At 57.1% G+C, this 57,671-nt stretch carries 46 protein-coding genes and 1 tRNA gene (1 of these 47 running past the window's edge); 22 read left to right on the top strand and 25 right to left on the bottom strand.

Annotation, left to right across the window (positions count from 1 at the left end; genetic code table 11):
* The 6 genes from HDF16_RS05660 to HDF16_RS05635 form a co-directional block, all read left to right on the top strand.
* Positions 1-868: the 3' portion of a glycosyltransferase 87 family protein gene (locus HDF16_RS05660; RefSeq protein WP_184214420.1), read on the top strand. 431 nt of this gene lie to the left of the window's left edge; 868 of the gene's 1,299 nt are visible here — the last part of the coding sequence; the start codon falls outside the window, past its left edge; its stop codon occupies positions 866-868.
* 997 nt (positions 869-1,865) lie between these two features.
* The gene (gene rplM / locus HDF16_RS05655; RefSeq protein ID WP_184214418.1) at positions 1,866-2,333 is read left to right on the top strand and encodes a 50S ribosomal protein L13; all 468 of its coding nucleotides are present in this window, start codon (positions 1,866-1,868) and stop codon (positions 2,331-2,333) included.
* Positions 2,334-2,432: 99 nt separating this feature from the next.
* Positions 2,433-2,828, top strand: a complete 396-nt coding sequence (gene rpsI / locus HDF16_RS05650; protein ID WP_184214416.1) for a 30S ribosomal protein S9 — start codon at positions 2,433-2,435, stop codon at positions 2,826-2,828.
* 168 nt (positions 2,829-2,996) lie between these two features.
* Positions 2,997-3,938, top strand: coding sequence for a 30S ribosomal protein S2 (rpsB, locus tag HDF16_RS05645; protein WP_184214414.1), 942 nt, complete (start codon positions 2,997-2,999; stop codon positions 3,936-3,938).
* Between the two features lie 155 nt (positions 3,939-4,093).
* A complete protein-coding gene (locus HDF16_RS05640; protein ID WP_184214412.1) occupies positions 4,094-4,759 on the top strand; it encodes a translation elongation factor Ts in 666 nt (221 codons plus the stop codon).
* Between the two features lie 153 nt (positions 4,760-4,912).
* A complete protein-coding gene (locus HDF16_RS05635; RefSeq protein ID WP_184214410.1) occupies positions 4,913-6,094 on the top strand; it encodes an RtcB family protein in 1,182 nt (393 codons plus the stop codon).
* 63 nt (positions 6,095-6,157) lie between these two features.
* On the opposite strand, the gene HDF16_RS05630 is transcribed toward HDF16_RS05635, so the two are convergent.
* The 4 genes from HDF16_RS05630 to HDF16_RS05615 all read right to left on the bottom strand — a co-directional run bounded on the left by HDF16_RS05630 (position 6,158) and on the right by HDF16_RS05615 (position 10,500).
* Positions 6,158-8,020 (bottom strand): APC family permease, encoded by a 1,863-nt coding sequence (locus HDF16_RS05630; RefSeq protein WP_184214408.1) that lies wholly within the window; start codon positions 8,018-8,020, stop codon positions 6,158-6,160.
* Positions 8,021-8,122: 102 nt separating this feature from the next.
* The gene (locus HDF16_RS05625) at positions 8,123-8,329 is read right to left on the bottom strand and encodes a hypothetical protein (protein WP_184214406.1); all 207 of its coding nucleotides are present in this window, start codon (positions 8,327-8,329) and stop codon (positions 8,123-8,125) included.
* 3 nt (positions 8,330-8,332) lie between these two features.
* On the bottom strand, positions 8,333-9,055 hold the full coding sequence (locus HDF16_RS05620) for a response regulator transcription factor (RefSeq protein ID WP_184214405.1): 723 nt from the start codon (positions 9,053-9,055) through the stop codon (positions 8,333-8,335).
* Positions 9,056-9,057: 2 nt separating this feature from the next.
* The gene (locus tag HDF16_RS05615) at positions 9,058-10,500 is read right to left on the bottom strand and encodes a sensor histidine kinase (RefSeq protein WP_184214403.1); all 1,443 of its coding nucleotides are present in this window, start codon (positions 10,498-10,500) and stop codon (positions 9,058-9,060) included.
* A 133-nt stretch (positions 10,501-10,633) separates the two neighbouring features.
* Between HDF16_RS05615 and HDF16_RS05610 the strand changes: the two genes are divergently transcribed.
* Complete coding sequence (locus tag HDF16_RS05610) at positions 10,634-14,023, top strand: carboxypeptidase-like regulatory domain-containing protein (protein WP_348641252.1); 3,390 nt, start codon at positions 10,634-10,636, stop codon at positions 14,021-14,023.
* A 74-nt stretch (positions 14,024-14,097) separates the two neighbouring features.
* Here the strand turns inward: HDF16_RS05610 and HDF16_RS05605 are convergent, their stop codons facing one another.
* Positions 14,098-14,682, bottom strand: a complete 585-nt coding sequence (locus tag HDF16_RS05605) for a hypothetical protein (protein ID WP_221312557.1) — start codon at positions 14,680-14,682, stop codon at positions 14,098-14,100.
* Here HDF16_RS05605 and coaBC point away from each other — a divergent pair.
* The 5 genes from coaBC (at position 14,665) to HDF16_RS05580 (ending at position 19,976) form a co-directional block, all read left to right on the top strand.
* Positions 14,665-15,948 (top strand): bifunctional phosphopantothenoylcysteine decarboxylase/phosphopantothenate--cysteine ligase CoaBC, encoded by a 1,284-nt coding sequence (coaBC, locus tag HDF16_RS05600; protein WP_348641251.1) that lies wholly within the window; start codon positions 14,665-14,667, stop codon positions 15,946-15,948. The two genes, HDF16_RS05605 and coaBC, sit on opposite strands and share 18 nt — an antisense overlap.
* A 122-nt stretch (positions 15,949-16,070) precedes the next feature.
* Positions 16,071-16,958, top strand: coding sequence for a 3-methyl-2-oxobutanoate hydroxymethyltransferase (gene panB / locus HDF16_RS05595; RefSeq protein WP_184216097.1), 888 nt, complete (start codon positions 16,071-16,073; stop codon positions 16,956-16,958).
* A gap of 6 nt (positions 16,959-16,964) precedes the next feature.
* Positions 16,965-17,804 carry a pantoate--beta-alanine ligase gene (gene panC / locus HDF16_RS05590; protein ID WP_184214397.1) on the top strand — a complete coding sequence of 280 codons (840 nt, stop codon included), beginning with the start codon at positions 16,965-16,967 and terminating at the stop codon, positions 17,802-17,804.
* A 111-nt stretch (positions 17,805-17,915) separates the two neighbouring features.
* Entirely contained in the window at positions 17,916-18,620 is a 705-nt protein-coding gene (gene pyrH, locus HDF16_RS05585; RefSeq protein ID WP_184214395.1) for a UMP kinase, read from the top strand.
* 192 nt (positions 18,621-18,812) lie between these two features.
* Entirely contained in the window at positions 18,813-19,976 is a 1,164-nt protein-coding gene (locus HDF16_RS05580) for an acyltransferase family protein (protein WP_184214394.1), read from the top strand.
* Positions 19,977-20,166: 190 nt separating this feature from the next.
* Here HDF16_RS05580 and HDF16_RS05575 read toward each other — a convergent pair whose 3' ends face one another.
* The 6 genes from HDF16_RS05575 to acpS form a co-directional block, all read right to left on the bottom strand.
* Positions 20,167-21,381 (bottom strand): lactonase family protein, encoded by a 1,215-nt coding sequence (locus HDF16_RS05575; RefSeq protein WP_184214392.1) that lies wholly within the window; start codon positions 21,379-21,381, stop codon positions 20,167-20,169.
* Between the two features lie 144 nt (positions 21,382-21,525).
* A complete protein-coding gene (locus HDF16_RS05570) occupies positions 21,526-22,821 on the bottom strand; it encodes a lactonase family protein (protein ID WP_184214390.1) in 1,296 nt (431 codons plus the stop codon).
* 144 nt (positions 22,822-22,965) lie between these two features.
* Positions 22,966-24,168 (bottom strand): lactonase family protein, encoded by a 1,203-nt coding sequence (locus HDF16_RS05565; protein ID WP_221312556.1) that lies wholly within the window; start codon positions 24,166-24,168, stop codon positions 22,966-22,968.
* A gap of 288 nt (positions 24,169-24,456) precedes the next feature.
* Positions 24,457-26,559, bottom strand: a complete 2,103-nt coding sequence (locus HDF16_RS05560; RefSeq protein ID WP_184214386.1) for a M13 family metallopeptidase — start codon at positions 26,557-26,559, stop codon at positions 24,457-24,459.
* Between the two features lie 206 nt (positions 26,560-26,765).
* Entirely contained in the window at positions 26,766-27,851 is a 1,086-nt protein-coding gene (locus tag HDF16_RS05555) for an MlaD family protein (RefSeq protein ID WP_184214384.1), read from the bottom strand.
* Positions 27,852-28,138: 287 nt separating this feature from the next.
* Positions 28,139-28,516, bottom strand: coding sequence for a holo-ACP synthase (gene acpS, locus HDF16_RS05550; protein ID WP_184214382.1), 378 nt, complete (start codon positions 28,514-28,516; stop codon positions 28,139-28,141).
* 144 nt (positions 28,517-28,660) lie between these two features.
* On the opposite strand from acpS, the gene HDF16_RS05545 reads away from it, so the two are divergent.
* Positions 28,661-29,026: a hypothetical protein gene (locus HDF16_RS05545; RefSeq protein ID WP_184214380.1), complete on the top strand. Its 366-nt coding sequence runs from the start codon at positions 28,661-28,663 to the stop codon at positions 29,024-29,026.
* A 7-nt stretch (positions 29,027-29,033) separates the two neighbouring features.
* Here the strand turns inward: HDF16_RS05545 and HDF16_RS05540 are convergent, their stop codons facing one another.
* The 3 genes from HDF16_RS05540 to HDF16_RS05530 all read right to left on the bottom strand — a co-directional run bounded on the left by HDF16_RS05540 (position 29,034) and on the right by HDF16_RS05530 (position 32,656).
* Positions 29,034-30,551: a UbiA family prenyltransferase gene (locus tag HDF16_RS05540; protein ID WP_184214378.1), complete on the bottom strand. Its 1,518-nt coding sequence runs from the start codon at positions 30,549-30,551 to the stop codon at positions 29,034-29,036.
* 117 nt (positions 30,552-30,668) lie between these two features.
* Positions 30,669-30,956 (bottom strand): hypothetical protein, encoded by a 288-nt coding sequence (locus HDF16_RS05535; protein WP_184214376.1) that lies wholly within the window; start codon positions 30,954-30,956, stop codon positions 30,669-30,671.
* Positions 30,957-31,027: 71 nt separating this feature from the next.
* The gene (locus tag HDF16_RS05530) at positions 31,028-32,656 is read right to left on the bottom strand and encodes an adenosine deaminase family protein (protein ID WP_184214374.1); all 1,629 of its coding nucleotides are present in this window, start codon (positions 32,654-32,656) and stop codon (positions 31,028-31,030) included.
* 299 nt (positions 32,657-32,955) lie between these two features.
* On the opposite strand from HDF16_RS05530, the gene HDF16_RS05525 reads away from it, so the two are divergent.
* Together HDF16_RS05525 and HDF16_RS05520 are read left to right on the top strand one after the other, a co-directional pair.
* Positions 32,956-33,030, top strand: a tRNA-Phe gene (locus HDF16_RS05525).
* A 102-nt stretch (positions 33,031-33,132) separates the two neighbouring features.
* Positions 33,133-34,368, top strand: coding sequence for a tyrosine-type recombinase/integrase (locus tag HDF16_RS05520; protein ID WP_184214372.1), 1,236 nt, complete (start codon positions 33,133-33,135; stop codon positions 34,366-34,368).
* A 770-nt stretch (positions 34,369-35,138) separates the two neighbouring features.
* Here the strand turns inward: HDF16_RS05520 and HDF16_RS05515 are convergent.
* The 6 genes from HDF16_RS05515 to HDF16_RS05490 form a co-directional block, all read right to left on the bottom strand.
* Entirely contained in the window at positions 35,139-35,738 is a 600-nt protein-coding gene (locus HDF16_RS05515) for a TetR family transcriptional regulator C-terminal domain-containing protein (protein WP_246408776.1), read from the bottom strand.
* Between the two features lie 168 nt (positions 35,739-35,906).
* On the bottom strand, positions 35,907-36,194 hold the full coding sequence (locus HDF16_RS05510) for a hypothetical protein (RefSeq protein WP_221312555.1): 288 nt from the start codon (positions 36,192-36,194) through the stop codon (positions 35,907-35,909).
* Between the two features lie 102 nt (positions 36,195-36,296).
* Positions 36,297-37,478, bottom strand: a complete 1,182-nt coding sequence (locus HDF16_RS05505) for a hypothetical protein (RefSeq protein WP_184214370.1) — start codon at positions 37,476-37,478, stop codon at positions 36,297-36,299.
* A gap of 386 nt (positions 37,479-37,864) precedes the next feature.
* Positions 37,865-40,840, bottom strand: a complete 2,976-nt coding sequence (locus tag HDF16_RS05500; protein ID WP_184214368.1) for a TrlF family AAA-like ATPase — start codon at positions 40,838-40,840, stop codon at positions 37,865-37,867.
* A 75-nt stretch (positions 40,841-40,915) separates the two neighbouring features.
* Positions 40,916-41,584 carry a hypothetical protein gene (locus HDF16_RS05495; protein WP_246408774.1) on the bottom strand — a complete coding sequence of 223 codons (669 nt, stop codon included), beginning with the start codon at positions 41,582-41,584 and terminating at the stop codon, positions 40,916-40,918.
* A gap of 7 nt (positions 41,585-41,591) precedes the next feature.
* Positions 41,592-41,930: a hypothetical protein gene (locus HDF16_RS05490; protein WP_246408772.1), complete on the bottom strand. Its 339-nt coding sequence runs from the start codon at positions 41,928-41,930 to the stop codon at positions 41,592-41,594.
* Positions 41,931-42,701: 771 nt separating this feature from the next.
* Here HDF16_RS05490 and HDF16_RS05485 point away from each other — a divergent pair.
* From HDF16_RS05485 to HDF16_RS05475, 3 genes are all read left to right on the top strand, one after another.
* Complete coding sequence (locus tag HDF16_RS05485; RefSeq protein WP_184214362.1) at positions 42,702-43,787, top strand: ABC-three component system protein; 1,086 nt, start codon at positions 42,702-42,704, stop codon at positions 43,785-43,787.
* Positions 43,780-44,271: an ABC-three component system middle component 2 gene (locus HDF16_RS05480; protein ID WP_184214360.1), complete on the top strand. Its 492-nt coding sequence runs from the start codon at positions 43,780-43,782 to the stop codon at positions 44,269-44,271. The genes HDF16_RS05485 and HDF16_RS05480 overlap by 8 nt, the downstream gene beginning before the upstream one ends.
* Positions 44,272-44,399: 128 nt before the next feature.
* Complete coding sequence (locus HDF16_RS05475; protein WP_221312554.1) at positions 44,400-46,166, top strand: hypothetical protein; 1,767 nt, start codon at positions 44,400-44,402, stop codon at positions 46,164-46,166.
* A 17-nt stretch (positions 46,167-46,183) separates the two neighbouring features.
* Here the strand turns inward: HDF16_RS05475 and HDF16_RS31180 are convergent, their stop codons facing one another.
* Together HDF16_RS31180 and HDF16_RS05470 are read right to left on the bottom strand one after the other, a co-directional pair.
* Positions 46,184-46,318, bottom strand: a complete 135-nt coding sequence (locus tag HDF16_RS31180) for a hypothetical protein (RefSeq protein WP_281383423.1) — start codon at positions 46,316-46,318, stop codon at positions 46,184-46,186.
* The gene (locus tag HDF16_RS05470; RefSeq protein ID WP_221312553.1) at positions 46,315-47,061 is read right to left on the bottom strand and encodes a hypothetical protein; all 747 of its coding nucleotides are present in this window, start codon (positions 47,059-47,061) and stop codon (positions 46,315-46,317) included. The genes HDF16_RS31180 and HDF16_RS05470 overlap by 4 nt, the downstream gene beginning before the upstream one ends.
* Before the next feature lie 271 nt (positions 47,062-47,332).
* Here HDF16_RS05470 and HDF16_RS05465 point away from each other — a divergent pair, with 271 nt between their 5' ends.
* Entirely contained in the window at positions 47,333-47,893 is a 561-nt protein-coding gene (locus HDF16_RS05465; RefSeq protein WP_184214354.1) for a hypothetical protein, read from the top strand.
* Positions 47,894-48,442: 549 nt separating this feature from the next.
* On the opposite strand, the gene HDF16_RS05460 is transcribed toward HDF16_RS05465, so the two are convergent.
* The 3 genes from HDF16_RS05460 to HDF16_RS05450 form a co-directional block, all read right to left on the bottom strand.
* Positions 48,443-49,156 carry a hypothetical protein gene (locus tag HDF16_RS05460; protein ID WP_184214352.1) on the bottom strand — a complete coding sequence of 238 codons (714 nt, stop codon included), beginning with the start codon at positions 49,154-49,156 and terminating at the stop codon, positions 48,443-48,445.
* Between the two features lie 105 nt (positions 49,157-49,261).
* Positions 49,262-50,299: a trypsin-like peptidase domain-containing protein gene (locus HDF16_RS05455; protein WP_246408937.1), complete on the bottom strand. Its 1,038-nt coding sequence runs from the start codon at positions 50,297-50,299 to the stop codon at positions 49,262-49,264.
* A 59-nt stretch (positions 50,300-50,358) separates the two neighbouring features.
* Complete coding sequence (locus HDF16_RS05450; RefSeq protein ID WP_184214348.1) at positions 50,359-51,936, bottom strand: alpha/beta hydrolase; 1,578 nt, start codon at positions 51,934-51,936, stop codon at positions 50,359-50,361.
* Positions 51,937-52,357: 421 nt separating this feature from the next.
* Here HDF16_RS05450 and HDF16_RS05445 point away from each other — a divergent pair, with 421 nt between their 5' ends.
* The 3 genes from HDF16_RS05445 to HDF16_RS05435 are packed head-to-tail and all read left to right on the top strand — an operon-like array spanning position 52,358 to position 57,223.
* Positions 52,358-52,753 carry a hypothetical protein gene (locus HDF16_RS05445; RefSeq protein ID WP_184214346.1) on the top strand — a complete coding sequence of 132 codons (396 nt, stop codon included), beginning with the start codon at positions 52,358-52,360 and terminating at the stop codon, positions 52,751-52,753.
* Positions 52,750-55,203, top strand: a complete 2,454-nt coding sequence (locus tag HDF16_RS05440) for a hypothetical protein (protein ID WP_221312552.1) — start codon at positions 52,750-52,752, stop codon at positions 55,201-55,203. The genes HDF16_RS05445 and HDF16_RS05440 overlap by 4 nt, the downstream gene beginning before the upstream one ends.
* Positions 55,204-55,234: 31 nt before the next feature.
* Positions 55,235-57,223 (top strand): hypothetical protein, encoded by a 1,989-nt coding sequence (locus HDF16_RS05435; RefSeq protein WP_184214342.1) that lies wholly within the window; start codon positions 55,235-55,237, stop codon positions 57,221-57,223.
* Positions 57,224-57,671: the final 448 nt, after the last annotated feature.

Genomic DNA, 57,671 nt, shown 5'->3' with positions numbered 1-57,671 from the left:
GGTGGCGGCACTGCTTTACCTCGCAAGCCCGGTGAGCCTGCAGTTCGTCACGATTGATGGGCAGGATAATGTGGTGATTGCGGTGCTGCTGGCACTATCGTTGCTGCTGGTGCTACGGTCTCGCGCTTTTGCGGCGGGCGCGTCATTTGGAGCTTCGGTGGCGGCGATCAAGTTCCTGCCGCTGCTGTATGCTCCGGCGTTCTTCTTTTCTGCGCCGCGCCGGTGGAGGATGGCTGCGGGAGCGGCGGTGATCTGCGGGGTCGTGTATGGCGGATGTCTACTGGCGGGTGCCCCGATCCTGACGCCGCTGTCTGCGGAGGGCGATTTGTGGTCGGCGGGCGACCTCCCTTATGTGATTGAGGCGATCTTTGGCGTCAGCATTCCGCCCCGGTTGACGGATGGGTTCGTGCTGCTGGCGCTGGTGGCGATCTTTGTGTGGGTGGGGAGATCGGCGCGTCAGGCTTCGATTGCCACCCGCATGCGCGCTCTGAACTACGGTATGGCGGCGCTGACGCTGGCATTCCTGGTGTTTTCGAAGAAGTCGTGGCCGCCGTATCTGATGCTGGCGCTGTTTCCGATCTGCCTGTTGGTCGCGGGTGGGGGAGTGGTGCGCGAACGATGGAAGGTGGCGGCTTTCGCCGTGTTTAGCGTGGTTTCGGTGACAGAGCACAGCTATTGGGCGAGCTCGCTGGCGCAGTTCAACTCGGCGAAGTTTCATCAGGCACTTCTCTCGGGGGAGGTCGGTGCTGTTCTGATGCTGTTGCTGGAGTTGCTGCTGATTGCGGGGTATTTGTGGCTGCTTTGGGAGGCGGTGTCTCGGATCTTGAGCTTCGCGGCAACGGAAGATGCTGTGAGTCAAGGTAATTGAGCTGAAATGCCGCGTCCAACGTCCGCATCAATTCAAGTTTCCAACGAGATCGACTTTCCGGCAGCGGCTCATCATAGAATCTGAAAATTGAGGGTGAGTCTGACATGGCGCGGATATGGGTCGAACGGTACACAGGCAGCGGAGTTCCCTTTGAATACTGGGGACACAGTCCTACACCACGCCCTGAGGACCGAAACCTGGTTCCACGAAATATGTTGAAGGTGGCGGTAGCATCTTTCACGTTTCGATTTGTTTGTGTCGAGCAGATCCGGGATTGTCTCTCCTACTACGAGCAACAGACACATCCGAGCAGCAGACTTTCCATAAACGGAGGTGACCACTGGGAGTTCGAGAGGTGGTTTGAGCGACCTCCGATGTACTTGCTTGAAGACGCAAAGCGCACCAAGGTCGTTAAGGCCCTTCGGAAAGCCCTGGCGGTTGCTGAAGCAGGGGCTTTTGCGGAAGTGCTACCCTTCGGTTGATCGCACCCTTCGTGCTCCAATACCCACGGTCGCTCCTCTAAAACAGCGTTTCAGAAGCGATTAATGGCCAGAATCCTTGTCATTCGTTGACTCCGTTTCAACTCTCGGCTATTCTTGAGACTCGCGCAGTCCCGCGTCTGCACGTCTGTGTCTTTCTGTCCTGCGGGGCAGGCTCTCCAGGCAGGTACTTCCAAGGGACAGCGGTGGCAGCAGCACTTGATGGATCCAGTAGGAGTCGCCAGCAGCAAGGCCGCCCCTGAAGCACCCATCCCACAGGCAATGCGCGTTCCAGCAGCCGGTTCAGCCCTTCCAGGCGTCCCGTCCTTTGCGTGATTTCGGGCGATTTTGCTCGTTCACGTTGATCGGATGTGGCCTGAAATGTTTGAGTTCGGAGCGGATCCCAAGTTTCGCGGCAGGCAGCTTTTTGCCCTTCGCACGGTACTAAAAATCAGCACCACCCTTCTTCATGCACCACGCCGACCACTGAAGACGGCAGAATCAGGGAGTAAACAACGATGTCCACTACGATTCCGAGCGGCAAAGATATCAAGCGCAAGTGGTACGTACTCGACGCCAGCGGCAAGACGCTGGGCCGTCTCGCGACCCAGGCTGCTTCGATGCTCGCCGGCAAGCTCAACCCGCTCTACACCCCTTATATCGATATGGGCGACCATGTCGTCATCGTCAACGCCGAGAAGATCGTTCTGACCGGCTTGAAGGGTGAGCAGAAGCTGTATCGCCGCTACACCGGGTTCCCCGGTGGTCTGCGTGAGGAGAGCTTCATCAAGCTGCTCGCCCGCCGTCCTGAGGCGATCGTTGAGCAGGCCGTGAAGGGCATGCTGCCGAAGAACAAGATGGGCCGCCAGATGGCAACCAAGCTGAAGGTGTACAAGGGCGGACAGCATCCGCACCTGGCGCAGCAGCCGGTGCCGTATGAGTTCCACGCTTCGAACGCGCCCAAGGCTAAGGCCGTCACCGCGTAAGCGACATCGTTGTGCGATGGCTGATCGTTCGCCAATCGCTTGAGAGAGTTTGAGTTACGAGATTCGGGGTATCGCCCTGAAGCAGTTTTAAGGAGCAGTATGGCAGATCTGATCCAGTACTACGGAACCGGCCGTCGCAAGTCGTCGATTGCGCGCGTGTTCCTCCGTCCCGGCAGCGGCAAGTTCACGGTCAACAAGAAGGAAGTAGATGTCTACTTCGTGACCGCGCAGCAGCGCGCCGCCGCCAAGCGTTCGCTCGGCATAGCCGGCATCGAAGAGACCTTTGATGTTTTCACTACCGTAAAGGGTGGCGGCGTGATGGGCCAGGCCGATGCAGTAAAGCTCGGCATCGCCCGTGCGTTGATGGAGTTCAACCCTGAGCTGCGTAAGGCGCTCAAGTCGGAAGGCCTTGTCACTCGCGATTCGCGTGGCAAGGAGCGCAAGAAGTACGGGCAGAAGGGTGCTCGCGCACGCTTCCAGTTCTCCAAGCGCTAGTCCTCAAGCTTTGCCGCCAGTTCTCGGCTTCTGCCGGGAGCTGGCGGTGGTAGCAAGTCGCATCACCCTTCGAAGCATCTCTGTCGAAGGTATGGAGTCCAATCTCCCGCAAGGGATCAATCCAGGCATCGGTGGTTACACCCGGCTGTCTTCACCAAGGAGCTTAATTTGGCAAACATCACTATGAAAGAACTGCTCGAAGCTGGCGTTCACTTCGGGCATCAGACTAAGCGCTGGAACCCCAAGATGAAGGAATACATCTTCGGCGAGCGCAACGGAATTTACATCATCGATCTGCAGAAGACCTTGAAGATGTTCAAGGAAGCTTCGAAGTTCGTCACCGATCTGACCTCGACCGGCAAGCTGATCCTGTTCGTCGGCACCAAGCGCCAGGCCCAGGATGCGATCGCCGAAGAGGCGACACGCGCCGGCATGCCGTACATCAATAGCCGCTGGCTGGGTGGACTGCTGACCAACTGGGTTACCGTGCAGAAGTCGGTGAAGCGCCTTCAGGAGCTCGACGACATGTCGACCGATGGCCGCTATGAGCTGCTGACCAAGAAGGAAGTCATCAAGCTCGAGCGCGAGCGCAAGCACCTCTCCACGAACCTTTCGGGTATCAAGGCCATGAAGCGGCTGCCGGATGCGCTCTTCATCGTCGACTCGAACAACGAAGCGATTGCCGTTGCGGAAGCTCGCAAGCTTGGCATCCCGGTCGTTGCGGTTGTCGACACGAACTGCGACCCGACGGTTGTGGACTACGTGATCCCAGGTAACGACGATGCGCTCCGCGCGATTCGCCTGTTCACCACGAAGATCGCGGATTCCGCTGCTGAAGGCGTCCAGATGGTTTCGGAGCGTGCATTCGCAACTGAGACTTCGGACATCCAGCCTATTGAGCAGGCTCCAGAGTTTGTGGGCGAAGAGGGCGAGATTGCTGACCCTGCGATCGCCGAAGTTCACGAGTCAGCTGGCGTTGCTGCGGCTTCGGTTGAGGACGAAGAGGTCGTTGACCTCGATGCCGTTCTCGGAGGCGGAATCCGGAAGGCTCCCGCTGCTGTCGAGACCGAGCAAGAGCCGGAAGCCGTTCACGCAGAAGCCACCGCATAATCTGCCTCCACCAATGGAGCCGGTTACGCGCACAGCGTTAGCCGTGCCGTAATCAGACTCGATTAGTTTAGGTGGCGCGGGCAAATTGCCCGCGCCACTCCTACAAGTGCCATCCATAAGGGCTGGCCGAAGCAAGTGCACTATCAAGGATGATCATGTCTACCGAGACCGCAGTAAAAGTTGATGCCAAGCTGGTGAAGGAACTCCGCGAGAAGTCCGGCGCGCCGATGGGCGACTGCTTGAAGGCCCTGCAGGAAGCCAAGGGCGATATGGAAGGCGCGTTCGTCGTGCTGCGCAAGCGCGGCATGGCTTCGGCTGCCAAGAAGGCTTCGCGCTCGACCAACGAGGGTGCTGTAGGTACCTACATCCACGCCGGCGGCAAGATCGGCGTCCTGCTCGAACTGAACTGCGAGTCGGACTTCGTTGCGCGCACCGACGACTTCCAGGAGCTGCTGAAGGACATCGCCATGCACATCGCCGCCGTTGACCCGCGTTATGTGGGCAAGGACGAAGTGACCGAAGGCGACATCGAGCGCGAGAAGGAGATCTATCGCGCCCAGGCTGCTGCTAGCGGAAAGCCAGCGGCGATCGTCGAGAAGATGCTCGAGGGCAAGCTCGGCAAGTTCTACGAGGAGTTCTGCCTGTTGGAACAGCCCTTCATCAAGGACCAGTCGCAGTCCATCGCGCAGATCATCGCGTCGAAGGTTGCAAAACTCGGCGAGAACATCAGCGTCCGTCGCTTCGCAAGATTCAAGATCGGCGAACCGAATTCGACCCTAGCCACGGCTAAAGTATCAACGGAGGAAGCACCCCAGGCGTAAGCCGAGCTTCCTAATCCGTTTGACTAACAAGCCCAGGCGACAGCCTGGGCTTTTCATTTGCGTTCGAAGCGATTCGCGCGACGGCCGCACCCAGCCTGACTGGAATATCGCGAGTCAACGCTCGTTGATTCCTGTCGAGAAAGGAATACAGCAATGCAGTTCATCGATGAAATCCCTGTGTGGGGAAAGCATGAAGACAACACGCTGGAGCAGGCGAAGGTCTGTGCCCGCCATGCCGAGTACTTCGCACTGATGGCCGATGGCCATCTCGGTTACGGCGTGCCGATTGGTGGCGTGATCGCCTCCGAGGGCCGCATCAGCCCCACCGCCGTGGGTTTCGATATCGCCTGCGGAAACAAGGCCGTGCGCCTCGATATCCCCGGTGCCGAAGTGCGTCAGAACATCCACAAGATCATGGATGACATCTGGCAGACGTTGTCCTTTGGAGTGGGGCGGAAGAACCGTGAGCGCAACGACGACTCACCGTTCATCACCGATACGCACGAAGGCTGGAACACGGAAGCGGCGAAGCCTCTACGGCACAAGGCCAACGCGCAGTTGGGGACGATCGGAAGCGGTAACCACTACGTCGACATCTTCGTCGATGAGCAGGACCGTGTCTGGGTCGGAGTTCACTTCGGTAGCAGGGGTCTTGGTCATGGCATTGCGACATGGTTCCTGAAGGCTGCGGGAGCGTCCGATGGAATGATGGTCGATCCGGTCTTTCTCGATGTCGAGAGCGACTTAGGTTCGCAGTACATCCACGCCATGCAGTTGGGCGGGGAGTACGCCTACGCCGGCCGTGATTGGGTCTGCGCGCGTGTTGCGAAGCTGCTGGGAGCGACGATTGAGGAGGAAGTACACAACCATCACAACTTCGCGTGGCTGGAAGAGCACAACGGCAAGAAGCTCTGGGTCTGCCGTAAAGGAGCGACGCCTGCGTTTCCGGGGCAGCTTGGATTTGTCGGCGGGACGATGGGCGAGATGTCGGTGATTCTCGAAGGTGTGGATAGCCCGGAGTCGGTCACTGCGCTCTACAGCACGGTGCATGGCGCTGGCCGTGTGATGGGCCGTAAGCAGGCGACTGGTGTCACCGATCGTAAGACCGGTGTGGTCAAGCGCGAGGGCCTCATCAAGCCTGAGATGATGCAGGAGTGGCTGACGCGTTCGAACGTCGTGCTGCGTGGCGGCGGAGTAGACGAGTCGCCGCACTGCTACAAGCGGTTGAACGAGGTGTTGGCGGCGCATGGGGAGACGATCCGTGTGCTGCACACGCTGACTCCGCTGGGCGTTGCTATGGCCGGTGCAAACGAGTTCGATCCTTATAAGGATTGAGTCTTCAAAGCAGCTTCAAGAGAAGAGCCCGGACTGCGGCCTGGGCTTTCTCTTGAAGCGTCGCTACAGATACCAGGGGATGTTGATCACCATGATGCGCTGGTTGCCGCGCAGCAGAAGCAGGAGCTTCAGCAGTTGCGCTCGCTGGTTGTGCAGGGGGGCTTGCCACCAGTGCTTCACGACCAACTCGGGGACGAGGACGGCGATCTGACGGTCGGGATGCTCTCGTTCGATTTGGAAGATGTGGTCGACCAGAGGCATCAAGACGAAGCGATACGGCGAGGGGACGAAGACCAGCTTAGGAACTTCTCGGCCCGCCTGGGCCAAGGGAGCGGCCACGTTGCGATTCCACATGGCGTCGACCTCGTTGCGGCACTCTTCGGCGTCGACATGGACGGCTTCGACGTGATCGCTCAGCTTCATGGCAAAGCGGAGGCCCTTCTCGGTGATGCGGGACCAGCGGTCGAGCGGGACGATGACCAATGGCGATGCGAGGTTGTCGACACGAATTGGACAGTCGGTCGCGGTGGCGGTCTCGACGCCTTTGTAGTGCCGCTTGATGCCGATCATCAGGAACATCAGTAATGGAATGAGGATGGCTACGATCCATGCGCCTGAGGCGAACTTTGCCACCAGAACGACGAGGAGCGTGATGCCGGTGGCGACGGCACCAATGCCGTTGACGATCATCCGGTAGTGGCGGCCCGGGCCGGTCTGATTCTTCCAGTGGATGACCATCCCGGCCTGCGAGAGGGTAAAGGCGAGGAAGGCTCCTATGGCGAAGAGCGGGATGAGTCGGTCGGTGATTCCTCCGAATGCGATGAGGAGTGCTGCGGTGAATCCCACCAGGGCGACTATGCCGTGGGAGTAGAGCAGGCGGCGGCCGCGGATCTTGAAGACATGCGGCAGGTAGTCGTGCATCGCGATGGCACGGGTAAGACGAGGGAAGTCTGCGTAAGAGGTGTTGGCCGAGAGCGCGAGCACGAGCAGGATGGAGGCACTGCCGATGTAGTAGAACCAGCCGCGTCCAATGACGGCGGCAAGGAGCTGAGAGAGCACGCTCTGGTAGCCGGCGCTGGTGGGATCGGTTGCCCCGATGCTGTAGGCCCGGCATAGCAGGGCGATCCCGCCGAGCAGGACCATCAGCAGCACGATAATGATGGTCAGCGTCTTCTTCGCGTTGCGCTGGGTCGGCTCACGGAAGGCGGCGACGCCGTTTGAGACGGCTTCCACTCCGGTCATGGCTGCGCATCCGCTGGAGAAGACCTTGGCCAGCAGCCAGAGCGAGAGCATCGATGTAGCGATGGGCAGGCGTGGCGGCGCGATGACCGGGATGGGATGGCCGTGGGATGCGATGACGCGGAAGGCCCCGAGTCCGAGGACGAACAGCAGGGTCCCGATGAACATGTAGGTCGGGATGAGGAACGCGATGCCCGTGTCCTTGGTGCCGCGCATGTTGATGAGGGTGAGGATGGCAAGGATGCCGAGGCAGAAGGCGAGGGTATGCGGCAGCAGGGAAGGGAAGGCGGATACGAGCGCCTCGACGCCTGCGGAGATGCCTACGGCAGCGTTGAGGATGTAGTCGATCATGAGCGCAGCAGCGGCAAGTAGGCCGGCTGTCTCGCCCAGATTCTCGCTGGCTACGGTGTAGCTGCCGCCGCCGTTGGGATATGCCTCGATGGTTTGGCGGTACGAGAAGAAGACGATGGCCAGCAGGGCGATGATGGCGAAGCTGATGGGGACGATGTGCGCGATGCCAGCCATGCCAAGAGGGATGAGCAGGGTGAGCGCTGCTTCGGGGCCGTATGCGGCGGAGCTGAGAGCGTCCAGACCGAAGACCGGGATGCCGGATATGGGGCCAATATGCTCCGCTCGTTCTTCAGAGGTTGCGAGCGGTTTGCCAGCTACGAGATGGAAGAAAGACATTTGTGCTCCGACTGTTCGTTACAGGGACAGATATCAACCCCGGTAGACTACTTCGATCGCCAAAAGCAAGTCGCAAAGGCAGGCAGCTCCCTGGACGCGTCGTCATGAGGGGTGGAAGGCGCGAAAGACAAGGACGACGATGGCGAAGAGCACCACGGCGCAAAGAACCATGGCTGCCAGTTCGGTCCTGCGGCTATCTTTTGCGGGCGGCTCTTCGGAGTCCGAGATCTTCTTCGCTTTGAGGAAGAAGAGGAATCTGGGGTTAGCGTGGCTACCCTGGATGGGCTTTTCATCTGCGGCGGATTTCATCACTTAGCGACCTGCCTCCTCTGTTTCGTCCAGGCTCGGCCGGAAGCGATAGCCAATGTGGCTCTCGGTGAGGATGTAGGCGGGATGCGAGGGGTCATCCTCGATCTTCTTTCTTAGCTGGTTGACGATGACGCGAAGATACTCGCGCTCCGTGCCGTAGAGCGGACCCCAAACCGAGGCGAGAAGGCGCTCGTGGCGAACTGGACGGCCGGCGTGCTGCATCAGGTAACGCAGTGTCTCGAATTCCTTTGGCGCGAGGTGGATCTGTTCGCCGCGCTTTTCGACGCGCCGCCGGTCTGCGTCAAGGGAGATCTCGCCGACGACGGTCAGGGGCTCGGTGGTGGCAAGTGGTGCATTCTGGCGGCGGACTACGGCACGAATCCGGGCTGTGAGTTCGCGGATCTGAAAGGGCTTGGTGACGAAATCAGAGGCTCCCGCGTCGAGCGCCTCGACGATGTCGTCTTCTTCGTCGCGTACCGTCAGCATGATGATTGGAAGTCCGGGATGTTGCTGCGAGATGCGGCGGCAGGTCTCTATGCCGCCCATGCCGGGCATGTTGATGTCGAGGAGGACAGCGTTGTAGGTCACCATGCGAAGGCGCTGCTGGGCTTCTTCGCCGTTGTGGGCCTCGCCGACAGAGAAGCCGAGGGCGCCGAGTGTCTCGAAGAGGCTGCGGCGGATTCCGGCATCGTCTTCGACGACCAGGATCCTGTTGTTCTGCTCCATTGCTATTCGCCTCCTGCGGTTCTCGGTAGGGTGATCGTGAAGGTCGTCCCGGTTGTGCGGTCGCTGCTGACGAAGGCCCGGCCGTGGTGTGCTTCCGTGATGCGGCGCACGACGGAGAGACCGATTCCAGTACCGGACACGGCGCGCGCTGATTCGGCGCAACGGTAGAAACGCTGGAATACTTTTTCCCGTTCGTCAGCGGGAATGAAGGAACCTTGGTTGGTCACACTGATCAAGAACTCAGACTGCTCTTCGCTGACCTGCACGGCGACGCTGGAGCCGGGAAGGCCGTACTTGCAGGCGTTGTCCAGCAACTGCAGTAATGCCATCTGGATCAGCTTCCTGTCAGCCTTCACGAGACGCGGTTGGGCTGAGACGAGCACATCGATTGCATGGCCCGCGATCTCGGGAGAGGACGCGTCAGCGGTCTGCCGCACTACCTCATTCACATCGATCGACTCGCGCTTCAGCTTCAGGTCGCCGCCATCGAGCCTGGCGGTCGAGAGCAGATGGGTCGCGAGATCATTCATCCGGCTCGCCTGATGGTCGATCATGGTGACGAGTCTTTGTTCAGTGCCAGAGAGTGTATCCATTGCCAGCAGCCCGGAGCTTGAGGTGAGGATCGTAGTCAGGGGACTTTTGAAGGCATGGGCGAGCCCATCGAGGATCGCAGAGCGAAGTTGTTCGCTCTGTTTGGCGGCCTTCGCGTCGGACTCGGTCGAGAAGGAACGCGCTCTCTCCATCGCGACCGCGACGAGCGCGGCAACGGCGTTGACGGTTGCCGAATCGAGGGTATGGCCGCAGAGGATAAGCGCACCGATGGGCCGTGTTCCCGCGCGCAGCACGCGGCGAGACATCGCAGCTTCCGGGTCGTCCTGCGTGATGTTGAGATGGAAAACGGAGCGCACCTCGTCGTCGGAGAGAGTGCAATTGCCACTGCGGGAGAGATGGAGATCGTATGCGTTCCAGAGAGTGATGCCTTGGATCTGCAGCGTTGAAAGGATGACGCTGGTGAGGCGCTGCTCAACGGCAGCATCGCGGTCGAGCAGGAGAATCTGCTGGCTTAGCTCGTAGAGTTTCTGCAACTGGTCACGATGGACTTCAGCTTCGCGGGCATGCCGGTTGGTCTGGTTCGAGAGTGTGCTGACAAGCAGGGCCGCTGCCTCAAAGGTGACCATCGCTATCCAGTCGCGCGAGTCAGTGATGTAGAGGACGAAGAGCGGGTCGGTGAAGAAGTAGTCGAGACAGAGCACTGAGAGCATGGAGACGACGGTTGCCTCGAACAAGCCCCAGCGCAGGGCGATCGCGGCGATGAGAAAGAGATGAAGCGATGTCGCAGCGGAGAGGTTCAGGTGCAGACGGAAGGCAGCGAGGGTCAGCACGATGGCAATAGCGCATCCGGCTGATGCCTTCAGAACTCTTTCCTGTATTGTGCCTGCTGCCATTACCCTATGCCGTCCCATTCCGACTATAGCGAGAGCGCCATAAGCAAACCGTAAAGGACAAGGTTATGCCTTGCTAACGGCAGAAGAGGTTCACTGGGAATGCCGGGTTTTTCGGCATATGAGGTGATTCAAGGTGAACTTCTTTAGAGGCTGTTCGACGAACGAGAATTTGATCGGCAGCAAAAAATCAGCGATTTCAGCGGCGATTCTTCTATTTATCCTCGTCGCATCCGCGGCGATGGCGCATGGGCAATCTACTTTTGGCAGCATGCGCGGTACGGTGCAGGACTCCACGGGGGCAGCGATTCCCGGGACGCAACTCACCCTGCACAGCATGGACGAGAACACTGACCGCACTGTCTCCACGGACACCGATGGCAACTTCGTCTTCGAGAATGTGAAGGCTGGCAAGTACAGCCTGCGAGCGCATCGCGACGGCTTTGCGGACACGGTCGTCTCGGGTCTCTCGATCGAGGCACGGCAGGATTTGCGCATCCCGACCACGATGAACGTTGCCGCAGAGACGACGACTGTCGAGGTGACCTCGAGCTCCGACCAGATCAACTCGGAGAACGCCACGCTTGGTGATTCGAAGACGAATATCGAGATGACGCAGCTTCCGCTGAACAATCGTGCGACGACGACCAGCCCGCTTGGCTCGCTGGCGCTTTCACCCAATGTGCAGACGGATAGTTCAGGCAACATCGCTCTCGGTGGCGCGAGTTCGTCGATGGTGAACTTCTCAGTTGACGGCATCTCCACGGCGAACGTGCGTCAGAACGGAGCGCTGCAGGATGCGTATCCGTCGCAGGAGGGAATCGCTGCGGTCAAGGTGACAGCGTTCAACAACAGCGCGGAGTTCTCGCAGATTGGCGATGTTACGTTCACGACGAAGAATGGAACGAATCAAATCCACGGCAGCGTCTTTGAGTATCTGCAGAACCAGGCGCTGGATGCGAACCCGTATGGCTTTGACGGTAAGGCCCCCAAGAAGTTCAACACCTTTGGATTCTCGCTCAATGGGCCGGTCGTGCTTCCTCATCTTTACGACGGCCACAGCAAGACGTTTTTCTTCGCGGACTACGAAGGCAACCGTCGCAGCACGGCGACGTTGCAGCAGTTTGTCGTGCCGACAGCGAAAGACCGCACGGGCGATCTCTCTGACATTGGCGGATCGCAGATCGCTGCGTCGCAGATCAGTCCTACAGCCAAGGCGGTTCTGAACTATATCCCGTTGCCGAACGTCGGCAACGGCGCGGATGCCAGCACGATCAACTACACCAACTTCCAATCGACACCGGCACGCACGGATGGTGCGGATATCCGGCTCGATCAGACTATCTCGTCGAAGCAGTCGGCTTATGCGCGGTTCAGCCGAAAGAACATCACGTCGAGCTTCGCGAATCCTTTCCTTCCCGACGATATCGATTCCGTGCACAATCGCAGCCTGCTGGTCTCGCATACCTACACGATCACTCCAAAGCTGCTGAACGAGTTTCGCTTCGGCTTTACCAATGTTGTCACGAGCGTCGACTTCCCCATTCAGGGTTCCGACGCGCTGAGCCAACTAGATCTGACGGGGGTGGATATCAGCCAGCACCCGTTGACGCATGCCTTCCCGACCTTCAACTTCAATGCAGGAACCAACTTCACGCCGATCGGCCGCGACAAGGCAGGCATCACTCAATCGAAGACGCTACAGTTCAGCGACAACGTGACCTACACCCTCGGGAAGCACACGCTGAAGGCGGGGCTTGATATTCGTCATGTGCGGTATTTCGACCTGGAGAGCTTCGCTCCTGCGTTTGCGTCGGATGACTTTGGCAGCTTCACCTTTCAGCCCAACTTCACGGGAAACGCATTCGGCGACTTTCTCGAAGGCGCACCGACTACGCTGAACTTCGCTGTGTCCAGCCCGGACGTAGGCGGGACTGCCAACCAGTACAGCATCTTCGCGCAGGACGAGTTCCAGCTAAGCAGCCGCATTACGTTGAGCTATGGCCTGCGCTGGCAGATCCTACCCGGCTTCCAGGAAGACGGTGGCAACCTCGCCAACTTCGATGCCAAGACGAATGCGATTGTGGTTCCCGATGAGCTCGCTGGCTATCTCACTAGCCAAAAAATTACCTCGTCGAATGTCGCCTTCCAGCAGTCCTTCAACGCATGCAATCTAAACAACAACAGCCTGCCTTGCACGAAGTACTTGACGGCAAGCCAGGACCACTTGCCGCAGAGTCTTCGCAATACCTACAAGGGCAACTTCCAGCCGCGGGTGTCGATCGCCTATCGTCCGTTCAACGACACAAAGACGGTCGTGCGGGCCGGCTTCGGTATCTACACCATGACAAACCTCGGGCCGTTATCGTTCAACAACAGCGGCAACCCGACCTCTAACCTGCACACGTACTCAAATGCGAATACGGCGGGAGCAAATACGCCGCAGATCGTCTTTCCGAATACCGCACCCTCAAGCACTACGGCACAGATCGGTGGAGGCGGTCTTGACCAGGGCGTCGATCCGAACTTTCGCGATCCCCAAGCGAACCAGTGGAACGTCACGGTGGAGCACGAACTCTCAAGCGCAACCTCAGTGCGTGCCAGCTATGTCGGCATGCACTCCTACAGGCTCAGCATCACGGAGGACCTGAACCAGATTCCGGCGAGCACCACTCCGTTCACGACGACTGCGGTTAGTCCCTACGTCGATCCGCGCTCGCCTTACCTCAACTGGATTGAGCTCTATAGCACGCTGAATGCTGGTGAGTCGAACTACCACGCTTTTGAGCTGGAGGCGACCCACAGGATGCAGCACGGGCTCTACTTCAACGCGAACTACACCTACGCAAAGAACGTCGCCGACAACCAGGGTGACGCTCCTAGCGCCTTTGCGGGCGAGGTGAACTACGGTCTGCCCATCACGGATCGTTTCAACGTCAAGCGAAACCTTGGTAACGTGGAGGGCACTCGCCGCAACCGGATGCTGCTGACTGGCGTCTACCAGCTTCCTTTCGGTGAAGGACGCAAGTTCATGAACTCGAGCCGGCTTACGGACGCTTTCTTCGGAGGCTGGGACGTGACCACCATCACGCTGCTTGAGACCGGGCCATGGCTTACCCCCAGCATCAGCAGTTCCGCCGATCAGTCGAATACAAACGTGGTCAACCGTGGAGCTCTGCTTCGTCCCGATCGCGTCTCGAACGGCACTACGGGCGCGGTGAAATACGATGGGCAGTCCTTCCTCGCTACCCCTGCCGGGTCGGGTCGCTTTGGTAACTCTGGCGTTGGAGTGTTACAGGGACCTGGCACGGCGACGGTGAGCCTCGGCGTCGCCAAGCAGTTCAAGGTAACGGAGAGGATCCATGCGCGGTTCGAGACGACGTTCACGAACGTCCTCAACCACACTAACTTCGCTCCGCCGGTAACGGCGATCGACAACTCTCTGTTTGGGCAGTTGACGGGGCCGCAGACTGCGGAAAACGCCGGAAACCGGACGGGCCAGGCTGCTTTCAGGATCGATTTCTAAATTCTGAGGGTGCTGAGCTTAAATGGTTTGGCCCGGCAAATCGCCGGGCCAAACCTGAAACTTTGAAGCGGTAACTAGGCGGTAGCGTCGGCAACCTTGTTCTTGCTGCCACCACGAAACCACTGCCGCAGACGAGTGGCGAAGGGGATAATCTCGGCACCTTCGCGGTAGACGCTCAGGTTGGCGCTCAGCAGGATGGCCAAAGCTTCGCGCTCGGCTTGGCTGGTCTCCTCCTGCTTCGACAGCCGTGAATCGAGGAGGTATTCGATCGCATGGCTGACGGTCATAAGGGCTGAGCCCTGCTCACGGGTGCGGCAGCGGCGAAGGGTGGTTGTAGCGTGGTTGGCACTTTGGGTATCGTTTTGGCCGAAAGACGTCTCCGTCTGGTCGTGAAACCCTGCCGTGAGATCACGCAAGGTCAGGCTTGCTAAATCCATTAAGTCGCTCCATTGCGAACACGCTGCATCCACGAAACGCCTTATAGTATCCCCTTTAATCAACGGTTGGCGAGTGGTTACGAAGGTTTTCTGCGTTTTATTTTTGTCACAGTCAACTCTTTTCGCGCCGGAGGCATCCTGCGCCGTTTTTGGTGCAAAAAAGTAAGATTTGGTGTGGATTTCTACCTGTGAGAACATCTTTGGGTGAGTGACAAGCCGCAAATCGGAGTGCTCTCCGCGCCACGCCGAAAGGTTACGGTGGGTGTTACTGGCGGGATCGCGGCGTATAAAGCGCTCGACCTAGTGCGGGCGCTGCAAAAAGAGAGGCTGGATCCCCATGTCGTCCTGACGAAGTCGGCGGAGAAGTTCGTCACTCCGCTTACATTTGCGGCGATCACGGGCCATAAGGTGATCACGAGTCTGTGGGCCAAGCCCGGATTAGCCGCCGAAGCTCTGGATAGTACGCTGGACTCCGCGATCGAGCATATTGCGGAGGCGCAGACGACCGAATTGCTGATCGTGGCCCCGGCTACGGCGAATACCCTGGCGAAGTTTGCGCGCGGAGTTGCGAACGACTTCCTTTCGACTCTGTATCTGGCTACCAAGGCTCCGGTGCTGCTCGCTCCGGCGATGAACGTCAATATGTGGGAGCACCCGGCTACGCAGGCGAATGTGCGGTTGCTGGAGGAGCGCGGGGCGACGATCATCGCTCCCGGCAGCGGCTACCTGGCTTGCGGAATGACCGGCAGCGGCCGGTTGGCGGAGACTCCATGCCTTGTGCATGCGGTCCTGAAGGCGCTCAATCAGCGAGACGATCTGGCTGGAGAGACGATCCTGATCACGGCGGGAGGGACTCGTGAGGCGATCGATCCCGTGCGTTTTTTAGGTAACAGGTCGAGCGGAAAGATGGGTTATGCCCTGGCGCGGGCGGGGTATGAACGTGGGGCTCGGGTGATTTTGATCTCCGCCCCTACGGCGCTGGCAGCGCCTGCGGGCTGCGAGGTTGTCCCGGTGACTTCGGCTAGCGAGATGCACGCGGCTGTGATGCAGTATCTACCTCGAGCGACCGCCGTGATTGGAGCGGCAGCGGTCTCGGACTTCCGCCCGTTGACGGCAGCAACTGAGAAGCTACGGCGTAGTGGGCCTTTGACCCTAGAGCTCGAACCAACTGAAGACATCCTGGCAGAGGTTGGCCGCCGCCGCGCGCGGGGGACTTTATTGATCGCGTTTGCTGCGGAGACTGATTCGGAGAACGCTATCGCAAATGGGCGCGAGAAGCTGCTGCGGAAGGGAGCAGACGCGATCGTGGTGAACGATGTTTCTCTGCCGGGGCTGGGCTTCGACTCCGAATCAAACGCGGCGACTCTGCTGACTCAGGAGGGAGTGACGGGCCTCCTTCCGATGAGCAAGGGCGCTCTCGCTGGGCACATTCTCGATGAGGTTATCCGGTTGCGCGCGGCTGCCTCGGCGCAGCTGAGCGCGGTGTGACACTTGCCTAGGAGCTTGTGTAAGGGGTAGTCTCAATCTCGGTGATTGGCGGTATCCGGCCAAAGTCGCAGACGCCTCCCGGCGAGCGGCACGCGGTGGAACTGCACTGGGAGTCCACCAAGATGAGCCTTACTACGTTTGATCCAGCCAGACCGGCTGCTAACAAGCAGGCCAGTGGTAGTGCGGCGACCGCAAAGGTTACCGTTCCCTTACTTCAGCAGAAGAAAGAGCTTCGCCACCCCATTACAGCCGTTACAGCGTATGACTACGCGACCGCAAGGTTGATCGACGAGGCTGGTCTCGACGTGATCCTGGTGGGCGACTCGCTGGCCATGGTGATGCAGGGGCAGCCGGACACGCTCGCCATCACGGTCGACGAGATGCTCGTTTATACGCGCGGAGTGCGCAGGGCGGTGAAGCGAGCGCTTGTGGTGGCGGATATGCCCTTTGGCAGCTATCACACCGATGAGCGCGAAGGCGTTGCGAACGCGATCCGGTTTGTGAAAGAGGCCGGAGCGGAGGCGGTAAAGATCGAAGGTGGAGCGAACCGGGCATCGCTTGTCCGTCGCTTGAGCGACGCTGAGATCCCGGTGATGGGACATATTGGCCTGACTCCGCAATCCGTACACCGCATGGGCGGATACAAGGTGCAGGGGAAGACGCTTGCGGCCGTCGACCGGCTACGGGCGGATGCGCTGGCCTTGCAGGAGGCTGGATGCTTCTCGATCGTGCTGGAAGGCATGCCGCGCGAGCTGGGGACGATTCTGACAGCAGAGCTCGAGATTCCTACGATCGGGATTGGAGCCGGGCCGGACACGGACGGGCAGATCCTTGTGCTCCATGACATGCTGTCGCTGACCTTTGCGCCTCCGGCGAAGTTCGTCAGGCGCTATGCGGACATCGGAGCGAGCATCCAGGCCGCGATCGGCGAGTACAAGCAGGATGTGGAGTCACGCAGCTTTCCGAGTGAAGCGGAGAGCTACCATCTTCCCACCGGAGTACAGCTGTAGCCATCGATGCAGATCATTAAGACAGTTGAAGAGATGCAGCGGGTGGCGCGTGGTCTGGGTCGTAAAGGGACTCTGGGGCTCGTCCCGACGATGGGAGCGTTGCATGAGGGACATCTGTCGCTGGTGCGGCGGGCGCGGAGTGAATGCGATGCGGTCGTCGCAACGATCTTTGTGAATCCGTTGCAGTTTGGGGCGAACGAGGACCTCGATAAGTACCCACGAACGTTCGAGGCGGACTGCGAGCAGCTTGATGGGGAGCGGGTGGATATTCTGTTTGCGCCTGCACCAGAAGAGATGTATCGCCCTGGAGCGACGACTACTGTGGACGTTGGTGCTGTAGGGGCGAGGTTGGATGGTGCGTCGCGGCCGGGGCATTTTATGGGTGTGGCGACTGTCGTGGCCAAGCTGTTCCACATTGCGATGCCGGATCGAGCCTACTTTGGACAGAAGGATGCGGCACAGCTGGCTGTTATCCGGCAGATGGCCCGGGACCTCAACTTCTGTCTCGAGGTGGTGGGGTGCCCGATCGTCCGGGATGAGGATGGGCTAGCGCTGAGTTCGCGCAACCGGTATCTGACTGCGGAAGAACGAAATAGGGCCCTGATTCTTCCGCGAACGTTGGCGGCCATAGAAGAGCAGATTCGGGCGGGCGTTCGGGATAGCGAGCTTCTCACAAACTCGCAAGTGCCGGAACTCGAAGCTACATCCGATATTGCCTTCGACTATCTCGCGATCGTCGACCCCGACACGCTGCTTCCGGAGGCGGAGGCGGTTCCGGGAACACTGATTGCGATTGCGGCGAAGGTAGGGAACACCCGGCTAATCGACAATTTGATTGTGGGTTAGGACTGTCCTGCCGGACAGGCCCGCTGCGCGCGTGGCGGCCACTTCGTGACTTGTGTGCCGCTTCGCGTGGTGCAAACGGAGTTCGAGGCGACCGTGAGATACTTAAGTGACATGTACAAGCGAGTTCTCCTCAAGATCTCAGGCGAAGCCCTGGCTGCAGGCAAGGGTTTTGGCATTGACGCGGTATTCATCCACAAAGTAGCGGAAGAGATTGCAGCGGTTCATGCCCTGGGCTGCGAGATCGGCATTGTGGTCGGCGGTGGGAACTTCTTCCGCGGAGTGGCCCAACAGGCGATCGATATGGACCGCGTCGCGGCGGATCACATGGGCATGCTGTCGACGGTGATCAATTCGATTGCGCTGCAGGATGCAATCGAGAAGCGCGGGCTTTACTGCCGCGTGATGTCGGCGATCGAGATGCACCAGGTTGCCGAGCCATACATCCGCAGGCGCGCGATGCGTCACCTGGAAAAGGGAAGGATCGTCATCTTCGCTGCGGGTACGGGAAATCCTTTCTTCTCAACCGATACGGCGGCGAGTCTGCGGGCGATGGAGATCAAGGCGGAGATTCTGCTGAAGGCTACTTCGGTGGACGGTATCTATACAGCGGACCCCAAGCTCGATCCCACCGCAACCAAGCTCGAGACGCTGACCTATATGGACATCCTGCGGTTGAACCTGCGGGTGATGGACCAGACTGCCGTCTCGCTATGCAAAGACAACAATATGCCGATGATGGTCTTCAGTATGCGCGAGCAGGGAAACATCGTGCGCGTCGTGAGTGGAGAGAAGCTAGGCTCGCTGGTCACGGCTTAGCTCGTCTGACTCGCCTATCGCACTTCCAATGTACCCAGATTCAGGGATGGCTCTGAGGTCTTTTTAGCTCTTCCGGTCGTCTGATAGGTGTGCAGCGCTGCGCCCTGATATGTTCTTCGCATCGAATAGAACAGCGCAAGCCCCGCAATTCGGACACGAATTTCCCGTAAATATGGAAACGAGCAGCAGAACTTGAGCTCCGCCTCAGCAATCCGCAAGCCCTCCCTGCCGGCATTGACCGGACTTCGGACCCTTCTGGCTCTCTCGATCGTCTTCTTTCACTTCACGCCGCCGCATATGGCAGCCGTCGCGCCCATTATCGAGAACGGATACATCTTCGTCGGCTTTTTCTTCCTGATGTCGGGCTACATTCTTTCGTACAACTACGCCGACCGCGTAGGTATGAATAAGCGCGAGTTCTGGTTGGCTCGGTTTTCGCGGCTCTATCCGGTCTACCTGCTGGCGCTGGCGCTCTCCTTTCAGATGCTGGTTAGCGAGTGGAGCGCCCGCTCGCACACGGAGTTCTGGCAGGGAGTTTTTCTGACACCGCTTTTGCTGCAGGGGTGGCTGCCAAATCTTGCTACCTTCTGGAACACGGTGGCCTGGACGCTGTCCTGCGAGATGATGCTTTACCTGGCGTTCCCTTACCTGATTCGGGTTTCGCTGCCGCGACAGCCCTGGAAGTTGATCGCCCTGTTTCTTGGGCTATGGCTGGTGGGGATGGTGCCGCATGTCCTGTATCTGACTTTAAATCCGGATCACCTTGCCGCGCCTGCCGACCGGTACACGGCAACCCATCTCATCCGGATACTCAAGTACACGCCACCCTCTTATATTTGCACTTTTCTGTGTGGTCTGACGCTAGGACAGTTGCAGTCCGTCTTGAAGTTGCGAGGGCGCGAACGGACCGGAATTGCGGTGCTGGCACTGGCAGCCATAGGTGCGGCTCTCTATGTCTTTTTGCCGTCGCTGCCGTATGTGCTGTTGCATGGTGGGCTGCTGATGCCTCTCTTCGCCGCGCTGACCGTGGGGCTGAGCGGGGCGAATCCGGTTGCCAGTCTGTTCGCGTTCCCGCCGCTGGTTTACGTGGGGCGAGCCACCTTCTGCCTCTATCTTCTTCACTTCAATGCGCTCATGCTGATCCAGTCCAGCCATATCTCGCAGAAGCTGCACCTTGAGGCGCTCGATCCATGGCTCTCCTACGTGGCTGTAGTCGTGCTGGCACTTGCGGCGCATAGTTTCGTGGAAGTGCCGGCGCGGAAGCTAATCCTGCGCCATCTCGGACGCAAGGAAGCTCTAGTGAAGAAGGACGCTGCCGAAGGCACATTCGCCGAGTTGTCTCCCAGCCAGCGTTAAGGATAGCTCGGGCCTTCAAACCTTTATATTCGTCACCGCCTGCATTCTTGGCTGCGCCGAAGGTTGGTGTAGACCAGGCCTTGGGCCCGAAAGACATGCTGTCTGAGCTGACTGGAGAGTCCTCTTAAAAGTGAATGGCCCCGCGGGTTGCGGGGCCATTCACTTTACCGATTCTTTTCTGCAGGTCGATCTATCGTTCCAGCACCTGAGTCGGATGCGATCCGTTGGCCACGATGACAACGCTGGTCGGTGAACCGGCTGAGGGGTAAGGCGTGTTCTGAATGCCGGCGAGAGCCCCGGTACTTGGATTCAACTGTAATCCGCTGACGGACGCTTCCTGCGTATTGGATGTGTAGAGGTAGATACCGAGAGCGGGATCAAGCGCGATGGCGTTCGGTCCGGTTCCGGTGGTGGCGCTGGTCCCGGCAACTCCTGACGGGGTGCCGTTCGAGACGTTCAAGGCGTAGGCGCTGATCGTCTTCGAGTTGTAGTTTGAGACATAGATGTACTCGCCGCGGGGATCGACCAACAGGGCAACAGGGAAGAGTCCGGTAGCGAACGGACCATTGACCATGGGCAGGAGCACGCCGCCGCTGAGTACGGTGTAGCCGATCAACTGATTCGCGGCTCTGTCGGTCACGTAGACGAACCGGCCGGTGGGATCTTCGGCGATTGCGCTGGGCTGGACGCCAGCGGCAAACCCGGCGGTTGCAGTCGTTCCGGCAACCGGTGTCAGCGCGCCGGTGGAGGTGTCCTCCGTGAAGGCGATGATCTGCGGTGTGGTCGGGTCCTGCGAGACGACATAGACCGTCGGATTGAAGTTAGCAATCGCGACCGAGACGGGGTTGTTAGCGGTGTTTACATTGACCGCGGTTCCGAGGCTGTTATCGCTGCCGATGGAGAAGACGCTCACTGCGCCAGCGCCCGAAGTATTTGTGCCCTGATACTTGCACGTGACAAAGAGGAACTTGCCAGCGGTATCGATCGCAATCGCGGTAGGAGTGTTACCGGTCGTCGCAAAGGTGCCCTTCGAGGTAAGCGTACCATCACTGCCTACCGCGAACTCCTGCACGTTCGAATCGCCCTGGTTGACGACATAGATGAACTTGGCGTTCGGGGTGGCAACAGACGCAACGGGATTCTTGCCGGCCGTCGGAGGGTTCTTGACGTCACCGATCTGGACCAGAGCGCCGGACTGGTAGTCCACCGCGTACTGGTTGATGACGCCAGGCGAGCTGCTTGCCGTGGTGACGTAGAGATAAGCGAGCGTGTAGTCGCGGGTGCAGGCGGTCAGGCCGAATGCCACCGAGAGAGAGGCAATCGAAGCGACGGTCTTGATGGCTCGGGAGACTGTATCTGTGGTCCTGGTGCTGGACTTGGTCTGGCCCGTCTTCTGAAAGTACATGCGCTTCCTTTATCCAAGGGGCCGTTGGCCCCCTTTGAAAATATCTTTGTAAAACTCTACGAAACCGATGGCCTGCGTCTGAGAAATTGACCTTTGAGCCTGCCGGTTTGCATGCTTCGATCCTACTAGAACGGCTGGTTGAAGCTACTGTCCCGCTGTCGGGTTTGGAACCGTGATCGCGCAGACAGGCAAAGTGGACGCCTCATAGGGCGAGTGGAAGATGGGCTTCAGAGCTCCAGTACTGGGCTCGATCTCTTCGCCGAAGACGTTGTTGCTGAGGGAGCCGGAGGCGTACAGGTAGATGCCCCGCGTGGGTTCGACCGTCACGCAGGTGGTTCCGCTGCCCGCATTTGTGCTGGCGGCGGAGGTGGAGAGGACCGGTGCGCCATTGGATCCGAAGGTGTACTCGCCAATAGTGCCGTCGTAGTTTGCCACGAAGAGGAATTTGCCGGTGGGGTCGAAGGCCAATCCGCGGGGACCGGCCCCGGTAGTCGCCGTTCCGCCAGAAATCTGTGCCGGAAGACCGTTCGCGATCGAGTAGCTGATCACCGTATTGGCAGTGCCGTCAGCGATGTAAAGATGGGTGCCTGTCTGGTCTTCAATAATCCCGCTTGGGGTGGTGCCGGATGGCAGGCCAAGTGAGGGAACGTTCCCGGCATTGATGGTCTGTCCAGCCTGGAGGGTGAGAGCTCCTGTAGACGCATCAGCGGTGAAGGCGAAGAGGTTTGATGTCTGTGTTGCTCCGGAGCCGACGGCGGCTGAGTCCTGGGCTATGACATAAACGAAGCCGGGAGTAGGGCTGGTCACGATTCCGACGGGAGCACGGCCAATTGGAAAGTATTGCGGAGTGGGCGGAACGTCGGCAGTCGTCGCCGATGGGACCGGTATCGGAACTAGGCTGTCATCGCTCTTGATGGTGAAGACGATGATTCCGCCCGGCCCGGGGCTGGCGGTGGTATAGCCCTGCTGATACGTGTAAGTCACGTAGAGAAATTTGCCGTCAGCGGAGACAGCGAGTGCCGTAGGGAAGCTGCCAACGGCGCTTTGAGACGCGATATCGTAAGTATTCGTGGGGTAGAGCTTCCCGTCTGTACCAATCTCGAACTGAACAACGTTGCTATCGTCGTGGTTGATGACGAAGATAGCCTTGTGGTTCGGCAACGCTACCAGCCCTGAGGGCTTGCGTCCGCCCGATGGAATAGGCGAGTCAGGCAGGAGAGTGAGCTGGCCGTTCTGGAAGTCGACGCGGTACGCGTTGATGAGGCCAGAAGTAAGGCTGGCCGAGGGCGCGTAGACCCATGCAAGCGAGTAATCGTGGCTGCAGGCGGTGAGGCCGAGGCTGAGCGCAAGAGTTGCGGCGCATGCGGCTTTGGGTAGCCAGCCTTTCTTGCTGGGCGATTGCGAGTCCTGCCCACGGCTTATGTTGCTTACTGACTTCATGTATTTCCTTGACTCCGGTGCGAGCTTAGCCCGCGAAAGATGCTTAAGACTTTCTTTCTACTTACTGGACTGGCTGACCCAGAAGCAGAGGGGCGGCGTCGAACATTTCGACGCCGCCGACTCTTACGTTTCGCGATTGCAAGTTTAGTATCCTGTGAAGCTACTGATAACAAAGCAAGTCGGCGAACCCACGGTGGGGAAGGTGGAACCACGATCCAGAGCGCTGAGAGCGCCTGTCTTGTGGCTAATCCGCTTGCCTGTGACCGTGTTTGAAGCCGAGTCCGACGTGTAGAGGTACTGTGCGGTCGGATCAATCGCCATGCAGACCGGACCAGAGCCCACCGAATAGGGGTTCAAGTTGTCGCCAACCGGAGTCAAGCTGCCGTTCGAAATGATGTTGAATGCCGAGACAGAGCTGTTGGTGAAGTTCGTGTTCTGGGTCGAGTGGTTCAACACGTAGAGGAAGTTATCGGTTGTGCTGATCGTTTGGAACGGGTAGCTCGCGCCGGATAGGTTTGGAACCGATCCTGTGTTCACAGTCGAGAGCGAGCAGTTAGATCCCGCCGTGTATGGGAGGATCGTCCCGGTTCCGCCGGTCGTCGAACCGGCGTCCGTCACGTAGATGTAGCTTCCGTTCACGTTAACCGAAGTGGCGTTCGTAGTGGGAAGCGCCAGAGTAGAATTCGTGGGCTGAGTCAGCTGACCGTTTGAGGAGCTGAGAGCGTAGGGGAAGATGGTCTGGTCGCCCGAATCGAGCGTGTAGATGCAGCTTGAGGAAGCACGCATCTGCGTCGGATGATTGCCAACCTCGAAGTAGGTGAGCTGGGTACCGTTAGCGTCCTTGACCTGTGCGTTCGTGATCAAGGATGGGCGGCCGGTGTTCGGATCAAGCGAGAACGCAGTGATCGAACCATTCAGATCGATTGTGCCCTTGGTCGCATCCGCGTTGTAGTCAGGGGCCTTCTGATCGAGCACGAAGAGGTAGTTACCCGTGCTGTCGGTCGCGATCCAAACCGGGCTGGTGCCCTGGCTGGAGTAGGACTGCTGATAGCTGAGGACTCCATCGCCGCCGACGCTGAAGAGCGCGATGTTGCCGGCGGTGGTCGAGTTTCCACCATTCAGCACGTAGAGATAGCGGCCACCGGACTTAAGCGCAAGCATCACTGGATTGGTCCCGCCTGATGAGTAAGGCGATCCAACCGTGCCGGTGAGATTGCCGGTGAAGTTGTCGATCTTGAATCCACCGATCTGGTTGTACTGCGTACCCAGAACCCACATGAAGCCGACAGTACCGCCTCCACATGAGGTCATACCCAGACCCATTGCTACCGAAACCAACAAGGCCATTGAAATCCGGCCAATCCTGCTCAACGTCATGCGCTTCCTTAATCCTCGCGAGTGGCCGGAGTGCGCCACCACTTTGCTGCGAGCAATTCTGTAGGGATACGATCCTTGGCCAATTGTAGAAGGTGACGCGAGTTTATGCCACCCGGAGGGCTAGATTGTCCGCTGGTTTGCAAAGGAACAGACGTTTCTTTCTATAGAACCGTTAGCGGGTCGAGATAGAAAGAGAAAGGCCGGGCGCATGGCCCGGCCTCTTGTGAATCGATTGCGGTGCGGAGGAGGTGTAGCGAGCTACCAGACCCGGCAGGAGCTGGCAGGCATCATGGGCTGGCCGACCTTGCACCCGAAGGCCTTACCAAACTGATCGAAGTTCTGCACCGTGCCGTTGGTGCGCCACTCGCCAGTGCTGTGGGGATCGGTCTTGGCGAGGACGCGGGCGGACTGCTCGGTCTGATTGGTACACCAGACCTGGCCAAAGCCGATGAAGAAACGCTGAGCCGGGGTGAAGTCATCCTTCTTCCCGTCTGAGTAACCAGCAAGTGCGGTGGGATCGTTGGCGAGAGTCTCCTGCAGGGCCTGGAAGGCGATGCGAATGCCGCCGTTGTCCGCAGTGTTTTCGCCAAGCGTCAGCTTGCCGTTGAGTTTCTGCCCAGGGGCGACTTCGAAGCCTGAGTACTCGTCGGCGATGCATCCGGTTTTAGCCTGGAACTGCGTGAGGTCTTCTGGCGTGAACCAGGTACGGACGTTTCCGTGGAGGTCATACTTCGAACCCTGGTCGTCGAAGCCGTGGGTCATCTCGTGGCCAATGACGACGCCGATGCCGCCGAAGTTGACCGCTGGATCGATGGAGTTTGAGTAGAAGGGGGGCTGGAGGATTCCAGCAGGGAAGTTGATGTTGTTCTGCGGCGGGTTGTAGTAGGCGTTGACGGTAGGCGGTGTCATGCCCCACTCCATGTTGTCGACCGGCTTGCCCAGCTTGGAGAGATTGCGCTTCGACTCGAAGATGTCATTTCGTTGCAGGTTCCCAAGCAGGTCTTCGCGACGGACGGTCAGGGTGCTGTAGTCGCGCCAGTTCTTGGGGTAGCCGATCTTCTGCTGGATGGTCCCGAGCTTGGCCTCGGCTTCTTTCTTGGTGGCGTCGCTCATCCAATCGAGGGACTGAATGTCTTCGCCGAGGGCCTTTTCAAGCGCGGCAACGAGCTTCTCCATGCTGGCCTTGGCGTCAGGCGGGAAGTTCTGCTTGACCCAGTCCTGGCCGACTGCTTCGCCAAGCGCCGCATCGGTTAGACGCGTACAACGTTTCCAGCGGGGCTGCTGCTCCTTCTGGCCGTTTAGAGTCTGATTGAAGAAGGCGAAGTTTTCGTCGATGAAGGGCGCGGAAAGATAGGGGGCCGCGCCGTGCAGCGCATGCCAGCGGAAGTAGCTCTTGATGGCGGAGATGGGCTCGGCTTCAATCTCGGCGTTGACCGTCTTTACGTAGCCGGGCGAGGCGACGTTGAGGGTCGTAGCCTGGCCAACGCCTACGCCGTCGAGGAACTGCTTCCAGTTGTAATCCGGTGAGAGTGCGGAGACCTCAGCGATGGTCATAATGTGGTATCGCTTGGCGGGGTCGCGCATCTCGACCCGAGGCATGGAGCCAGTGGCGAGGGCGGTCTCGATGCGCATGACGTCGGCAGCTTCGGTAGCTGCCTTCTCGGGGGTGTCGCCGAGAAGCACGAACATCTTGGTTGCATGGGCGACGTACTGTTCGCGGATGGTCTTCGAGCGGTCGTCATCGGTGAGGTAGTAATCGCGGTCGGGAAGGGTGAGGCCACCCTGGCCGGTGCCAAGGATCTGCTTCGAAGAGTCGATCTGGTCCTGCTGGACACCGAGGTTGAGAAGATGGCCGTCGCCGAACTTGTGCTCAAGTTCGAGGTTCAGCGCCGCGAGCTGCTTCTTGTCTCCCAGCTTCTCGATGACAGCGAGTTCGGGCGCAAGAGCCTTCGCGCCAAGCTGATCGGCGAGATCGACGTTCATGCAGGCGGCGAAGTAGTCGCCGTACTTCTTCTGCAGAGGGGTCTTTGGGGCATCCGCGGCGGACTTGAGATCTGAGTAGAGCAGATAGATGTTGCGCTCTGAAAGCTCATTGAAGCGACCCCAGCGAACCTGGTCAGAGGGAATAGGGTTGTTCTTCATCCAGTTGCCGCAGGCGTACTGATAGAAGTTCGTGCAGGGGTCTGCGGTCTTGTCGATCGCGGAGAGGTCGAAGCTGACCGGCTTCCGGGGTTCCGAGGACGGGCCGGAGGGAGTATCGAAGATGATCTCCGGGGCGGAGACAAGGGACTGGCTCTGGCAGGTTGCGGCCAGAAGGCTGCCTGAAAGGACAAGAAGAGAGGGGATACTCTGAATTCGCATGAATCTCCTGAAGTTAGCCGCAGCGCTGTTCCGGTTCGGCGGGGCGTGATGAAAGCATAATCTTCCAACCCAATCGGGAGGCCGGTATTTTGAGTGCGGGTAGCTCTCTGGAGACGATTCCCGCCTCGGGAAAAGTTTCCCGACACAGAAATGAATCGGCGCAAGGGGAGCCCTTGCGCCGATTCGAACAGTCTAAAGCGACTACCTTAGAAGATCTTCAGGTGAATGGTCAGATACTTCTTGGGGTCCTTGCGGATGGTGGTGACAAGGTTGGTGCTCTCGGAGAGCAACTTGTTCAGGTTGGTATAAGCCTGGTCGTCGGTGGCGAGTTTGCCGAGCGTACCCTTGCCGCTACTGACACCGGCTACAAGCGTGTTGACCTGAGTCAGCGTATCGCTAAGATCACTGCGGAACTTCGGGTCTTTCAACATCAGGCCAAGAGCGCCCTTGCCCGCGTCGGCGTCCGCCATAATGGAGTTGGCGTGGACGAGCGTAGTGTTCAGGTTGTTGTAGAGGGTCTCATCCTTGAGCAGCTTGCCGGCTGTGCCCTGACCCTTGTCGAGACCCGAGACGATGTTGTCGAGCTTGCCCAGCGTGGCGTTGAGCCGATTGTAGAGAGCGTCGTCGCTAACCAGCTTGCCGATGGTGCCGCGCCCCTGGTTCAAGTTGTTCGTGAGCGTGTTCAGCTCACTCACGGTGGCGTTCGCTCTGTTGTACAGACCGGGGTCGTTGATGAGCATGCCGATCGATCCCTTGCCGGACTGGAGATTGTCGACGATGTTGTTTGCCTTGGCGAGGATGACGTTGAGGCTCTCGAGCGTCCCCTGGCTCGCCTTCACGACGTCCGTGAGGCTGGGTGTTTCGAGTGTCTTTAGTTCATCGCCGTCCTGGAGCAGTGCACCCGTCGCGTACTGGCTATTGATGTCGACAACGGTGTCTCCCAGGACGCCAAGCGTGGAGAGTGCGGCCTTTGAATCCTTGTGCAGGCCCTTCTGATATTTGCCATCGATCTTCATCACGACCTCAACCGGCGTCAGGTGACGTTGAGGGTCGGTGACGACGGTGACAGCCTTCACCGTGCCGATGGTGACGCCTTGCAGATTTACGGGCGCTCCGACCTTGAGGGCTGCGGAGTTTTCAAAGTAAGTGGTGATCGTCAGCTTGTGCGAGAAGACTCCAAGCCCGGACGAGCTGGTTATCAGAAAGAGCAGCGTCGTAAGGATGACGACAGCGATGAGGACGATCACGCCAACCTTCAATTGTGACCATCGAACTTCCTGCTGGCTTGGCATATCTCCCCTTATATCCTGCTGCGGTCTGCGTCCGAAAGCGAAATCGTACTCACAGCTTTCGCCGCGATCAGCGATGCTTCGAATGTCCGATCAAAGTCGTCCTGAGCACACTTTGATCGTGTCTGAATCGTGCGATGGAAGTTTCGTCTTTCCAGCGAGGATACACGAGTATCCCGACATCCTGGAGGAGGTTCAACTGCGCGCGTCATCCGAGTATGGATGCCGAAATCTGGGTGGAGGTTTCAAAAGTGTGGATGCGGCGTAGTGGATGAAGGAGGAGAGGATGCTCAGTCTTCGAGTACTACCACTGCCATTGCTACGTCGCGGCTGTGGGTGAGGGTCAGCGCCGCGGTACGCACGCCTAGTTTCAGAGCGCGCTCGCGGGCACGCCCAGTCCAATGCAGGGTGGGCTTGCCGCTCGGCTCCCTGCGGACTTCAATCTCCGGCCAGGAGATGCCATGGCTGATGCCGGTGCCAAGCGCTTTTGCACCTGCCTCCTTGGCCGCAAAGCGTGCGGCGAAGCTTTCAGCGGCATTGCGCTTCCTTTGGCAGTATGCGATCTCATCGGGGGTGAAGACTCGGCGCAGGAAGCGTGTGCCGAATCGGTCGATACTTCTCGCCACGCGCGCGATCTCGATAAGATCGGAGCCTAGACCAACCACCATTTTGTCTCTCCCGCCTTACGAAGTTTGCGTTACCTGATCTGCCATGTGACCTATGTACCTGAAAGCAGCTTCACGCAGACCGCGCCGGGGTCCGATGAACAGTCTAACGGCTAAGCAGATAGAGCCGGGAAGGAAGCACAGAGAATGCAGGTTCTTGATATCCAGGGCTACAGCTATGAACCGAGTGAGGGCCTGCTCCGCACCCTGAATCGTAGCCTGGTGACCTCCGGTGGGTGGGTCATTGATCGGAGGCCCATCTCCAGCACGAACTACGAGTTCACGCTGGAGATTGAACTGCGGTTCGTGCTGGATCTCTACGCTGGCGTTATCGCGTCGGGTGTGGAGCTGACCCGGGCGAACCATCTTGCGTTCACTGACCTCTGCACCTGCAGACTGCACCTGAAGGGAAGCAGCGAGCTTCGGCAGATTATTGGCATTCGGCTGGAGGTCTGCTTCCTGAGTCAGCAGGGATCGAACGCCCTGCTGCACCCCGGTTACAGCGTCGCTTGAAGCAGACCTATAACGCCGAGAACACGATGATGACGACCAGGATGCCCAGCATGAGACTCCGTTTGTCCGTGATCGCATAGACGACCGGATCTTCATCGAGTTCGCCACGGGACGCGAGCAGCCAGAGGCGACTGATCCACAACAGCAAAACAGGCAGCAACAGCCACAGCCGCGTGGTGTGGGAGTAGAGCGGCTCTGCGTTCAGGCCGGAGATGTACTGTGTCAGGACGAAGACTGAGACGTAGCCACTCGCAGAGCCGAAGCTGCGAAGCTGTTCGATATCGGAGATCAGGTAGCCGCGACCGTTCGCCGGGGCTGCGCCGCGAAGCCTGAGACTTTCGAGTTCCGCAAAGCGTTTGACGAAGGCGAGCGAGAGGAAGAAGAAGATGCTGAACGCCGCCAGCCACGGAGAAATGGGAATGCCCGTCGCAGCCGCTCCGGCAATGATGCGGATCGTGTAGAGGCCAGAGAGCACAATGACATCAACCAGCACCATGCGTTTCAGAGAGAAAGAGTACGCCGACGTTGTGACCGCGTAGATGCACAGCCACATTGCGAACTTGTACGGGGCTGTCAGTGTTTGCGCCGGATCGACCAGGGTAACGATGTTGGGTAACAGGAAAGCGAGGGTGAAGGCTGCTAAGAGAAACAGCACGACAACGGCTACTCCCTTGATCGCGGAGAGGTCTCCGGACGCGAAGGGGCGACGACGCTTCTTCAGATGCTTACGGTCGGCTTCGATATCCAGCAGGTCATTAACAATGTAGGTAGCGGATGCGCAGAGTCCAAAGCTTAGGAAGGCAACGAGCGTGCCGGAGATCAGACCAGCATTCCAGCGGTGCGCAAGCAACAACGGCAGGAAGATAAGGATGTTCTTCGACCACTGATGGAGCCGTATAGCCTTCAGCCACGCCTTCAGCGTGGAGACTTTATCGATGAAGCTGCGAACGGGTGTGACCTTCGCACTGCGTAGTCCTGCCTTCAGCCCAGCCGTCGGATTGGCCACCATGGGCGCCTGGCAGTGGGTCAGCAGCGGAATATCCGGCGAAGCGTTGCCGATGTAGCAGAAGTTGTCGCCGAAACGATCACGGAAGGCGGCCAGCTTGTTCTTGCCGGCGAGATTTACTGCTCCGTCGGATGCGAGAACGCCAGCGAAGAGGCCCAGATGATCCGCGACGCGCTCGGCGAGCGCCTTGTCCGCAGCGGTGGCCAGGTAGATCGCTCTTCCGGTCGCGTGCTCCTGTTCGAGGAACTGAATCAGTTCGCGATTGTAGGGAAGATGCGTGACGTCAAGCGTAACGGCCGAGGTGATGTGCTTCTTCAGAGCGGCCTTGCCTTGCATCAGCCATCCCGGCAACTGGAGAAGGGCTTGCGGCTTCTGACGTGCCAGCGCCAGGGTGGAGTCGACCAGAGTGTCGGATTTCACGAGGGTGCCATCGAGGTCAACGCACAGTGCGACATCGAGCGGCAGGGCCAGACCGTCAACGATCGTTGCTTCAGGGAGTAACGCCGCGGGTGTGTCCATGGGGATCGACATATCCTTTCGGGGTTCTGGGGCTGACTTGACCCTATTATCGTCTATCTGCTGCTCTTACGGACGAATACGGGGTCTGCAACTTCAAGGTCAACACTCGTCGATAAGTCACCATTGATGGGTTGCAAAGCCGACCTTGAGGACGTATCCAGTGGCCGTCGCCAGTACCAGGGCAATTGAAAGAGGTACGGCTGACGCCGCGAACCGCTTGCGCGCCGCACCCACCAGGAGCAGCAGCGACCATGCAAGCAGCATGAAGAGGATGCCATCCCAGGCGAAACTTCTCGCGCCGGACAGCATAGTCTCTATGTGAAAGGGATGGTAAAAAACGCCGCCAATTACATCCAGCAGAAGAAACAGCGCAAACTCCGCAACGATGGCGAAAAACATTTTCATAAGTAGGTACCAGGCTGTCTCTGTTTCCAGCAGGTTGGACTGTGTGCACGTCCGTCTACCGATTCGGGAGACTACTGCACGTTTGACTCGAAGATATGGAAACGATGCTCCAGTTGCCATTGCTGCATAGCCTTATCACTGTTCTTCAGGAACTCCACGCACTTGCCCTTGGGTTCGTCAGCTCCAATCGGTTGACCTGCGCAGGCAGTGTTGACCGAGGTAAAGCGGTCCTGCTGCTGCCACAGGCTTTCGCCAGCGAGGAAGCTGTGTTCGAGCCCGGTGCGAACCATGTCCTTCAACTCCGGATAGGTAAGGCCGTATTCCATCACTGCCCTGGTGTACTCGTGGGTCATGTCGATGCGACTTACGCCCTCGTCGTCCGTTGAAAGCGCCACCGGCACATGAGCTGCACGATAGTTTGGGAGGGGATGAAACGGAGCCTTCACCCCGAGGATGCCGTCGTTCGAGGTCAGGTTGATCTCCGCCATCACGTGGCGGTCTGCCATCTCCTTGAGCAGCGCCTGTGGGTCGTCCTCATACATGACATCAACTCCGTGGCCGATACGCTCCGCATGACCAAGGTCAATTGCCTCGCGGATATGGAAGCGAAGGCCCTCGGGCGTCACCAGGCCGGGCGCGAGTTCCCCCGCGTGCAGGCTGATGTGCACCTTGGGGTAGACGGAGTGGAGGTAATCCAGCATGCGCATCTGGCGGTGATACTCGCTCATCGCCATGTAGTCGTCTTCCGGCTGAACGAAGTTGAGGCCAACGACGTCGGGATCGACCGATGCAACCTCAAAGCCGAGAAGTGTCTGCGCAAAGACCTGTTGGGGCGGGAAAGAACGGAGTATCTGGAAGATGAACCGGATCGCAACCGAGCACCCGCCTTTGGCGTCGGACTGGCTGCAGTGTTCGATCTGGTTACGGTCGGCAAGAGCGTCCGCGTACTCGCGGCGGTCGGTTGCCACTTCATCTCGCAATCCGGCGGCGAGCAATTGATCGCGCAATTTGCTGAGTTCGGCCGGAGATGTTCCGGTAAGGTCGTCCTCCGCGCTGACACGGGCCGAGGCAGTACGTGCTGGCCAGCCGATCTGGTAGCCCAGCTTCGCGGCTGCCGAGAAGCTGGGCGTCTCCATGATCTCGAGGTATTGCTCGTTCTGTGCCGCAGCGCGGGATGCGACCTCATCGAGCCATTCGCCGACATGGCTCTTCTCTACTCCCCCAAAGTGTCCGAAGGTATCGAAGAATTGATCGTGTCCGCTTCTGCCGCTGGCGGGTACGAAGCTCCGCATGGAGAAGGTGTCAATCAGCGACTTGTAGAGCTCCTGATTCTTGAATACGTCTGCCGCAGGCACGGAGCCTTCCGCGCATACCGCCTGCGCGGGAAGACTCTTGGACGTGCCGACGTTCTTGTCGAACTTGATCTTCGCCAGGTTTACGCACAACAGGTCGGCTGCGGCATCGCGAAGAAAGGTCTCCGCATAGATGGCCCCCGAGAGGTGCATATGCAGGTCGGCGCCTTTTGGCATCTTCTCGATCAGGGCATGCAGAACGAGCGGGTTCTTGCGCGCTGCTTCGAGCGCACGGGAGGTCCTCTGCTCCGAGGGGCTGGATGCGGCGCTCTGGCCGAAGGCGGATATTCCGGTGACGGAGATTCCCAGCGCAAGAGAGAGTAGGGTGCGGCGGATGACGCGAGGCATGAGATGTCCTTTTGCGGGAAGACGTGATGAAGCCGGAGTTGCGATCGGCGACCTGGGAACGGATGGCTTCAGCATACCCGACGACCGGCTTTGCGGATATCCTGGTTCCCGCACATTCCGGCGGAGTTTGGCGGCGAGGCGATCCGTTGCTATACTAAGCAAGTCGTTTGGGCCGCTTGCGTGCACAGCGGTCAGCTACTCTGTCCTCTCCCCAACAGGCAGGCTGGTTTTACAGACGCAGAATGTGCGCGGGCGACCTTGGCGGCCCCGTGGCACTGGCTTCATTGCTCATCAGCCAAGGCCAGATAGCTCAGTGGTAGAGCGCGGCCCTGAAAAGGCCGGCGTCGGCGGTTCGATCCCGTCTCTGGCCACCATTTTATTTACTTACAAATCATAGACTTACAGGCGGTACGGGCGAACTGTACCAACTTTGTACCGCCACCAGAGTTAACCTCTTTATACGGAGGTTGATTCCGATGCTCCATATCTATACCCGCCACGCCGCTGATTGCGGCCACGCAGACGATACCCAATGGCGGCGTTGCCGTTGCCCCAAATGGCTCCGTGGCGTCCTGCCCAATGGAGAGGCCATCCGCGAGTCTGCCGGCACTCGAAGCTGGGAGCAGGCGGAACGAAACGCCCGTAAGAAGGAAGCTGAGGCCGATCCCACCCGCGTGGATCAAGCGCAGCCCCGTCGTGCGACAGTTAAAGATGCTATTCGCATGTTCCTCGAAGACGAAGAAGCTCGTGGCCTGGAGCACTCCTCCCGCAAGAAGTCGCGGACCCTTTTCGAGCGTCAGTTCCTTCCCTTCTGTGAAGCCCGCAAGTTCGTCCATATCGATCAAATTGTGCCCGTCGATCTGACCGAGTTCCGCTCCACCTGGAATAATGGCGATGTCACCACGCACCGCAAGCATGAGCGGATGCACTCCTTCTTCGCCTTCTGCGTGGCGAACGATCTGCGGCGCAAGAATCCGATGGATGCACTCAAGAAGCCGAAGACACCGGATGTCGTACCGACCGACTATTTCCTGCCCAAAGAATTCGAGAAGGTCGTCGCTGCCACAGAGAAGTACGAATACGGCGGCGGCAACGACAATCGGCATCGCGGTCAGCGGCTCCTCGCGCTGACGCTGTTGATGCGCTGGTCAGGACTCGCTATCCTCGATGCCACATCGCTGGAACGAGAGCGGCTCTCGGAGAATGAGAATGGCGACGATCAGATTTTCCTCTATCGCGCGAAGACCGGCGTGCCTGTCAACGTCGTCATCCCTAACGAAGTCGGCGATGCTCTGCGCGCCTTACCCAACTCGCATCCCAGTTACTTCTTCTGGTCGGGCAATGGCGATCCGCGAAGTGCAGCGAAGGCATTTCAGCGATCCTATTGGAAGCTCTTCAAGCTGGCGAAGATTCAGAAACCCGATGGAACTCCGAAGCGCTGCCACCCTCATATGTTCCGAGACACGTTCGCCGTGGAGTTGCTGCTGGCGGGTGTGCCTCTTGACCAGGTGTCACTGCTGTTGGGCCATTCAAGTGTGAAGATCACCGAACGGCACTACGCGCCGTTCTGCAAAGCTCGGCAGGAACAGCTTGCAGCTTCCGTAAAGCTGGCTTGGAAGAAGCCAGTTCAACCGCTTCAGGAAAAGAGAGCTTCGTCCTCGAAAAAACATGCGAGGCGGCAGGATTCAGATAGTGTCAAGAAAACGGCTTGAGTCTACCGCCCAGGCAAATTCGTGCGGTTGCAGGGGCCTGCAACCATACGAACTTGCTGGTTATCCCCTTCAGGAGACCACTGGTAGAAATGGTAGCGTAGGTTCGCAATGCGCCGAACTTGCGTCTTTGGCATTCAGATAGAGCTTGATGCGCCCTGCTGCCTAGTTCACCGCCGCTACCAAGCAAAGATCGGATCAAACCGCCGCCGCCGGCCTTTTCAGGGCCTTTTGTCGATCGCTCTAAGGCCGTCTGGAATCAGCGGATATTACTGAAAAGACACAGTTTAGACAGCGCAAAAAGTAGGATAGAGGAGTAGATTTTGGTATGTTTTCACATCTATGGGGTACGCTATTTGTACTCCCCCTGCGACCGCATCATTTCGTCACCTTCAACCGGGCAGTTATTTCTCCGAGTCAGCTGCTGTCATGAGAGCACGGCGATCCGCTGCAGAGTCAGTATAAAACGCCGAGAAAAACTTTGGGTCACATAGTTTGCGGGCCACGTCGAGGACTTCCGAGGACCGACGATCGGGGCAGACACCTGCATCGATCAAGGCTCTCTCGAGGGTCAGGGGCGCAGCAAAGGGTGAAATGAGTCGCGCTGCAGTGAAATGGAGGTTCGAGATCGCCACCAGGAGACCACATCTAACTGCCGTCTGGATGAGCCAACGATGTCGGCCTAACGACTCGATCTTGACCCTCGCCACCGTATCTAACCTCGGTTAAAGTATGTTCTTGCAGCCGGACAAGCGCAGGATCAGTGATTTCTCTCATCCTTCCAGCAAAGCGTTGAACGCGTTGTCGAAAAAGAGTATTAAGGGCTTGTCGCTTTGCAATGCCTTCGCCCGCACCTGCGCTCCTTCCCAGCCATTGAGCAGCAGAGCAGCAAGTTTTTCCGGATCATCAGAAGAGTGAAGTTCCCCCTTCTCGATGGCCTCTCGAAGAGTCCTTGCGATGGCATCCTCCCAAGCATCAAAGGCCTGGACCAGGGTCATTCGGATCTCCGGGTTCTGAGCTGCAATCTCAATACTCATATTGCCGAGGAGGCAGCCAGCGATCGGCCCACCGCGAACACCATAAGTAGCGATCAAATCTTTGAAGTATCGACGCAGTTTTTTCAGCGGAGAGAGATTGGAATGAACAAGCAGCCTTTCGCAACGTTCCTGCTCTCCTGCAGCGTACCGCTTGATGACCTCAAGGATGAACTCGTCTTTTGTCGTGAAGTGATGATAGAAGGAGCCCTTCGGAACTTTGGCCGCCAATAACACCTGGTTTACTCCTGTAGCGAAATATCCTGCAGAGCGGACCATCCCAAGCCCAACTTGAATGAGGTTTTCCCTGGTAGTCTGTTTGCTCATCTGCTTACGCATAGATCCTGTCTACCCTCTCCATCTTGATTTGAGTTGTCTGCAGACTGCGCCAATTATGTCTACCGATTTAAAACAAGACTGCGACCCGTAAATGAATCAGCGGAAGGCGACCAGGGGTGATCGCCGTCCGTTGCTTCACCACTGCGTTACGAGAACCACACGCCTCGTCTAGCGCGAGGAACCGTTAAGTTTCGCAATCAGCGTGTTGCCAAACTCGTCGGCGGACATTGGCTGCTGGCCGGTGATGAGCTCGCGATCTACAACGACATTGGAGTGCCAGTTCGTGAATGTATCGACGTGAGCACCGGCTTCGGCGAGCGCGTTGACCGGATAGAACTGCACGTAACCACCCAGACCGTTCGGACCTTCAAGAGCTTCCTCTTCACCGGTAGAAAAGATCGTAATGTGGTAGCCGGCATAGGGCCAGTTCTTCGCCAGTGAGCTTGCGCCACTCACGATCAATGATAAAACCGTCCCGCTGAGGATCGACCCCCGTGCGTCCCTGCTCGATACATTGCGGGAATCGGCCTTCCTGACCGGAACCAAGAAAGGTTGCGATCACGGGCAATGCGGTGTACCGAGTATCTGCGTCACAATGTCCAAATCACCGAGGCCAATGGAGAAGGGGTATTCTTTCTCGGGAAACAGTCCGAGTGCCTCTTCGATGTTCTCGAATCGTGAGACAAAGGACAGCAACGGCATCATCGTGACGTTTATCAGGTAGATGTCCGTAATCATTTCGCCATCGATATTCAGGGTTAGACCATCCATCCTCAGTGACGGTCGATCGGTGCTGCGGATGTAGACCCTGGCGCGGACGGCTTGATCGAATGCGCTCCGAATGGCGGCCTGCATATCGGACCGCAGCTGACCAAAGTCTGCACCGACTCTGGCATCTCGTGTGAGACCCTTAGCCTTGCATTGAAAGATCAAAATTTTGCCGTCATGCAATACCGCAACATCCGAGAATTCTTCTCCGTTGGGATAGCATGGATTGCTCAAAACCATATGCTGAGGAAAGATTCTCAACATATACTCGCGAACCTTTAGCTCTACAAAATCTCCTCGCGACTTTTCAAATGTGGGACGATATGCCTTGTCCGCCATCAGGTCGAAGTAAAACGTCTGGAACAGGACGGAGGCGACCATCGGATTGGTAAAGAACCAGCAGTAACCACCGTGCGCGATGAAGGGTCTTTCTTCCACAGTGTTGTAATCCCACGGTGCCTTCGTTGCATCGACAAATGTATCGGGGAAACCTGGATTGCGATAGCCGAACGGTTGGCTCATTCGTCGCAGGAACGCTTCGCAGACCTCTGCCGTCAATCCGGATATGGCGATGAGGTCATCAAGCGAAAATCGCAACAGGGTGACCGCAGCCCCATAGTGCATTTGAATCGCAATCCGCGTCTCCAACTCTCTGCGACTAATCTGCCGAGATACCGCTTCCTCCAAGTATTCCTCTGCCGCGAGCGGCGCGGTTTCCCGTGCATGATCTGCGGAGGCGTTCACGCGTCTGTTCAACTCTGCGGTGACCGAGTGAATGATGGCGATAGCATCCGCAATAGTAAAGCCGAGATGAGAGACGAACCACGCATCGTGCTGCCCGTATAGCTCTTGTGCGTACGCAAAAAACTGGTGAGGATACGCGTCACCCCGAACCCATAGCGAATAAATCTGGGCTGAGCGCAGAAGCGCATCGGAGGACGGTCGTTCCTGCGATGCGGTCGGGGCGGTCAAAAAAGTCCCCATGAATGAATCGAAATACCGTTTGACTAGCGACTCGAACTCTTCGATGCGGGAACCATCGAACTTCTGCCTCGGATTCTGCGGCTTGGGGAGACTTACGAGATATCCGGACGTAAACTCTATCAGCCGAGCCCAGCGCCGCTCATCGGTCGCCTCCCCGAGAAACTCTTTCTGTGTGAAGAGACACGTGAGCACGAGTTGGCTCAATAGTTCGATCGGGTCGAATTGAGAAACGAAGTCCTTGAAGTCGGAGTATGCGTCCTCGGGCGTCGAAAGGCTGATCTCTGGAAGATTGGAAGGAATCGCCATTCTTCATTCTCCGTTTTCTGAACTATGTCTGCCGGCTTCGCCGAAAAGAACGGATCTACTACGGTTTGCTATCTTTCGAGCCTGACCCGAAGACGACGTGCACGCTCGCGGAACGCGTCCTCGCCACCTTCGAGGATGTCACATACTGCCTTGCGGATATGGGCTTCCTCCAAACCTCCCGCAATATACGTGATGGAGGGTAGGCCTCCGGAGGGGTGCGGCCCTGCATCGGCGATGATTATCTGGTCAGCATCCGTATTGATGACGAGATTGGCGTTGTGGGTGACCATGATTACTTGGCGTTTGGATTTCGCCGCAACGAACAAGGAAACGAGTTCGTCGAACACCGACTTCGGGTCGAGGTTCTCCTCCGGCTGATCGATGATGAGCGGGCGGTCGTCTGCATCGTCGAGTGCAAGATAAAGCAGCAGCAACACGATGCCACGCGTTCCGGGTGATAGCCTGCGGATGTCGACGCTGTCGTAAGCGATCTCGTAGCGGATGGTGATGTGGTCAGTCCTGAACAACCACTGCGCAAACTGCCTTGACCAGTCCCGAAGTTCCTGCTTCTGCATCGGAGCATATGGCGCATGGGCGACGAGAGCTTTCCAATAAGTCGCAATAAACTGCGTCATCGCCGCTTGAACTTGTGCCGACGTCCCGGTTTCCCACGCTGGCTTGAGTTGAGAGTTTGCGAGGCCGACGAGTGAACCGCGACCTGAAAACGGACCGGCCTTGCGGCGGTCAATCAGCTCTTCTTCGGCGAACTCTCCCCACTTATCCGCGTCAACCACGCGCGAGACGGAGAAGCCGAGCTTGCGAAGGGTTCCGGTCGAACTGGCCAGCCGCGTCATGAGCGGCGCATACAGAGCTTCCAGAACCTGCTGTTCGCTGACAATTGCGTCGAACACACGGCCATAAGCTGCTTCGCGCTCGGTCTGAAGGGCCTTTCGACGTGTCGCGGCAAGCTGCGCGTCCAGAAGTCGCGCTTCGAGCGTCTTGAGCGCGGCGCTCTCTTGAGCAATCCGGAGGGAAAGAGCAGCATATTGTTCGCGAACGATCTTGTCCGCGCTAATGAACTTCTCCAGGCGCGCCATTTCAGCCCTAAGAGTGGCGAGTTTCACCGTCGCCAAATTCTCCCCGGCAGCGATCAACGATACATTTGGATCGCCCAGTGGCGGTGGCACTCCCTGAGTATTCGCAATCTGCTGGTCGGCCCAGACGATGTAACCCGCCAGAGCTTTGTCCACATCGCCCTTGTAGTCGAGCAGGAATTCACTCCATTGTCCCGCATCCAATCTGCTCAACGGATAGCGCGTTTTCACTTCGCGCAGCATCTCCGGGGCCTTAGTGGCCCGCATGCTTTTCACCTCGTCCTGCATGGTGAGAAAGGTGCGGCGTTGATTGCTCAGATTCTGTATGTTTGCCGTGAGGACTTGCGCAGCTTGGCTGAGCTGAGCGTGGCGGGTCGCTTGCGCCTGTGTCCCTTTGAGAACGAGCTTGCTTAGGTCCGCATTGTAGCCATCGACCAGGCCCTTCTTCTGCGCGACCTGAGTGGTCAATGCGGCAACCAATCCCTCCTTCTCCAACTCTTCCGCGATCCGTTCAGAGATCGACGCAATCGCCTCGGCCTCGCGCTGGCGCGATAGCCGAAAGCGCATGGTCTTCGACTCAAGCAGTTCGGCGAAGTTCATGGAACCCTCGCGCTGCTCCTCCGTATGAGCCTCGAAGATGACGCGCTCTATCTCACGAATGAGGCCATCAGAGGCGCCTTTGGATGAACAGAGCTCTTCCACAAACTGCTGGGAGAGATAACGCGCTCTCGGGTACGCTAGGGGTTCGTTGGAGTCGCTGCCGTCCAGAGCGCGCGTGATGCTGCTCCCGCCGCCCCAGGTCAGTGTTACCTTGGCATTACCGATGAGAGTTTGAGCACGCACCAAAAAGGATGGGCTGATATCCTCGTCAGCGTTCCAACCTGCCTCTGTGATCGCATCGCAACCGGCCGCGATGACATCGGCCAAGGCAGTTTTTCCCGAGCCGCGCGCGCCGACGATAGCGACCAATCCATGATTGAGGGGGATGGATGGCGTGGCCGCCCACAGAGCATTGTCGATTTCGACTTGCGAAATCACCTGAGATGGCATGGCATGGCTAGGCGGTTCTTGTCCGATGTGAGCGCGGCTCCCTGGGTCAATACAGGCTTGGCGCAGTGCATCGAATGTGAGCGATCCCTTGATCCAGCAATAGCGATTGTCCGCTGGCTGGCCGACCTTCGACAGATCATGAGCGTCACTGCCGTGGAGACAAGGTTTGCAACCGTCGTATCGTTTCCGCAGCTCGTCGACGCTTACTGAGCGCAGGCCAAGCCAGAACTCACGTTGGGCCGCACTGCTCGCGAAAATGATGTGAGCAAACTTTTCAATTTCCTGACGGATCGTGGCATCTGCCGCCTGGCGCAAGCCGGAAGTACCGTCGTCCGCACCACCCGCCACAGCGATCAAGATATTCTTCTTCGCCCAATCACTTTCCTTGAAAACTTTTCTAAGCTGGTCGAAATTTACTTTTACCTGTGTAGCGCCATGTGCAAGCGCCGTGTGATCGTCGGAGATGGAAGGATCGGCGAGCTTGCCAAGCCGGATGAGCTCCTGACGGGTACAGTCGAAGCTGTCGTTGTGCGCGGTGAAACGAAGTCGCGTGAGGATGCGACGGATTTCGTCGATGTGATTAGGGTCTTCCGGACTGACGATAAGGTGAAGGTTCACGAAGCCCGACCGGGCTGTCACGTCAAGCCTTACTTCGATGTTTGGAAAGATGAGCTCGACGTCTGGAAGGTGGCCTGCTGCGCGCTGCCGAAGTACTTCTTCATAGTTGTCTGTTACGTAATAATCCGTAACACCAATGGCTTCGATCTTAGGCGTGACTTGTTCCAATGCGGCAAGGTATGCTGCCCACGGATCAACTGCCCCGAATTGGTTGTTCAGAACGGTTCCGGGCGTGTGAATGTGAGGCTCCCAGCGCCGCCATTCCGATCCTCGATTCATCATCGCCCCTTCTTACTCAGCGTGGGAACTAACTATTCCAGTGAGTTCGTGCGAGGGCTGAAACCCTATGCTGTGACTCTATCCTGCTCGTGCGATGCCAGCGAGACGATCCAGTATAAGCGGAACCCGTTCGTTATCTAGCACGAATCCAGGAAGCACATCGACGAAGCGACGCTCGGCAAGCAGGGTCCCTGCTGCTTCGGCAAGATAGCCCCGAAGCTCCTGCGGAGATTCTGCAATTTCCTGAAGCAAGGTATCCCGCCCCTCGATTACGGCAACGAAATCTTCAAGATCATGACTGGCCTGAAAATCCATCTTGCCGCGCCCACGAAAAGCTTCCATCTTCGTTCCCAGGAAAAACGGCGCAGTAATGACGCGGATTGATCGTCCGCTCGGCAGAGTGACTGTAAACGCATCGCGAAGCGCCAATTCGTACCAGATGTTTGTGAACCCAAGCACTTCTTCGTTGAGTGCCAACACATCCACTGTCAGAGCGCCGTTATGCCACCGGCAGGTGAGAGGCTTTTCCCCTGCGTCTTCTGTGAAATGGGCCTCGCGGAGGCGTTCCGAGAATGCGATGTAATCCGCATACGTGACGATTTCAGCAATCACATCAACGTCCGTCGTACCACGAATCGGAGCGGCAGCCTTGTCGGTGATCAGCTGCCCCAAGGTGATGCCGCCAACGAAGACAATCTCATCCAGAAAAGGAGCAAGTTTGTTGGCCGCATCTTCCAGCAGCGGCAAGTTTGGGTCAGGCATTGATCTCATTGCCGAGCAGTTCGATAGCGAGGTTCCGCTCTCTCGTTCTCCCGCCACGGATCGCATCGCAGAGCGCGAGAACCGCATAGAACTTGGGATCTCGCAGAGCGGCTTTGGGCGCGCCTTTGTAGAGAGGCTCAATGGAAATTCCTCGAACTGTTCCTTCAGCGTAGGGCCAGACTTCAGGAGGATCGCCATCGCCCAGAAAGCGCGACTTCAGAGGTTCCGCAGCCACAGCCGTAGGGACCCCACGAACAAGAGAGCCTTTTGCTGGCGGAAAAACATACTTGAACCCATGGGACAGGAACTCCAAGAGTGCAAATCGATTCACTCTTTTTTCGCCATTGGCAAAGTGGAGCAAGCCCGATTCGGCACTACGCTTCAGGGATTTCGAGACCTCGGACGGAGAGATGAACAGGCTTTCCGCTAAGTTTTTGGACAGGACTCGGGACTCGTCCTGTATGGCGAGCTTTAGGAGAAGCGCAATGTCCTGGCCTTGCATGGGTTAATTGTAGGCTAGAATTTCCAATTTGGAAATTGGAAATTAGATGCCGACACGCATACGTTACTACGGTGGCAAGGAACGCCCTGCCCGGTGTGCCGATCGCTTATCTCGATTCAGGCTTATTAATCAGGCTTACTAGAGTCCACAGAATGCAATGCGATTGCATCTGAGAAGCAACCCTGACGAAAATGCACGTCGATCGTTCACATCCCAACTGGGAACTTTCGCCACCGCTAACCGCTGCAATGATTGAGGCTGCAATCACGATTGTCGAGGCGAAGCGGTCGTACTTTCGCTGTTGCTCTTGCTCGCGCGCCACGGCTCTGTTCATTTGCCCCACGAGCGCACCGGTTTTCTGACCTCAAGCATGAGAGAATCATAAGCGAACAAAAGGCGAATATGTCAAGGCGTGCGATCACGAACCGGGACGCCAGTAATATCTGCGAAGGATCTCCCGCCAACAGTCTGCCTATTCGTTTGATATGCTTGCGGTTGCAATCCGCTGACCTCAAAGAACACTGCTCGACTTGGTTCGAAAACCGATTTCAAGGCATGCAGTCATATGCCGCTGGACGCCCCGCTTTGGACAAGAGCCCCGTGAATGGCACAACTCGGAAGCTGAACGCTGGAGCTGGCGGCGACACACCTACCCAGATCGGATCGGGGATGAATTTCCCGGTCGCCAAGCTGATCGAGCTTTTAGAGCCAGCGCAATGGGAGGAATTCACCGAGGAATGGGCGTATTCCCTCAAATCGTACAAACATGTTGAGCGATGGTCCGGCTCCGGCGATATGGGAAGGGACATCATCGGCTTCATGTCGGATGAGAAGTTCGCCGGTCCTTGGGACAACTACCAATGCAAACGCTATGCTGGCAAACTGACTCCCAGCCAGATGTGGGTCGAAATCGGCAAGATGGTCTACTACACCTTTCGCGGTGAGTTCACCGTCCCGAAAAACTATCACTTCGCCGCATCGAAGGGTGTGGGGCTCAGCCTTCAGAAGCTCCTGGCCGATCCTGCAAAATTGAAGAAGGGCCTGATCGACAATTGGGATGCCCAATGCAAGACCAAGATCACCGATACCGCCGCCATTCCGCTCGAAGGCAGACTGCTCGAATACCTGAACAAATTCGATTTCCGGATCTTCAAATACAAGACTCAGGTCGAGCTGGTTGCAGGCCACGCGAACACAATCTTTCATCAACGACGTTTCGGCACAGCGAGTTTTCCCGAACGTCCTCCGGTCGATGCGCCACCGGAAGAGATCCACACCAAGGAAAGCCGTTACGTCCAACAGCTGTTCGAGGTCTACTCGGAGAAAATGGCGAAGCAGCTTAACAGCTACGATCAGCTTGAGGAACATCCGGATTTGCGGCAGCACTTTGACCGATCACGCGAAGTCTTTTACTACGCGGAATCGCTGCGGAACTTTCCGCGCGATAGCGTCGATCCCGGCGCGTTCGATGCGATTCGCGATGAAATCTACCATGGCGTCGTGAATACCTACGAGATGGACTATTCCACTGGCTACGTGCGCATGGGGCAGACACTCCAGCAGGCAGGCAACATCACGCCCAACTGCAATGCGCTTTGCATCCGTATCCAGACGCAGGACAAGCACGGGCTGTGCCACCATCTGGCCAACGACGACAAATTCATATGGGTGAAGAAGAATGGCTGAGACGATACAGGGACTTCAGACATTCAATAGCCCTATCGAGACAGGCGTGCGCGCCCTGATTCTGCTTGCAGCCTCATATCCGGCCGAGATGGACCTGCAACGCATTCTCGAATTCGAGTACATGATGGTTCATACGGAGGATGTCGATGGACCGCCGAGCATCCATCCAGCCCTCCCGCTCCGTTCCGGAGAGCTTCTTGTCAGGCGCCAATTGATCGAACGCGGTCTGCTGCTGATGGCGAGCCGCGGCCTCGTCAGCATCCATGCGACAGTCACAGGATTCACTTACCGCGCAGAAGACGATGCCGGTCCATTCCTTGACGCCCTTTCGGCAGAGTACCTTCATGATCTGAAAGACAGAGCGCAGTGGGTGGTTGATCGGTTCAGCGAAATGACCGATCACAACATTCGCCTGATGCTCACGCGCATCTACGACCAATGGTCCCGAGAGTTTCAGGTGCCTGAACAGCCGAGGCTATTCTGATGGCGTTCAAATCCCTCCAATTTCGGTACATCCGGTTCCTTGGCCCTGAGAAGGAACCCGCCGAATACACGTTCAAGCCAGGTCTCAATATCCTTTGGGGTTCCAGCGACACAGGCAAAACGTTCCTGGTGCAGGCCATGGATTTTATGCTCGGGGCCGGATCGAAGCTGAAGGACATTCCGGAGCGCGCCGGTTACGACCGGGTACTGCTTGGCATAACCACAGCGGACGGTAAGGACTACACCCTGCTGCGCAGCATCGATGGTGGCAGCTTCCGCCGTTTCGATGGGCTGCTAAAGGACTCGCCGACCGACAAGAAGGCCGGGAAGACCATGTCCACGGTCCATACGACAGACAACTACAACAACCTGTCGCATTGGCTCTTGCAGGAGATCGGCCTCGACAAAAAAGATATTCTCTTCAATTCCAAGACTGGCAAGACCAGAACACTTGGCTTCAGGGCACTCGCACATCTCTGCGTCATCATCTACCCCAAAATCACGCAAGCGATCTCGCCGCTTTACGACGGCCAATATCACGACTATACCCGCGAATACGGTGTATTCAAGCTCTTACTGACTGGCGTGGATGATTCCGCCTTGACGCCGGAGACAGCCGCTGAACTCGAAGTGGCTATCCCTGTCAGCAGGCCTCCGGTGCGGCCGGAAGCGCTAGAACAGATGATCTACGGGTATGAAGAGGAACTGGCGAAGTTCACTGACAACCCTGACGGGCTCGACAAAGAAGAAACCGATATCGAAGAGGACCTTGGCAAGCTTGAGACTTCCCTGAAGGTTATGGAAGGCACGATCTCCAATACCAGCAAACAGCGCAAAGTCGTCTATGATCGCTTTGCTACCCTGACCGCGCGCCGTGATGAGATCACCGAACTGCACCAGCGTTTCCGGCTGCTCGATGCGCAATATACCAACGACATCAAGCGGTTGCTTGCGATAGAAGAATCCGGTCAATTCTTCGTTCTCAGAGATCCCATGGCATGCCCCTTGTGCGGCGCGCAGCCCGAGGGCCAACATCACGACGCTGCATGCGATGGCAATGTCGCAGCCGTCACCAAGGCGGCAGCGGCAGAGATTGCCAAAATCAGGACTCTTCAGTCTGAGCTCCATGAAACCGTCACAGCATTATCGACGGAGCAGGTTGAAGTCATTCGTGAGCGCGGAACGCTTGATGGTGAACTGAAGGATTATCAGCAGCAGATCGATACTGCCCTTTCACCTGATTTTTCCGATACTCGCAAGAAGCACGCTGCGCTGATTGAAAAGCGCTCAACCGTGCAGCAAGCTGCGGCCCTTTTTAAGCGCATACGCATACTGAAGCGGCGCTTGGATGAACCGACTCTGACGCTGCCGCCACCCGAGAAACTAGAGGAAAAAGACGGTCCTGCCGCAGTCGAGCAATACATCTCGAAGTCCGTTTTGCGTGAGTTCTCCCAGACAGTCGAGAAGGTCCTCAACGAGTGGCATTTCCCCGATGCAACCGATGTCTACTTCGACGAGGTCCAGCGCGACGTGGTCATCGGAGGCAGACCGCGCGGGAGCCGGGGCGCTGGGCTATGCGCTATCACCTATTCGGCTTTCACGATTGCCCTTTTCGAATACTGCCGCTCCCGCAATATGCCGCACCCAGGCTTCGTTGTTCTCGATTCACCGCTCATCGCTTACAAAGAGCCAAAGATCGACGATGAGGGCATATCGGGCACCGATTTGAAACCAAGGTTTTATCAGCACTTGGAAGCCTTCGCTGGCGATCAGCAGATATTCATCGTGGACAACACGGAGCCGCCAGCAGACTTCCTGCTCAAGGCAACCCACTTCACGAAGAATCCGACGATACCGCGTTATGGTCTGTTTCCGCCCCGCCAGAAGCCGCAGTAGGGGACGGTTAGAGGAAGTCAACTTTCAGGCTTTGCGTCTCCTTGCGCCCGCTTATAGGCCTTCCACTCTTCGATCATTGCATCGGTTGCGCTTTGGTCACCATCATTGATGGCGTTAACCATTTCGCCGACAGCAGGAGCGATAGCGCTCAATTCTGTCTCCTAGACACTCCTATCAACTTCCCGATTTCTGCCTGCATTTCAAGGCGTGCTTGCGTTCCGGCCACCATATCTTGACAACTGCGGACCATTATCCAACGGTCCAACCCAGACATGAGGCAAAGCGTTCCCATCGTCTCCGTGATGTCATTCCCGGTCATTAGCAGGAAGTTCAGCCCGCGCGCTTGAAATGCGTGAGTCGTCGTATTGCCCGGATGACTGCTCTTGCTCGGGGTATAGAACCGGTTTTGAGAGAACGGATCGTTGCAGACGACGAAATAGAGCATCATCTCTTTCGGAAATGGGGCCAGCCCGATCAGATATAGGCGCAGAGCTTCCTGATGCCATCCGAGATCGATCTGGTCATGTTTTCCGAACGGCCGGCTCCAATAATGCGCAGCCGCACGCCAGAACACGCTCAAAGCGAAATACCCGAGCTTGTCTCTTTCCACCATCGGAGACACCCTATGCCCGTAATAGGTAAATCCGTACGCCTCTTTTGTCTTCTGGCAGCCCATCAACGTCCGGAGCAGAGGGAATGATCGTCCCGCCTTCTGAGTGACCTGGGACATGGCGTACCGCTCCCCGTTCCGGTTGAAGAGCTGTTCGCAGTCCCGGCAGAGAACAAAATCCTTGATCGCCTTCGATGTCTGAACTTTTCCTCGCTCAGTCAGCATCGTCGGGTTCGGGTTAGGGTCGCCGTCGAGCCGTCCCTGACGGTAGAGCGCGGCAGGCATAAGGTGACTATCCTGCAGTTCACGGGTTTGGAGGCAGAGTTTGCACTGCCCAATAGGGAGCTTGCTCATGGTCTATGCTCGACATCCACTCTAAATCCCGAACTTGGCCCCCTGAATTGTTAGAATTTCGGTGAGAAAGCATCCAATGTCCAACGACCCTGATCAACTTGAAGAGACTAGCTCGCCCACCGGAACGCCAGCGTGGCGCATCTGGCTGATAATCCTCGCTTCAGCAATAGCCGCCTTGGCACTTTTCTATCTGATTCACACGGTGATCGTTGATCCCAAGACGAAGCCTAGCGACGTTTCCGCGACCACCATTTTCCTCTACAGCTTAGGAGCTATCGTTCTTTTGGTCGTTCCGTGGCGAGAAATCGGCCTGATCCCGAAGAAGATCGGAGAAATTGAATTTGACACTGCCCTCAGCACGCAGAAAAAGGAACAAATCGATGCAAACGTCGCTCTGCAGGCAGAAGTCGATAAGCTGAAAGAAACCGTCGCTGCGCTTCAAGCGTCGATTCGCGCCACCGGTCGAGAACTTCATCTCCAGATTGTGGATACGCCAGGCACCGACGATTTCTCCCAAACTTCCGAGGCGGAAAATCTCGTTTTCCGGTTTCTCGAAAGATACAAAGGAACTTTCTTCAGCCCGCTTCGGCTTCGGAATTGGGGTTCGAAGCAGAACGGATTTTCCGAGCTGAACAAGTTTTCGAAGGAAGAAGTCACGAAGGTTCTGGCAGATGGAGTTGCCAAACGAACGATAAGCGTAAAGGTGAGCGCCATCGGAAATACTCTCTATGGCATCTCCAAACGCCGCCTGAAGGGCAAATGAACCGCGGGTGCTGGCGAGGGTGCTAAAATCCGCTCTTGGATATTTATGGGTGCCTTTGAATGCTTTCCGTAGCCATCGGAGTGCATTGGTTTCAATGAGTTACGGTTGGTGGGTTGAATGGCATGGAAGAGGTCATCGGTTCGATCCTGAAATGACGATGATGTGAGTAATTCTTGGTCCTGCAGGTTCTGACAGACGAGTTTCGGGATGGACACAATACGGACACATTTTGGGCACCAGAACATACGACTCAGAACCAGAAGATACAACAACTGTGAATGTCTAAGGTCCGCAACGTCAACAACTTAGACTGATTCTAACCGCTTAGCAGATTGGAAGGCGGCCCTGAAAAGGTTGGCGTCGGCAGTTCGATCCCTTTTTCACGACATCGCCAGTTGAGTAGTGAACCACAACTATGCCGCTAGGCGGAGCACAAGCGCGACAATTGGGATGCGTAGAGGTGTGCAATGATGGTGGCCAGAGATGGGTTCGAGTGCCATTACACGATCTTCTTTGGGCGGACACTGGGGCACCAATGCAATATGTTCATCAGTCCTCAGGAATTGGGAAGACCACCGGCGGCGACTGTCCATTGCTGACCGCTGAGGCGAACAGTGCCTCAACGCCTCCGCCAGACTGTCCGAATGCCGGGGCGACCGTGCCTGTTGTCACGCGTGTACTCCTCGGAGCTGCAATCTGGTAGCGGTAGAACGCGGAAAGCACATTGGGTAGGGCGTAACGTCCCACCGCCGCAAATCCGCTAGTCACCAGCGGATGATCCGAGTCGGTCGTGGCGTAGGTTCCCGCCGCGAAGTTTCCGTTCAAGGGGTTGACCCGTTTGTCCGGGTTGTAGGCGGAGAAGCGGTAGAACATCCTGCGGGCAGTGAGTGAATAGGACTTCACGAGTCCGCTCGGGGGTGCAACGCTCGCCGAAGGCCCAGAGGGAGGAGCCGCCGGCCCTCCACCTCCCACAACCCTCGGCGGCGCAACCGTCATGGACGACAAGCTTAGCGTGTTATCCGTCTCCGCGGCATTTCGCATCCCTTCGATGAGGCGGACGCCATTCAACAGAATTGCGGCCGGACCTTTCTCGTCGGAAAGCTGGAGATCGGTTACGTCGTAGGCAATCTCAGCATTAAAGACGAGCAACTGCATTCGTACATAGTTGCTAACACCCTCGACAAACTGAAACCCCATACCTGTTTCAGGGAACGCCAATAGCTCTTGCGTCGTATCCTCACTCAGCTTCCATCGTGTGCTCATTCTAGGCCTCCGCATTCGCCGCTTGGGCTCTCGTTCCGATCACGTTCAGAGCCTCCTTAGGTCTCAATTTGGCCTTCGTAGGCCGATCTTGAAGCAAAGCACTGGCTACCTAAACCCGCGCGGTCTCGGCCGAACCTTGCCCAGATCGAGGGTCAGCGACGTATCACCAGCGTCTCCGATGGCCGCGACGGTAAAGCTCTCAATGCACCAAAAATGATTTTCGGCCACTCCACTTTCATCCAGCAGCGAAAACAGCTCATAAGCATCTTCTTCCTCACTAGTGAAGCTTGGATGCATCACGAAGGTCACGTAACCGCCCCTGATGGTTCGGTTTCGATCAAGGGTTTCGTATTTCAAATCAACTCGAAAGTGACTCCCCGCCGTCCTAATTCGCGCAGTCAACCTGCGTGTGGCGTTCTCGGAGACCGGCCCAAAAAGAAGGAGATTTGGATCGTCTTCTCCATAATCGTGGATACGAGGGCGATCAGATTCCGGAATTCGAAACCGGACCCTCAATTCTGGATTGAACGCGGCAATAGTCCGACTTGGAATGCACCACGCGACCTTTTGTTCGTTGAGTTCCGTTACCACCAATCCGACGAATCCGCCAAGGTCCGGAGACCAGACGGGAGCGCCACTGAACCCACCTTTGACCAAAAGGGCCCCCTCGCTTTCCATCTGCACCAAGCCCTTCGCGTCTGCTGCCTGAAGGATGCCAATCGAGTTCCTGCCTTGAGGATCGGAGTCTGGAAAGCCGAGCACAGAAAATGACTTGCGTCCATGACGGAGCGGTGCAATAAACTCCACGGGAGTGATCATTAGGACTCCAGGAAGATCTTTGATCTTGAGCAGACATAGGTCGTTTTCCGGGCCTTCTTCGTCCGAAAAGCGGACTACTTCTCCTAGACATTTGGGAGTCCCCACCACTCCGATCAGAGTCATCGGCACAACAGCGTCAGCCTTCAATGGCTTCCTGCGACCGAGTGCAAAGCGAACGACGTGTTTGCAAGTGATTACCGTCTGAGAGTTCACAAGGCAGCCTGCTCCGACGATACGGCCTCGGGCATCATGAAATGCAACGACCCGTGCAGTCTCCTGGTCTGTAATCCGAAGAGTTAGCCGCGTGGAATTCTTTTTTGCCATGATATTTCCTCTTTGTCCCCCGCTCCCAACAATGTGTCCTCCATCGGCAGTTAGGGAGGCTAACGGCGAAACGCCCAATGCGGCCCGGCCAGAGCCCCCGCAACAACTTTTCGGAGGCCCGCTCGACCGTCTGGCCCGGTGCATCTTTTTAGGAGTTCGAAAACATCGCTCAGGACGAACCGATCCCCCATGGCATATGAGTGACCCAAGAAGTCTGTATCGACGGCACTGGCATCTACGGTATCCAAGAAGGGCAAAATGATTAAGTTCTTTCCCGACTCGCCAGCTCTTGGGGAGCCATTAATCGCCTTCGAGGCAAGAAGTGCCTTGTCGTTCGAGGATGCGTACAGCGTGACTCGTTTCGGTAACTTTTGAATGTCTTTGGCGACTTGCGTGAATACCATTCTGTCTTCGTCCGGAGCCGCAAGAATAACGTTATGAATGTTGGACTCTTGCTTACGCCCGGCGAGCCTTTGCAAGGCGCTCAATAGCGCTCGATTGCCCATGCTGTGTGCGATCACGTGCAATACTTCCGCGCCGCTACGGCGAATCACGGCATCGAGAAAGTCCTGAAAGTGCTTTGCGCTTGATGCAATCGTCGCTGAATCCGCGAAATACCCCTTTACCGAAGCGCGGGAGGGCCAACTGAACAGTACCGCTGCTCCGCCGAAGTTCAGGTCGTAGGCCATCTGACCGGTCCGGCGGACAGCATTTTCAAATGAAACATTGAACCCATGAATAAAGACGAATGCAGCCTTGTCTGCGGATGACCTCACCTGTGCTCGCAGGTCTCGATAGAAACTATCGGGTTCAAGAACCGTCGTATCCCACAGCAAGACATGCTTCGCCGGGTCTCTTTTGAACTCAAGCCGATACCATTTGGGGGACTCCAGTTCTCCCATGGTGTGATGATCGATAGGGATCGATACGTGACAGCAACCGAGTCGAATTTTCTCTTCGGGATCACGATTCTTACCAAATGTCACGATGCCGCCGGTCCCCTCAGGTTCCCTGTCGGTTCCGAAATAGACTGGCACCAGGGTATAGGGGTGATTTCCCTCGGAAGGGATCGGTTGTGACGTGGGCTCCGCGAAAGTAATGCCTGCAGCTCTTGCCTTCTGCGCGCTGATGTCTCTGCCGACGGCATTTCTCGGCATTGCTCTTCTCGCGGCCGTCTTTTTTGCTGCTTTTCTTACTGGGGCCTTCTTGATCGACGGCCGTCCTACTTGTTTGAGCGGAGCTCCCGCCTTTGCCGAACCTGCGGGCTGCAAAGTCCCAATCGCCCTTACTACCCCTGTCTTCGCTTGCACGAATACAACGCGATTCGGCGAGTTGAGAGCCAATGCCTTTACGACTCGCAAAGATTGAGGCGGAGCGCGGCGGCCAGAGAACGCTTCGCTGGCTAGATGTTCACGCAGGCCTAGCGCACGTTCAACTCGGATCTCCGAGGTGTTTCCTTTGACCTTCGCCTCAAACTCGGATCGAGTCAGTAGATACCACTTTGTCCCCTCTTCATGTCTTCTAAAGATCACGATCCAGCGTCCTCGAAATTTGTCGAGAATGCGTTGCGCGAAACCCAGGTTCTGCCAGGCGTCTATGACGATGAAGCTATCGTTGATCCACTGGATCGGAGTCATGTCGTTCTCTCCGTAATGCTTCGAATGCAATCATACTGCCCTCAGTCGCCGATTTGATCGGACTTAGTTAAGGTCAAGCAAAGCAATTGGCCGAGAAAACCCGAGTCTCCCAGCGCCGCTAGCCTCTTCGGGCTCGAAGCGACCCGTCTGGCCGAAGCTGGGTTTACTCAACTGGGCAGACTTACCAAGAGGTGACGGACGCTTGAGCCTCAACTTTCGCCACACCGCAACTGAAAGAGACGCCTTCGAAACTCCGATTCTTTCGATTGCGTCCTCCCAGTTTGCACAATAGAAGGAAGAGTGGGATGTCGACGCGTCCGGTTTAGTACAAATCTGACCGTTCTTAATAGAAACTGCGCTACACTTGCTTTCCATCGATACAAGGCTCCCATACTTTGCTCAGGAAAGGCTTGGCCACGTTATGGAGAAGACGGGCACGCTCAAAATCGCGAACCACGAGTCCAAAGTGAACGGCACCCTCCTCGCGCGAGAGACGGACGATCAGGACGAATTCGGTGCAGCAACTGAGTTCATGATTAACAACAACTGTGACGATGGCGATTGCGTGACCATCACAGGGAACCTAAAGGGTGGGGTCTTCTGGGTTGACACTGCCAAGAAGGTGGATAGCTCTCTCTGCGCCGGCCCTGCATTGGCCAGAGCGGAATTCTCTGTCGCAGTTGCGAAGTCTGCGGGGCGGGTTCCGGCAAAGAAGACAAAGGCTGCCAAATCGGCGACACCAAAGCTAATCACTGTCCCCGGAAAGCAAAAGAAGGCAGTAAAGAAGGCCAGCAACAAAAAAGGCAAGAAGCCATGAGTGTTCGCCGCTGGAGAGCATTGGCTCTTGGCCTCCTGATCTCTGCCGGCGTCGTCTGTGTTGGCCAAGGCACAGGGGAGCGCCAGGACCAGGTGAGCTCCCCGTCGGATGCGAGTCAAAACTGTGATGCTAAGCCCGGAGCACAAAGAGACGAAAAGTGCCCGGCGGTAACGACCCAGCAACCTGCAATAAAACCGACAGAGACTCCCGAAGCAAAGAAAAAGAGGCGGGAACTCGAAAAAGCCATCGACCAACGCGCCGTCGAGACGACCGGTATCGAGGTGGCTCAGCCAAAGATCTACGATGACTCGCTCCTACAGCAGATGCTGAACGCCGCTGAAGCGAAGCTCATGAGTCTCCAGATTCTCGACCAGAGCGGAATTGCGAGCCATCTTGGGGCGGTGACAGGGGCGACGCAGTCGATCTCCTCTTTTGGTCTTTCGGTTCAAGGACCTACTCTGCCCCAAATAGCGACGACGAACAACGGCGCAACCAGCAGCACCGTGACGGGTGACACAAACACCACTACGACGGGAGCCACGCCCGGCACCAGTTCGACGACCAGCTCTCAGACTACCGCTGGTGCTCCAACCACGAATGTAACCACGACGACTCCTCAAATGGCTCCTCCGTCCGTCACAGTGCCCGCGCCATCTACCACTCTTCCAAGCTCGTTCAGCGTATCGGGCTCTGACCTTCTGGGTGAACAGATGCAACTCACCTATGAAATTGCAAACCTTCGCCTTCTCCTGGAGGGCTCGCTCAACGATTGGACCGTGGGTACAACAAAGTTAGTCAAACCGCGCGTAACGCTCGGTTTTCCCATCACGATCAATCCTGACAAGCATGCGAAGGATGCGACAGCGGTTGTTGAGATCGAGATCGACAAGGATACAGACACCAAACCGCCCACGGATGAAATTCCAGCTCTTATCACGCTTCTCCCACGCGAAAAGACCTACAACGTGGCGAAGATCACCGATAACAGTCTCGCCATAAGCGCCGGCATTGCCACCCAAATGGTGGGCGTGAGTGGAGCGTACGGCCGGTCGAAAAAGACCTACTACCTCGTAAAAGATGTGGATACAGTCGCGCTCACATTTCAACCGCAAGATCCAAAGCGCATCGGATTCATGTGGCAATTTCGTCCCGTGCTGGGACAGCGGTATGTCAAAGCCGGGCTCAAGCAGACTTTTGTCCAGGTCGCGTTCCCCTCGAACTGGAGCAACTCAAACTTCGGCAGTATCCACATCCGGACCTATTGGAAGTATTTCGATCGGAAAGAAGGGTACGCAAAGGTCGTTCAACGGGATTCGCTCCGAGACGACACAAAGACGTGGCCTATTCCTAACTACTCTCTCGCTCAGGTTCCGAAGGAGTTCGACTACAAATCGCTTCAGGATCTCGGAAACGGCCAGATGTTGGTGACGGTCGCCGGACGCTTTCTTGGCGGCACATACGTTCGGGTAGGGAGCACGTTTCTTCGAGACGGAAGCCCGGCATTTAGTGCTGAGTACCAGCAGATTCGCTTCGTAGCGTCGGTAGCCGATCTGGCCACGAAACAAGTCGCGTTGGTCGCTCGTGATGGAACCGAGACACAACTCGTCTTCAAGAACGACGCTTACGTCGGAACCCTAGCGAAACCCGATATCACGTTCACTCCGGTTGACGACTCGAACATCCAGATTGCGGCCAAATTTTCCTCGATCCCGGCGATTCACGACCACATTCCCTTACTTGCGATTGTCGGCAGCAAGGTTTACGGCTATTCCGACGCTCCCATACTGCGCGACGGTACTACGCTGATCTTCGTGGTTCCAACAGCGACTCTTCTCGCAAATCCAACCATTGTCATCAAATCTCTATTTGCTCCAGACGCCTACTGGAAGGACACGCAATTTGCAGCGACGCCCTATCCCCAGGGCTCGCAGCCTCCCAAGCTGGCGTTACTCGAGCAAACAGACGACTCTTTCAAGTACCTTCTCTATGGTCCGGGATTGAAGGACGCAGTCTTCCTCGCCCCACAAGGTCTCGTCCCATCGCCGCTGCCCAAAGATACTGGCGATTCCCTCCGCGTGGTCACCTTGAAGAAAGATCAAGCCAAAGCGGACAAACAGCTCGTTTTTATAACCGCCAAAGGCCTCCGCTTCGCTCTTCCATTTCCATCGGTCGACACCCCGGACGTCAACAAATACAACCTCAAGCCCTTGAAGCCGGTGTTGGTTGGAGACGACGAGGTTGTGTTTCAGGGAGATGGTCTCAGCGGATTGCAGAAGGTTCTGTTCAACGGCGCCGAATTGAAGTTGCGCAAACAATCGGACGGCAAAATGATCTGGATCCAAGGGCTCAAAGCTGCAGGTGTAACGGCGGAAGCGAAGACGCAATCACTGGATTTCGGCTTCAAAGCAGGCAAGACGACGGTCAAGTTAACGGTTTCCGCCAAACCCTGATCGGCACCGCCTGCAAAGGGAGACTGCTGAGATGAAGGTTCTGCTAAACCGGCGACTCGTAAGTACGCTACTCTGCATCGCGATAAGTCTTGGCGCGGCAGGTCCCCTTCTGGCCGCTAAGAAGGCAGGGCCGAAAAATACTCCAAATCCAAATACCACCAATAAGCCCGTGCCATCGCCGGTGCAGTCCTTCGACGGCGATAAAGCAGATTCCTCTTTCACCTGGGACCAGTTGGTTGCGGGGACCGCTAGCATCGCTATCTGGAACAAGTCATCATCCATCCAGGCAGTGGCCATCGAGGGGGGAAGCCTTATTGTGCTTTCCTCGACGCAGCCGGCCTCGACCACGTCAACGATTCCATTTGAGGTGTCACCCGCGACGGCAAAGATCGATCCGTGGCAGGCGATGAGTTTCGTAATCTCGTTGAAAGACAAGAAGGCCAAGCCTGCCGAAAGTGGAGCTTATGGTGGCGTTGTACGGATCAAGAGTACCGATCCTGCCAAAGATTCGATCTTTCGTACATTTCGCATCGCTGTGCAGGCGCCCCGACCAGCTCTATCCAAAATCAATTTCGTTGCTTGGCGAATCATACCCTTCCTCCCAATTTGGTGTGCCAGCGGCCACGTTCCCTTGGCAGTAACTCTCGGCCCAGACTCTCCGGCTAAACCAAGAACTGTGGGATATCTTCACAAGGATTTACAGGGATGGGCTCAAGTCCAGTGGACCAAAGTCAAGCAGCGTAAGGATGGTTCGTCAGTTGCAGTTTTGGAGATCAGTCACCTCCATTCTGCGGGACGATACGAAGGGGATATCAATCTCCTCGGTACTCAGGACAAGACCTCGCAACTGTCGGTTAGTGTTACGGCGAAAGATATCTTTCTTTGGCCCGTCCTGATGATATGTCTCGGCATTTGGGTCGCCTGGCAAGCGAAGCGATATCTGGGAGTGTTGCGGATCACATGGGGCTTACGTAAACAGGAAGCGGATCTCGGAGCGGCTTTTCAGAAAAGTCAGCAAAAGTTCTTAGAACTGGCCAATGGAAAACCTTTCGCGTCGTACTCCATCGCTAAAGACATATCCGATCAGCGGGCTGCCGTTCGCAGTGATCTTGACGAACTGGAAAAGCTTCACACCACCTCGCTTACCAGCAACGTGACCTACGACAATGTCGTGACGGCGCTTCAAACGCTCCAACAACAGATTGCCCAATGGCCCGAGTTGGCTTCGGCCGCTGTATCGCTAGACAAAGCAGTCAACACTGCTCTGGCAAATATCGACCCGAGTGCGACTATTCCGGTGCATCAGTATCCTCGTAATCCGGCGTTCCTGAGTGACGTGCAGAAATTCCTCATGGGGATACCGATTGCAGGCGCGGGGATAGCGCCCCTAACAAAGGAAATTCTCGACGCAGCCTCGTTGGTGCGTACCTGGGACGAAGCGAATCAGAGCGCCGTTGCCGTCTCGAAAGCATATGGCAGCATTGTGTCAGCTGGAGGAGCAAATGCGGGTCAGGCACAGCTTGATGCAATCAGAGACAGCCTCATCGCGGTCTGGACTCATTTGTGGCAAGGGAAGGTGGCCGGAGACTTCGCCACAGGACCCGGCACCGATCTTGACTCGGCGCTACAAGGAATTACGCGACTCAAATCCGACCGCAAGATGATCGCTTCACTCGGTCCGCCAATGGTAGCAAGCGCGACCTCCGCATTGGATCATCTGTCGGAGCTCCAGAGTTTTCCTTCGGCTTCCTACTCCGAGCATTTGCCAGCAGATGACACGCAACGAGCGGCTATGCTTGTGCGCGCCATTGGCCTTTGGGACCAAGCCTCCGTGATCCTCGCCCTGATCATCGCGCTCATCACAGGTCTCAATACCAACTATTGGAGTAAGCCCTTTGGAACGTTTCAGGATTATGCCGTGCTATTTCTCTGGGCGGCTGGCACCAAAATCGGCGTCGACATCGTCACGGCGGTAACAGACAAGCTTGTTTCCGCTGCGTCGTTGGCTCCGCGGGCATGAGGAAGCTGTGAGCGCCAGATGCAAGGTCACCGACCGCAAAGAGAATCGGCCAGTAACGTAACCAGCAGTGACACTTATGAGGTTAGATCGTTTTGTACCAATTTTGTACCGCCGAGCCGGGAGAGGTGGCATTTTCGGATTTCATGCCATTTTATTTTCTGTAACTTACAGATACGCAAGACCCACGGAAAGAACGATCCCGTCTCTGGCCACCATTTAGAACGAAATCCCTATATGTGAATCTCCCACATTGCCTCCTCCTTGGAGGCTTTTTCATTTTCGCTGTAAGCAGCTTATTTTGAATAACATCGCTGTCTCATCCTCAGAGGGCTGGCGTCTTGTCAAGATTGAAAGTAAGCGTACGTCGACTCCCTCTGGCTATGTTTCCTGATCGTGGTTGAAGATTGCGGCATGCTGCAGTCAGGTATGGGTGAGGGTCGTCGTGTTC

The organism is Granulicella aggregans (assembly GCF_014203275.1).
In the GTDB taxonomy this organism is placed as follows: Bacteria; Acidobacteriota; Terriglobia; order Terriglobales; family Acidobacteriaceae; genus Edaphobacter.
The sequence above is the reverse complement of the archived record's forward strand: the minus strand, read 5'-3'. Positions and strand labels throughout refer to the sequence as shown.

Bases quoted from the DNA above. Each gene is read 5' to 3' on its own strand.
- HDF16_RS05540 (WP_184214378.1), bottom strand. From the start codon at position 30,551: ATGGACACACCCGCGGCGTTACTCCCTGAAGCAACGATCGTTGACGGT.
- panB (WP_184216097.1), top strand. From the start codon at position 16,071: ATGAGCCTTACTACGTTTGATCCAGCCAGACCGGCTGCTAACAAGCAG.
- HDF16_RS05640 (WP_184214412.1), top strand. From the start codon at position 4,094: ATGTCTACCGAGACCGCAGTAAAAGTTGATGCCAAGCTGGTGAAGGAA.
- HDF16_RS05630 (WP_184214408.1), bottom strand. From the start codon at position 8,020: ATGTCTTTCTTCCATCTCGTAGCTGGCAAACCGCTCGCAACCTCTGAA.
- HDF16_RS05515 (WP_246408776.1), bottom strand. From the start codon at position 35,738: ATGCGTAAGCAGATGAGCAAACAGACTACCAGGGAAAACCTCATTCAA.
- HDF16_RS05500 (WP_184214368.1), bottom strand. From the start codon at position 40,840: ATGATGAATCGAGGATCGGAATGGCGGCGCTGGGAGCCTCACATTCAC.
- rpsI (WP_184214416.1), top strand. From the start codon at position 2,433: ATGGCAGATCTGATCCAGTACTACGGAACCGGCCGTCGCAAGTCGTCG.
- HDF16_RS05470 (WP_221312553.1), bottom strand. From the start codon at position 47,061: ATGCCTGCCGCGCTCTACCGTCAGGGACGGCTCGACGGCGACCCTAAC.
- HDF16_RS05615 (WP_184214403.1), bottom strand. From the start codon at position 10,500: ATGGCAGCAGGCACAATACAGGAAAGAGTTCTGAAGGCATCAGCCGGA.
- HDF16_RS05555 (WP_184214384.1), bottom strand. From the start codon at position 27,851: ATGCCAAGCCAGCAGGAAGTTCGATGGTCACAATTGAAGGTTGGCGTG.
- HDF16_RS05570 (WP_184214390.1), bottom strand. From the start codon at position 22,821: ATGAAGTCAGTAAGCAACATAAGCCGTGGGCAGGACTCGCAATCGCCC.
- HDF16_RS05445 (WP_184214346.1), top strand. From the start codon at position 52,358: ATGGAGAAGACGGGCACGCTCAAAATCGCGAACCACGAGTCCAAAGTG.
- HDF16_RS05575 (WP_184214392.1), bottom strand. From the start codon at position 21,381: ATGTACTTTCAGAAGACGGGCCAGACCAAGTCCAGCACCAGGACCACA.
- HDF16_RS05565 (WP_221312556.1), bottom strand. From the start codon at position 24,168: ATGGCCTTGTTGGTTTCGGTAGCAATGGGTCTGGGTATGACCTCATGT.
- HDF16_RS05455 (WP_246408937.1), bottom strand. From the start codon at position 50,299: ATGGCAAAAAAGAATTCCACGCGGCTAACTCTTCGGATTACAGACCAG.
- HDF16_RS05520 (WP_184214372.1), top strand. From the start codon at position 33,133: ATGCTCCATATCTATACCCGCCACGCCGCTGATTGCGGCCACGCAGAC.
- HDF16_RS05560 (WP_184214386.1), bottom strand. From the start codon at position 26,559: ATGCGAATTCAGAGTATCCCCTCTCTTCTTGTCCTTTCAGGCAGCCTT.
- HDF16_RS05440 (WP_221312552.1), top strand. From the start codon at position 52,750: ATGAGTGTTCGCCGCTGGAGAGCATTGGCTCTTGGCCTCCTGATCTCT.
- HDF16_RS05450 (WP_184214348.1), bottom strand. From the start codon at position 51,936: ATGACTCCGATCCAGTGGATCAACGATAGCTTCATCGTCATAGACGCC.
- HDF16_RS05460 (WP_184214352.1), bottom strand. From the start codon at position 49,156: ATGAGCACACGATGGAAGCTGAGTGAGGATACGACGCAAGAGCTATTG.
- panC (WP_184214397.1), top strand. From the start codon at position 16,965: ATGCAGATCATTAAGACAGTTGAAGAGATGCAGCGGGTGGCGCGTGGT.
- rplM (WP_184214418.1), top strand. From the start codon at position 1,866: ATGTCCACTACGATTCCGAGCGGCAAAGATATCAAGCGCAAGTGGTAC.
- HDF16_RS05625 (WP_184214406.1), bottom strand. From the start codon at position 8,329: ATGAAATCCGCCGCAGATGAAAAGCCCATCCAGGGTAGCCACGCTAAC.
- HDF16_RS05545 (WP_184214380.1), top strand. From the start codon at position 28,661: ATGCAGGTTCTTGATATCCAGGGCTACAGCTATGAACCGAGTGAGGGC.
- HDF16_RS05535 (WP_184214376.1), bottom strand. From the start codon at position 30,956: ATGAAAATGTTTTTCGCCATCGTTGCGGAGTTTGCGCTGTTTCTTCTG.
- acpS (WP_184214382.1), bottom strand. From the start codon at position 28,516: ATGGTGGTTGGTCTAGGCTCCGATCTTATCGAGATCGCGCGCGTGGCG.
- pyrH (WP_184214395.1), top strand. From the start codon at position 17,916: ATGTACAAGCGAGTTCTCCTCAAGATCTCAGGCGAAGCCCTGGCTGCA.
- HDF16_RS05435 (WP_184214342.1), top strand. From the start codon at position 55,235: ATGAAGGTTCTGCTAAACCGGCGACTCGTAAGTACGCTACTCTGCATC.
- HDF16_RS05635 (WP_184214410.1), top strand. From the start codon at position 4,913: ATGCAGTTCATCGATGAAATCCCTGTGTGGGGAAAGCATGAAGACAAC.
- HDF16_RS05620 (WP_184214405.1), bottom strand. From the start codon at position 9,055: ATGGAGCAGAACAACAGGATCCTGGTCGTCGAAGACGATGCCGGAATC.
- HDF16_RS05530 (WP_184214374.1), bottom strand. From the start codon at position 32,656: ATGCCTCGCGTCATCCGCCGCACCCTACTCTCTCTTGCGCTGGGAATC.
- HDF16_RS05480 (WP_184214360.1), top strand. From the start codon at position 43,780: ATGGCTGAGACGATACAGGGACTTCAGACATTCAATAGCCCTATCGAG.